The following is a 57671-nucleotide window of genomic DNA, read 5'->3' as shown; positions in this document are numbered from 1 at the left end:
CTGCTCAGTTTGTTACCAGTGCTTTTTACACCGAGCAAAACGCCCTTACCTATTATTATTCCCACTGGCAAAATTCGGACAGCGATCTGATGCTTTCACAAATAGCACATTGAAACGCGATTCACATATGAACAAACTAACACTAATTTTGTACCTCGTATGATAAAAACAAAGTAATGGCTCAATGCGAACTCAGCTATTATTTATCTGTTTAGCCGCATGTCAGCAGACAAGGTGACCGTCAGCCAGTACCTCAAAAGTCAGAGGCGATATACTTTAGCTAAGTCTGATGGTTAAAGCCTCCGAATTTTATAATCACAAAAATAATTGCAAGCACAAAGCCGTGCTAACATTATCACATTCTAGTTAACTTAAAGGACTAAGCGGCTATGGAAAAGGCAAACAAGAGTCGCCATTCGAGTTCGATGATTGCTCAAAAACACAATGCGCGCATCAACCATTCGGTCAACAAGGCTCCGGATGACTTACGTACCAGATAGCTCAACAGATTCAGACGGAAATACTATTCCCGATGCTGGCAGATCTATTGCAGGCACCTATGAGTTTTCTTCGCAACATAAACTCGAGCGCTTCATAGAGAAAGCGGCTGAGTATGGCATTCGCGTAACAGTGGTTCATGTTGGCGGAACTACTGGACGAGTTATTATTACCCCACTTCCAAGGACTTAAATTATGTTAGAAATGCTAAGAAATGGAGAGATCCCGTTAGCCCCCACAGTGCTTGCGCTACAGTTTATCCTGTGTCTGGGCGTAAACTTACTGATTGCCTATAAATATCAATACAGCAAAGCCGTTGCCGTGCTCGTTGCTTTGATCCCTTTTATTAATATCTATGCAACCTGCGTGTATATTGGCCTGGCGATATTTCATTCAAGAAAAGTCAAAGGCACGGGTAACCCGGGTTAATACCAATTTGCTTAATTAAGTGATCTATTTTGAGGCAAGAAAATAGTGGCGATAACACCGCTCTCGCGTCCTGCTATCGCTGAGGCACCTACATCCATGTAGGCGAGGCAAAAATTTTGCTATTTAGTTGTTCTAAATGAGAAATTTTTAACGCTGTTAGCGTCCTATTTGCTCCTTCAAATAGACCAGGTATTAAGTGAAATTGGTATAATATCATCACAATGTAAAGTTAGCTGGGGCGAGTAACGCGCTTCAGCTTTTCATATCCCCGCCTGGTGCTTTTGTCGTGTCAAATCCATCCCAGAGATTTGGCTATAAGACGAATTCCCAGCATGGCGGTAAAGAGCAGCACAGAAAAGCCCAGAATATTCGAAACCGTTGTATTTGCGTATTTCCCTAGCATCCGCTTGTTGTTCATAACATACAACAAAAAACCGGCGATGATAGGCAATAACAAGCCGTTGGCAAACTGAGCCAACAGAATGATCTCTATAGGTTTAATATTGGCCATAGATAACACCGCACCAATCACTATCACAGTGACGCTGATCAAGCGAAAGGCCCGGGTGTCTACTTCGGTGTTCAATTGCAGCAACTCGGTGACCACGTAACTGGTTGCCAGTGGTGCCGTGATAACACTGCTCAATCCCGCTGCAAACAAGCCAATGCCCAACAGGTACTTAGACAAACTGCCAAACAGAGGCTCAAACACTTTGGCCATATCAACCGCATTGTTAACACTCAACCCGAGGGTAAAGATACTCGCCGCTGCCGTAGAGGTCACCAGAATGGCTATGAGCCCGCCCAGACCAATGGAAATGGCGGTATCTGCACGCGCTTGTGGAATATCCTCCGGATTTGTCCAATGCGCTTTGGCGGCTGATGCATGCAAAAACAAGTTGTAAGGCACCACAGTTGTGCCTATCAGCGCAATGACCGTCAGTAAAGATCCCTTGGGCAATTGAGGGGTTGCCATGCCCTTTAGCAACGCCGTTAAATCTGGGTCAACCAGGAAAAAGGTAACAACAAAAGCCAGCGCCATAATTGCCACCAGAGTGATCAAGATGCGCTCTATCTGTTTGTAGGTCCCGAGGATTAAAATCACGGCACCAACCGCCGTCAACGCAATAATGGAGCCACGAAAGACCCACTTGCCCGGCGTCGTGATCGCCTCAATACCCAGCGCAGCGCCCACTAAATTGCCCGCCTCATACGCGGCATTTCCGACACAAATGGCCACAATGATTAAGATAAACAATGGCCATTTCCAAATCGAGTCGGCCAGCGATTGATGGATCACGGCCCCCAGCCCCTGCTGTGTTACTATCCCTGCACGGGCTGACATCTCCTGCAAAATGATGGTCGCCAGGGTTGCAAAAACCAACGCCCATAACAAAGCATAACCAAACTGAGCGCCGGCTAAAGTACACGCGGTAATAGTGCCAGGACCTATAAAGGCGGCGGTCACAATCACGCCAGGCCCCAGGCTTTTAAGTTTCTTTAGCATGATTTCACTTTCCTAACAGGTACATTGACATCCGCTAAGTTCCTGCATTTCAGATCTTAAAGCGATTAACGATAGCAGCCAGCTCGCCTGCCTTTTCACTCAGGTTAGTACTGACAGCTAAATTCTCAGTACCAATCGACACCGACTCCTTACTGTGCTGTGAAATAGAGTCAGTGCGCTCTGATACTTCCTTGTCGACGATGTTTTGCTCCTTGGTCGCATCAGCGATATGCTCATTGACACTGAGGATTTCATTAATAAATTGCACTATCTGTTTGAGCGACTCGGATGCTGAAGCTGCTTTATCAACGGTGGTCGCGCTGTAACTTTTGCTAGACTCCATTGCACGTACCGCATCTTTTGAGCCGTCAGTGAGTGTGTTGATCACGCCCAGGATCTGAGATGCGCTTTTTTGCGTCCGGGTAGCCAGCTCTCTGACTTCGTCGGCCACCACAGCAAACCCTCTGCCCTGCTCCCCTGCGCGAGCCGCCTCTATGGCCGCATTCAGCGCTAACAGGTTGGTTTGTTCAGCTATTTCCTGGATGATGGATAATGACCCGGAGATCCCCTGAACATCCCCTTCCAACTTTGAAATCACGCTACTGGCCTCATCCAGCTTTTCGGCCAGGGTATTCACCGAGTTCATGGCTTCGTCAACAGAATGCCGGGTATCATTGGCGCTGCTGTCGGCATTTTTAGCCGAGTTCGCGGCCTCATTGGCATTGCGAGAGATTTCCTCCGCAGACGCCGTCAGCTGAGTCATCGCCGTGGCTATCAGCTCAGTTTCCGTTTGCTGGCGCAGTAATATTGAATTGATGTCGCCCGACGCTGTGGAGATTTGGCGCGTTTCATCTACAACTTCATTGGTAAGCTTAGCCACCTTCTTGATGAGTTCATGGAGCTGCCCCAGAAAGATATTAAAATCCCGACTCAGACTATCAAATTCAGGCACGGTAAAATCCGGGATCCGCACGGTTAAATCGGCATCTCTGGCGGCATAAATGTGAATGGTGTCTTCAAATTTAGACAAAGGTACAGTAATGCTCTTACTGATCATCAGACCTAACCCGGCGACCCCGACAGACACCACCAAAGTAAACACCAATATATTCGCGATGCTCTCATAGAGCCGTACTTCGTTTTCGTCTCGCATTGACTTAACCAGCGCATCTACATCGTCCGTGTAAAAGCCGGTGCCCACAATCAGATCCCATTTAGCAATATAAATGCTGTAGGCCAGCTTAGGTAATGGCTCCGTCTGACCCAGTTTTGGAAAATAGTAAACCGAATACCCATCTCCCGTTTGTGCCGATGTAATGATGTCTCGAACCAGGTAATTACCTCGTTTATCCTGCAAGTCAATGAAGTTTTTACCAATACCCTGATCGCTGTCGCCCTGCATTACACGCGTCCCGTCGGGCTTAAAGCCAAATAGATAACCGGTCCCGCTGAACTTAATATTCTTAAGCAATGCAATGGCTTCTGACTCGGCGTGGTCTCCCTGCATGAGTGGCGTCAGGACTGTTTTTGCAATTTCCAGGTAGGCTTTAAGCTCGACGCGCTTCATCCGCATCATCTCTTTTCGGCTCAAATCGACCTGCACCTCATTGAGCTTTTTGGCTTCCAGATACGTGATTAAAGTCACAACCGATGAAATGATGATCACGGGGATAAGTGACAATAAGATCAATCTGGATTTTATTTTGAGTTTCATGTGACTGAGCCTCTTTGTTGCGCTGGTTTAAGAGCGCTCTTCAACTGCTTTACCTGTTTGTGGTGACGTATCGTAAATGGACTGCTCCTTGTTGTAGTGCTTCAGGTACTCTTGCAATATTTTGTCGTATGTACCGTCCTTTTTTATTTCTCGCAAAGTTTGTTCTACTTCCAGCCTGGTCTTTTCCAGCGTGCGCGTTTTAGAAAACGCAATATAACTGGGTATCTCATATCGGTAGCTCGGCACCTCTGCAACCAAGTCTTCAATCCCCAGCTGTTTAATGATTTCAAGCGCCCCCAGCCTGTTGATCACGACCACTTCAACACGATCAGCTAGCAGCAATTCAAAACTCTTTGTGCCCGTATCCGTTGTAACCACGTTCTCAAACACCCCCCTTTTTAGCGCAGTGTCAATTTCTGAGCCGTAGCTCACTTTGTGCATCACCGCTACCCGATAAGGTGCCAGTGAGTTAAGCCGGCCATCAAAATGAATGTTGTTTTTTCTCAACGTAAACAAGGCAATTGATTGCTCTATCAGGAGTTCGTCCGCATAATCCAAAAAGGTCAGTCTCTGTGGGGTTTTATAAATGGTGAAAATGCCATCATAGCGCCCAATCTCAACTTCTCTAATCGCTCTGCCCCAGGGCAGAATTTCAATTGTGTAGGGCTGCTCCATGCGCCTGAAAACCTCGCGCACTAATTCCACGGCGATGCCACTGGGGCCATTTTTTCCCTGGAATTCATAAGGTGGATATTCCAGCGTGACCAGCTTGATCACCCGCTCTTCGGGCACACTGGCCCCCAATAAACAGAGCATTATCAGAACATGAAACAGCCTGCGTATAATCATAGAGGCACGACTCTTTGCCAGGCTATATGCCACATAGCCTGGCAAGCAAACCTGACATTCAGTACGCGTTGCGGCACCTGCACACAGTTAGCCATCAATCAAAAGCTCAGCTGGATTTTTATATAGGCCCGGCGCCCACGCGGATCGCCCGTTCTGGGGTCATAACTGCCGGCAATGGCCACATATGGCGGATCTTCATCGGTCGCATTGACTATGCCTGCAATGAGCCGGGTTTCTGAGTCCTCTCTGACCACTTCACCAAGATTGACACTGTATTGCAGATCAATGGTGTTGAAAGAGCTGATAGATTCACCACTTACATCATTTTCATAGCTGGCAACATGACGAAGATAGATATTTGCACTGTGCTCTCCGTCCGACCAGTTCATACCTATGCTGCCACGTAACCGCGGCGCCGGATTGCCGACCGTATTACGGTTGAGTTTACCCAATCCATCACTGGTGTTGCCGGATGCATCCATTAAATCGTAGCTCAACAGATAAGAAGCCTTAAGTTGTGGCCTGAAATCACCAAGATCCGTGCGATAAATAGTCGTTGCGCTGATATCCAGCCCGGAGGTATCAATCGCTTCTGCATTAATAAACTTGGTATTCACGATTGAAATGGTGCCCGCTGATGTACGGATCACCCGAGTCGGATCATTAGGATTCGCATTCACCACGGCCTGATGGCTTTCACGAGTAAGCACATCTTCAAAAGAAAAGTCCCAGTAATCTAAATCAACAGAAAGCTCGTCCAAAGAGAAGGATAAACCCAGATTAACGGCTTGTGAGGTTTCCGGCACCAGATCCGGGTCGCCCACAGTTCGGTTACCACCAAAGGTTGTGGAGCCATCCTCCGGATCTGTTATGTTGGCAAAGTTGGTCTGCACCCCCTGTAACTGGTGAACAGAAGGCGCTCTGAATGACGTACTGTAGGTTCCCCGGAAAGAAAACAAGTCATTCGCAAGCCAGAGGAAAGACACTTTTGGATTGGTCGTATCGCCGCCAAACTCACCGTAGTCCTCATACCGCACCGCCGCACCAATTTCCAAATCCAGGGTCAGGGGCACCAGTACCTCAGCAAACAGGGCTTTCACATCACGCTCACCGTAAAAATTCTGATTACCAATCAAAAAGGCAAAGCTGTCTTGCTGGGTAAAGGAATCATAGACATTATTGATGGACTCATCCCGGTACTGAAAGCCGAGCGCATACCCAACATCTCCCCCACCGACTTCAAACAACGACTCTCCCGTTATCACGGCTTCGTAAACGCGCATTTCAGACTCGGCATCGCCCAGATAGTCACCGATAATGAAGTCTCTCAGCAGTTCATTATCAGGGTCTTGAGGGTCAAAGGGGTTAAAGTAATAACACTCCCCTTGTCCAGCCTCAGCGGCGGTGGTGCCGCTGCATTTTATCCCCCCTAAGCCATGCAAAGCAGCCTGAAAATTATCGGTAATGACATCTCTGGGGTTCAGTATGGCGTCATTCGCTGCTGCAACAAACGAGAACTGCCAATATACCCCTTCGGTTAACTCGCCATCACCGCCAAACGCAAACCGAGACGTCGTGTGATCGTAGTAGTTAATTTCGGTTGGTTTGCCTACGCCATAGGGACGACCGCGAAAGAAGATATCTTCGCCATAGGGGTTATCCGGATGACTGGCAAGCACACTTGGCGCATTCAATACCGGAAAGCTCGGCGAAACTTCGCGGGTAATTTTGTTTCTGGCATAACCAAATTCAGCCCACAAACGTGTCGTATCGCTCCAGTCCCAGGTAGCCCGGGCATAAGCCTGTAGTCGGTCTTCATTTGGGACCGCCGTGATTTGCGGGCCGAAATCAAACAGACAGAACGAGTTGCCATTGCTCCCTTCGGAAAAGATTCCCCCATTGGCCACACAATTTGGATCCGCAACCGTTAAACCATTGGGATTATTTTCATCTGCCATCGACGGAATGACAAAGCTGCCCGGGTTACCAAAGCTACTGGTTGCCGGCTGCAGCCAGTCGACCTCATCAAGCAACAAGCTTGAGCGCTCAAGAAAACTGACCGCAAATAACATATGTCCGGTATCACCGACATATCCGCCATGGGCAAAATCAATTTTGGTGTCATCCTGATCGCCATCACTCCAGCGGGTTCGGTACTCGTACTGCAGCTCAGTGCCTTCCAGGTCATCCCGGGTAATAAAGTTGACTACACCCGCGACCGCATCCGAACCGTAAATGGCAGAAGCTCCATCTTTTAATATTTCAACCCGTTTAATCGCCAGCGTCGGGACCAAAGAGGCGGTATCAACAAAACTGGCGCCCTGATCGGTCACCACCGCTGACGTAACTTGCCGGATCCCATTGAGTAGTACCAAAGTTGAAGAGACCCCCAAGCCCCGAAGGTTGACGTTTGAGGTCCCCACCGTGAAGTTTTGCGACAAATTATCTGAGTTGTTCTGAGACCCGGCATTAAAGGGCAATACTTCAATCAGGTCTCTGATGTTGTTCGCGCCGATATCGGTCAGGTCACTCAGTTCGGTGCTCGATATCGGAGAAGCGCTGTCAGATTGTATAGAGCGCTTGATCCGCGTTCCTGTTACTGCAATCGTTTCAATGGCGCTTTGGTCACTAGTAGGTGTATTGCTCTGCGTTTCAGCGACAGCCAACACTGGACAGAGTAGTATAGGCAGAGTCCGCAATAGCACGGATTGGACCCTGAGCGAGGAGTTGCACATGATTTCACCTTATTGTCTCTGACGGTAAACTTCTCAGTGCTATGTATCCCTGGAGTACAACTCCAACAGCATTTAATATTGCTGTTTTAATAATAGTCGCAGATTTCAAAGTCATGGCAAAACTGGCTACTTTTTTTGCCTGTTACAACCAAAGCTTAACAGCTTGCCCGAGCCAGCAGCCCGGACAAGGTCACAACCTGTGTTTATTTACTCACACGCAACGTATAACTGCCAGCGCCAGAGTATGAATAAACAATAAATCGATAATAACCCGATGAGGCAGTGTAGTTGATGGACTCAGTAGACGTTGGCGTCTCGGATATGGCCACCTGTTGCCATCTGCCACTCAGCCACTTTTCTATTTTCAGATCGAAATCAGCATTTGCCGGTCCGCTCAGGGTCAGCGCAATGGCACCGCCGCCATACTGAAACCAACTGCCATTTGGCTCAATCACACTTTGCTTATCGCTCAGAGTCCCGGTATAGGTGTCCGGATCTGGCTGAGCTTCAGATTCAATGGTAAAAGAGATGGTTTGTGCCGGATCTGAAATGTTGGTAATTCTGAGCCCCGAATCGCTGCCATTCCACCACAGTGCATTGGTACCGCGAGACGTTTGAGAGTTAGGTAAAGCATGGGTAAACTCTCCGGCCACATCGAACAAATCGCTCCCGTCACCGCGATTGCGCTTGTATTCCGGGTCCCGATTACCATCGCCATGTTCCATCTGAATATACGGATACCACTCATTGGAATTGCTGCCACGACTGTCGACGTGCCAGACAGCTAAGCCCTGATCGAGTTGCTCGGAGTTCTGACCTGATTTATGAATGGCTTCGATATAAAAGGCTTCATTGCTGTTTGCCGGGTTGGTCCATTTGTAAGAAGTACCGCTGTGCGAAGTGTGACTTAATCGACCTGATGGTGCATTCGCGTTAATGGCCGGGTTTAGCTCAGTGACTGTGTCCCAGCCAGCAATGGCCCGAAAATGTGCCACCGGTGGCGTCGGCTTGTAACGATTCGTTGTCCCGATCGCGCCGTAGCCCATCACGCCAAAACTGGCGACAGAGCCCTCGGAGCTGCCATCGTAGTCATAAAGATCAGGCCAGTTAGTGATCAGGTGCCCAGACTCGTGGACAAACGTACCAATTGCCAGACTGGCGCGCATATCTGTGATTTGGTAGCGATCGGAGCATACCCCATCAGCGCAAAAACGTGGGCTAAGCCTCGCCATATGAGGCCATAACCCTTTAGACCAGGCACTGTCTGAGTTACCGGCATAAAAGATATTGAGACCACGGATCTGTTTACTACTGTTTGTCGTTAACTGAGAGAAATCAAACCCCTGCTGATACTCCAGCCATTGCAATGCCTCATTGATGAGCTCCTGAGAACGTACCGTTGAGCTGAGGCTGGAATCGGCATAGTATGCTTTGTTCTTTTTTGCCGTGTAATACTGAGTGACTGTATTCGTGTAATCCAGTTTATTGCCGGATACTGAGCGAAAATAGCCGCGGACCGACTGCGCATTACCAAACTCGTTATAATTGAGATCATTCAAAAAGCGCTCGACCTGCGCTTTTGAAATCGTTCCCCGCTCATCCGGAAAATCGATGATAATCGTCAGTCCTTTTACCTGACCACTGATCTCCTCAACACTTTGAGTGTCAAGCATCGAAGTGTGAAACGCCTCATGACTTCCGAGCATCCGTGCGCGCATTTTCTCTACCTGCGCTGCTCTGGCTGCATCCGTCAGTCCAGCCCGGGACTTACTGACTGTTTTTGCAGATATGTTACTCTGATTGCTAACCAGTATTCCGGTAGACACCAGCTCAGTGCCATCATTACTGACCTTTGCATACGCCATCCCTTTTAACGTTTCATCGTAGACCACCAAACGGCCGTCTGCGGTTCTTTGCTCTGCATAATAATCATTACCTTGCAGAAACAAGCTAATCACCTGACCGTCAGGCTGAGTGAATTCGTAAGATGTATTGTTATAGGGTATTGCTGCGTGGGCAAGTGCAGCAACGCTCAGTGCACCAATGGCACACAATGATTGTAGTGTTTTCATAATTAAGTTCCTTTACATGTGAGTATTCCTTTTTCATATCAGCGGAGATATGAAAATAGGAACTTAATTATTAACCGTAAATTTACAACTGATCAAATTTAAATTTTCGTTACTATCTCATCAGCAGACACACTAAGTGACACTGTTCCCATCGAACCCTAGCTCTGAGTTGTGGAACTAACACCGCGATTGCACCAACGCTTTATCACAATACGTCCGCCACCGGGCGTGTTAAGCTGCGCAGGTTGGTGCTTCGCTTTTGCCTTTTGCCAGGCTTCACTAATGGTAATATTATTAAGCAGCTGAACATATAGATCGACCGACGGAGTCAGCTCTGAGCCTATCAGGGTTGGCATGGAAGCAATCAGCTTTTCTTGCGTTGCCCCTTGCAACTGTCGATTTTCAACCACAGTATCAAACACTGCCAGCTGCCATTGATAAAAGTCACTGAATACCGTCTGACCACTGGCATTTACCTGAACAGCAACCGATGCCTTAAAGCGCAAAAAGCCGCCCCAGTCACGTAAATGGATTTGAGTATTCAGCAAATTCAGGCCCGTACCAGCCGCATGGCCAAATTGCTCAGTCTCGGAATGGAATAAAAAGGCCCGAATGTACATTAGTTGGGCATTTCGATAGCTGTTACCGTCAAAGTAGAGATTACCCAGATTATTTTTAATATTGGCAATTATCTCCCTGTCATCCGAGAGCATCATTGCTTCTTTGAGTATGCCGGTTGCCTTCTTATGTTGCCCTGTAAAGCGATAAACCACCGCCAGATTATTGGCTATGCGTGCGTATTGTTTCTCGTCGGCAACATAATTCAGCGCGCATTTGTTTAACTGCTCAGCATACTCGTAATCCTGCATGCGACGATGATAAATCGCGACAGAGCCAATGACATGAATATGCTCTCCTTGTAAGTATGCCTGCCACGGGTCCCGACTTAGCTGCGTAACAATGTCAGACACCGCGTCATAATCATGAGCCCGAACGCCCGATTCAAGCCCGGCGAGGTAAACCTGTAACAGGCCTTTGCTGGGTTCTGTCGGCAATTTTTCCTGTGCCTGATGAAACAGTGCAACCGCCTGAGCCGGGTTTTTATCGTTCAGCTCTTTCAACTGGTTAAGCGTTTTAAACAGCTCCGCTGGACTTAAAGCGACAGCGGCGGAAAACAACAAGCTTGTGAGCATAAGTCAGTGACACCTCATTACAATCTGGTTAAGCATGGTACAGATACAATTAATATACCAGAGAACAATTTCTCAGCAGATTGGTCAGCATTAATGCAATTTGGTCAAACAACCCCCAAAAAACCAATACAAAAAAACAATATATGTTAACGACAGTTACACCTTACATTTCTACCCATAACGAACACAGAACAAGAAACATTTAATTTTATTGATAAAAAACAGGCAAAAAACACAAATATAAAAATATTAATATGAAAATTCTCATTTTCTTGTTTACATTTGGAAAACGCTGCGATAGCATGTGGGTGTTCCTTAGGGCATGACTCATCACACAAGTCATTCCAATTGAACTCCCGAGAAGTAGAGCTTACCAACAAGGATGTTGGTTTATTGGGTATTTCCTGGCACAGTTTTTGTTGCTATTGGAGGTTAGGCAGGACATTTCCTGCCTTTTTTTTTGCTTTGCTCCCGGCCCATTTTACTTGCCAACATGGCTTGTATTTGGGTAAATTTGCTAAAAACAGCATGACTAATACCATGACACTCAGACACCCCCACTCCGTACTCGTCATCATTTATAACAGCCACAATGAATTCTTACTGTTGCAACGTGCCGATGACCCTGACTTCTGGCAATCCGTAACAGGTGGAATTGACCCCGGAGAAGCGCCCATTGAAACCGCATACAGAGAATTACTGGAAGAAACCGGTATTGACGCCAAAGCACTCGGGCTGACTATTAACGACCACCAAAAATGCAATCAGTACACCATCAGAGAGCAATGGCGACACAGATATATAGCAGGTGCTAATGTCAACACTGAGTATGTCTTTAGTGTCTGCGTACCGAAAAACTGTGACGTGCAACTTGCACCAGGAGAGCATCTGGCTTATCGCTGGCTTGCTCAGCAACATGCTGCTGAGCAAGCCTGGTCAAGCAGTAACAGCCAGGAAATCTTATCTATTAAACTGGCTTAAACAGGAGGGTTTGCCAGGTGACGGATGCCCGACCTTGCGCGTCTTCTTCGGGCTCGGTTACTTCGAGGCAAGTTAAATCGGCTTTTTGTGCAATATCCAATAAATAATCCACAGCGCAATTTTGCATACCACGCAATTTAAGAGCCTCTTCATCATTACAGTGGCGCAGTTTAATCACCAGCAGTCCTTTGGGGCTTAGCAAATTACGTAAGGTCAGCATCGCTTGCTGGCCTGAACTGGATTGCAGATAGTTAAATACAGAGCTCACCAAAATCACATCAAAACTTTGGTGATTCTTGCGGACCTTATACAAACAAGGTAACTCATCCTGATACCAGCTGATCGGCATGTCTCGAGTGTAGGCCTGTCCCAGGCGATTTAACGAACACACCGGCTCTACTGCCACTACCTGAGCCTGCTCTGCCTGTTCAGCAAAAAACTTTGCGTCTCTGCCTGCTCCGGCGCCGATATCCAAAAACTTTAGACCCGATTCTTCCATTAAAGGGGTAACAAATTTTAGCCATGAAGCATGCAGCAGTTCAAAGCGGTAAGACTGGTACAATTTCGCTAATTGTAATGCGTTGTCTTCATAATATTGCATAGGCATAGTTGCTACGCTCCAACCAATGTCACTTGTTCCTGATTCAAAACCATCATAGACAACAATCAAGGCACAATTATGACAATTTGGTTAAACATGGCTGAGATTCAGTGATGATTAACACTTTGATTTAGGGACAAATGCGTATACATTGGTTGCCACACCTCAGTGTAAATACACAGTGTTTACCAATACAAGTAACCTGGGTCCAGAACATCTGAAAACATGCAGGGATTAGTCCCTTAATAAGCCGAAATAGTTTGCGTCAGTGATCCATTACACAAGGAGTTTTTATGTCACTCAATGCTTTACACACCCCCTGTTTGTTACTGGAAAAAAAGAAGCTGCTAAACAACATTCAACGGCTCAATACACACCTGTCACAGTTTGCGGTTGGATTACGGCCGCACCTCAAAACGCTTAAGTCAGTGGATGTTGCACGTCATATGTTGGCGGATCAATCAGCCCCTTGCACGGTTTCGACTCTGCAAGAAGCGAAACAGTTCGCCAAAGCAGGCTTTAAAGATATCACTTATGCAGTGGGGATCAGTGAACATAAACTTGTGGAAGTTCTGGATATACAAAACCAGGGAGTCACCTTACATATTCTGCTAGACAGTTTTGAGCAGGCACAGTTTATCCATGCCTTTTGTCAGGAAAATGACTGTCAGCTAAGTTGCCTCATAGAAGTAGATTGCGATGGCAAACGCGCCGGTGTCAAACCCAGAGATCCGCAACTGATTGCGATTGCTAAAATCCTGGACTCATCCGGACTGTTTACAGGCCTTCTGACTCATGCAGGCGGTTCTTATGACTGCCATAGTTTGGATGAAATTCGTGCTATGGCGCAACAGGAGCAACGCGCAGTGCAAATAGCGGCCGATACACTGCGCTCGCAACACATAGACTGCTCCGTCGTCAGCGTCGGTTCCACACCAACGGCTTTACTCGGCGACGGATTTGAGCACATAACAGAAGTACGCGCCGGAGTATATGCCAGTATGGACCTGGTCATGGCAGGGCTAGGCGTATGTCAATCGCAAGACATTGCATTGAGTGTGCTCACTCGGGTGATCGGCCATAATCGCGAAAAAAACTGGCTAATCCTCGACGCTGGATGGATGGCGCTGTCACGTGATATGGGGCTTGCTTCGCAGCAATGCGGTTACGGACTCGTATGCAATAGTGAGGGCGACGTTTTGCCCGGGCTGTGCGTCAGCAGTGTTAACCAGGAGCATGGCATTGTGGCGCTTCCGGATACACTCGACACCAGTCACTTTGCAATCGGAACATTGTTGCGTGTTTTGCCCAATCATGCCTGTGCCACCGCTGCTCAACACCAGGGCTATCACGTCATCTGTGAGGATGAAATGGCCTACTGGCCACGCTTCTCTGGCTGGTGATGGTCCACTTTACGCATTGTTGCTATAGTAAATAAATGGATATAAATAAGGAATAAACATGGACCCAATTACGCTCACTCTCGATTACCTGCTAACGGTTGAGGCGTTTCTGCTCATTTTTATCATTTTTGTGCTCAAAGGGAGCATTAAATTTGTCCCGCAGAATCGCGCCTGGATAATAGAAAGATTTGGTAAATACCAGTCAACCAAAGAGGCTGGTCTGAACTTTATTGTGCCTTTTATTGATCAGGTCTCTGCCGATCGTAGCCTCAAAGAGCAAGCCGTTGATGTCCCTTCTCAGTCAGCCATTACCCGTGACAATATCTCTTTAATTGTCGACGGCGTTTTGTACTTTCGGGTACTGGACCCCTACAAAGCCACTTATGGCGTCGACGATTACATCTTTGCCGTCACTCAGCTGGCCCAGACAACGATGCGTAGTGAGCTGGGTAAAATGGAACTGGATAAAACGTTTGAAGAGCGGGATATGCTCAATACTAACATTGTCTCTGCCATCAATGCAGCATCCGACCCCTGGGGTATTCAGGTACTTAGGTATGAAATCAAAGATATCGTGCCTCCCAACTCTGTAATGGAAGCGATGGAAGCACAGATGAAAGCTGAACGTGTTAAACGCGCGCAGATATTGGAGTCAGAAGGTGACAGGCAGGCAGCTATCAATGTCGCCGAGGGTAAGAAGCAAGCCCAGGTACTGGCCGCAGAAGCAGAAAAAGCTGAGCAAATCCTAAAAGCCGAAGGTGAGGCAAAAGCCATTATTGCCGTTGCGGAAGCCCAGGCGGATGCCCTCAGAAAAGTCGGTGAAGCAGCCAACACAGAAGAAGGACAAAAAGCCATCCAGCTAGACTTAGCCAGTAAAGCCATTGTCGCTAAAGAAGCCATCGCCCGGGAATCATCAGTCGTACTGCTTCCTGAAAGCGGCACTGACCCCAGCTCTCTGGTTGCACAGGGCATGTCAATTATTAACAGCTTGAATAAAAAACAAAAGGAGCAACTGTGACACTCTTGGTTGAACACCTGAGCCAGATCCTGATAGTACTCGGATTACTGGCCTTAATTGTTGAAGTTGCCGTGTTGGGCTTTGCCACCTTTGTGCTGTTTTTTCTGGGTCTGTCACTGGTCCTGAGTGGCCTGATGATGTCAGTAGGTTTACTGGACGCTACTCTGATGAATGCGCTGTGGGTCAATGCCCTGTTAACGGCCGCTCTGGCGGGCGTGCTGTGGCAACCGCTCAAGCGTATGCAGGCCAAAACCCAGAGCACAGAAGTGAATAGCGACTTTGCTGATATCACCTTTACACTCAGCGAAGACCTCAACGAGCAAAGCCAACTCACCCATGCTTATTCCGGGATCACCTGGCAGCTAAAAAGCGAAACGCCTATTGCAAAAGGCACCACAGTCAAAGTGGTCAAAAAAAGCGTTGGGGTGTTATGGGTCGCAGCGCTAGAGCGCCAGGATTAAACGATACAATGCACATAAGACCCGCGCAGCCCAAGGATTTAGATACCCTCAGTCAGATTTGTATGGAGGCTTTTAACTCCGCACTTGCAGCAACATTGTCGAGTGAGGGCTGTGACACCTTCAGGGCTGTTGCCTCGCCTGCAGCCCTGGCAACACGATTGGCAAAAGACAATAAGATATTAGTTGCCGAAATAGTTGAACAGCCCGTGGGCATGATTGAGTTAAAAGCAGGCCGACATATCGCAATGCTGTTTGTCTCACCGTCAGCACAGCACAAGGGCGTTGGCAAAGCTCTGGTTGCAGCAGCGCTTAAATTGACAACGGAGCCAAGGGTTACGGTATCGGCCTCATTGCCATCCGTAGGCGCCTATCACAGCTATGGCTTTACACTGGCAGGAGAGATTGCCGAATCTGGCGGCCTTGTTTATCAGCCAATGGAAGTCAGATTAGCTGAGACCCATTAATTGCGCTCAGGTGTTCGCCCAATAGGTTTGCGAGTATGAACACTGTGAGTCTTTATACTCAATAGCCTTTATCACTTTCTATGCCGACTAACCTGCTATTAGTGAATCAGTCTGCCCGGCTGATTTCACGTCAAAAATTACAGCGTCACTGATCTCAATATTCATCCCCTTCTGAGCGAATACATGCAAATCACTGGTCGTTTTTGGTGATCATTCACTACACTTTAAGTTCAGTACGTTAAGTGGGATCTAATATGTTCGACGATGACACGCTCCTGTTTGGCTCAGATGACGAGCCTGAAGAGTCACCCAGCCTGCCACCCTGGAAAATCTTGCTAGTCGATGATGAAGAAGATATTCATCAGATCTCCAGGTTAGTGCTGGAACAAATGGAACTGGATGGCCGGGGTGTTACCTTTCTCAATGCCTACAGTGGCACTCAGGCGCAACAGGTTTTGGCAGAGCATGATGACATCGCCCTGATTTTGCTCGATGTCGTGATGGAAACAGCCGAAGCAGGTCTGGATTTTGCCAAATACGTACGTGAAGAAGCTCAAAATCATAAAGTGCGTATTATTCTGCGTACCGGTCAACCTGGCATGGCGCCGGAATCAGACATTACCCGGGAATACGATGTTAACGACTACAAAACAAAGACGGAACTGACCAGCAGCAAACTCAAAGCCTCCGTGTTAGTTGCTCTGAGAACCTATTCGCACCTGGATAAAACACAGCAGGTACAATCCGGGTTAGACAAGATCATCACCTGTACCAATGCCCTGCTAAGCGACTCCGAATTAGCTGAGTTTGAACTGCGGGTATTTCAGACCCTGACTGAAACCTTGCCGCTGAGCCAGCAATTTGAGCCTGCCCCCATGAGTGTGTTTGTTGTCAAACTGGACCTTGACACTGACGCCTTTGAGCAGCTTTTTCCTCAGGAGGACGTTACCCTCACCATACCAGAATCCGTGAAAACACAGTTCATCGCGCAATATAATGCGCAGTCAGAACGCAGTGCCATATTAGAAAACTATGCCGTGTTATTTTTGGGAGATAAGACCGACGGGTCCCCTATTTTTGCCATTGCCTGCTACAGCAATCCAATCGAGGCGCAGGAGGCGCAACTATTACTCAACCTGGGCCACAATTTAGGCATTGCCTGGCGCAACACTCAGCTACAGGAAAGACTCAGCAACAATAATATTGAGTTGGAGAGCTTAGTTGAAGAACGTACAGCAGAATTACAAGCGGCACGGGAGCGCGCAGAGCAAGCCAACCTGGCAAAAAGCATGTTTTTGTCAAACATGAGCCATGAGATCCGTACACCACTCAATGCAGTGCTGGGTTTTGCCCAGCTGCTCGAACGGGCAAAAGATCTCAATGCCGGTCACAAAAACACCATGAACAAAATCATCAGAGCTGGCAACCACTTACTGGACATAATCAATGACGTGCTGGATATCTCGAAGATAGAAGCCGGCTCTAGCAAACTCAACCCCGTTGACTTTGAACTCAATGCGCTGCTGGAAGATTTGGGGAGCATGTTCAAACTCAAGTGTGAGCAAAAACAACTTGCCTGGCAATTAGACAGCACACTGAGTGAACCGACCGGGGTTCATGGAGATCAAGGTAAGCTGCGGCAAGTACTTATCAATTTACTGGGTAATGCCGTCAAGTTTACGGACAACGGTATAATTAAACTACGCTACACGCAGCCAAAAGCAGGTTTACATCGCTTTGAAGTACTGGACACCGGGCCCGGTATCTTGCCTGAAGAACTGAAGAACCTGTTTAATAGTTTTACGCAAGGCAGTGCCGGCGTAGAGAAAGGCGGCACCGGGCTTGGGCTGTGCATTTCGTCCAGGCAAGTAGAAATGATGGGAGGAAAGCTAGAGGTGAGTTCTGAGCCTGGCAAAGGCAGCTGCTTTTCTTTTGTCTTGCCACTGCAAGCTGCCCAGGTAACCACCACCCATACCCAGAAACAGACATTACAACAGATAAGTGTGCGGGCGGACAAAACACTGCGCGCTTTGTGTGTTGATGACGTTGCTTACAACCGCGAAATACTTGGCCAGACACTTGCGGCATGCGGTATTGAGGTCGATTATGCTGAGGATGGTAAACAAGCCATTGACCTCATCCAAAAAAGCGCCTTTGACATTGTTTTTCTGGATTTGTTAATGCCCGTTATGCGTGGCGATGAGGCCGTCGTCATCATTCGTAATGACCTGGGTTTGTCTAAACTAAAATGCGTGGCCATTTCAGCCTTTAGCTTACATCACGAAGTACAGCATTATCTCAGTATTGGCTTTGACCAGTTTATTGGTAAGCCCTACACAATAGAGCAAATTTTCGATTCATTATTATCTTTCTTCCCGGAGCATTTTGAAAGCGCTGAGTTAACCAGCTCTTCGTCTCCAGATAGCGCGCCATCAGAAGAGATAATACTTGCAAATTATTCGTTGCCCGCTGAACAACGGGCTCAGTTGATTAGTTATGCTCAGGTCAACAACAGCTCTCGAATTAAGCAAACACTCAAAGAAATTGACGCACAACAGCCAAATAATAAGCAGCTTACGAAATACTTGGCTAAATTTATAAGTAGGTTTGATATGACAGGCTTTATTGCAGCGCTCGACGAGGTGCAAGATGGATGATGATGCGGTTTCACTGAACAATTGCAAAATTCTAATTGTTGATGACAAGGCTGAAAACCTTGAGTTGCTGACTGACTTTCTTGAGCCCGAAGGGTACGAAGTCGCATTCGCCACTTCTGGTAAAGAAGCCATCAATATAGCGACCATTTTCCTCCCTCATTTAATTTTGCTCGATGTGATGATGCCTGGCATAGATGGGTTTGAAACCTGCCGCCGACTCAAATCTCTTGGCAAAGTTAAAGAGATCCCGGTTATCTTTGTCACGGGTAAAAGTGAGCTCAGCGACATCGTCGAAGCATTCAGTGTGGGTGCCGTAGACTATGTGACTAAACCCATACGGCAGGAAGAACTGTTGGCACGTGTGACAACCCACCTGCAACTACAAGCCCTGATCAATTTACGTGACGAACTCATTTCAACACTCCGAGATAAAACCCTTGAACTGGAAAAGCTCTCCAAGCTCAAAGAGCAACAACTTGAAACTTCTCAGCATTTTAGCCATATTGGTGAGCTGGTTGGAGAACTTACGCACGAGCTAGGCACGCCACTCAGCGTTGTCAAAACCGCTATCTCGCACTTGAATGAAAAACAGCAGGAGCTTGCGCTGCAAGTGCAAAAACAGTCACTGGCCAAGCAAGAGTTAAACGCCTTTATTGATAACACAGCACAAAGCTGTGAAATTGTGCTCTCCAGCATGGACAATGTCATGCATCTCATAGACAGCTTTAAGCACATTGTTGTGGGCGAATTTAGTGGCACAGTCTCAGAGTGTAACTTGCATGATTATCTGCACAATATCCAGTATGTCCTGACACCCAAATTAAAACGCACACCGCATACTGTATCTATCAACTGCCCGCAAACATTGCACCTGATTTCTGATACTGGCGCGCTGTCTCAGGTCATCATCAACTTAATCAACAATGCCCTGATCCATGCTTTTGAAGACAATGCAGCCGGCACAATTGATATCCACGTCGAACACCAGGACGGCAACATAGCCCTGTATATAAAAGATAACGGTAAAGGCATTGAATGTGAGAGGACCAGTAAAGTCTTCGACAAGTACTATACAACACGCGTCGGTACCGGCGGCAGCGGCCTTGGTTTATATATCGTTAAAAAGCTGGTTGAAACCCGGTTGAAAGGCAATATTGCTTTATCAAGCCAACCCGGAGAAGGTACGGTATTTAGTATTGTGATCCCGCAAGCGTTGGAAAACTAATCCGTGTCTGGCTGTTATCGACTCAATGGGCTACCAAACTCGTAACTGCTGCCAAGCCATAAATAGGTCGGTGTACTTAAATTCGCAAATAATATTATACTGTGAAGATAATGTTCACTAGTTAGTGGCACAGAACAGACATATTACCCTCTACTTAACTTATTGAAATATATACTTTGTCATTGCTATGTCGTTACGCTGACGTATTCTGTCGACGAGAATATGCGTAAAACAGGTGGCAGAGCAGCAAATGGGAAAACAATAATGATTATCAGGAAATTCAGATTACAACGCGGTTGGTCGCAGGAGCAGCTGGCAACGCATAGCGGATTGAGTGTTCGTACCATTCAGCGAATAGAGCGCGGTCAGCGTCCCAGTCTGGAGTCATTAAAGTCATTAGCTGCTGTTTTTGAAACTACTGTTGCAGATCTCAAAGAGGAGCAGGATGATATGAGCCATGAAACGATAACCCACCAGGAACAACGTATCATAGAACAGGTACGTGCAATTAAAGATTTTTACTCGCACTTAATTACCTATGTTTTAGTCAACAGCGGGCTTTTTGCCATAAATATGTTTACCAGTCCTGATTATCTATGGGCCTTGTGGCCTGCGCTCGGTTGGGGTATAGGGCTGTTCAGTCACTGGGCAAGCGCGTTTGAGGTCTTCGATCTGTTCGGTGCAAAATGGGAGAAGCGCCAGATTGAAAAACGCCTGGGGAGAAAACTCTAAATAAAGACAAGCGCACCCAATCGCCGCCAGGTCTCAATTATGCCTGACCTGCGGCTTTGTCCACCAGCATTTTGAGCATTTCTGCTTGCAATAAGTCAGCCTGAATAGGCTTGCTGACATAACCACTCATACCACAAGCCAGACACGTTTTTCGCTCACCCTGCATCGCATTAGCTGTCAGCGCAATGATAGGCAGGTCCCGACAAGCTTCCAGTTCCGGATGAGTACGAATATGCCGGGTTGCTTCATACCCATCCATCTCTGGCATCTGACAATCCATCAAAATCAAATCTGGTAATCCATGTTCTGGCATTTCCCTCAGCATATCCACGACTTGCTTACCCGACTCAGCCAGTTGTACTTCCACTTCCCACTCAGCAAGCACCTTACTTGCAACCACCTGATTTATTGGATTATCCTCGGCGAGTAAAACACGCACGCCCCGCAAAGGTGACACCCCGTTGGCAGGTTCGGGTGAGTTAGGTTTATGCTCATCTGTGAACATCTGTACCAAATCTTTGGCTGTGACCGGTGGGTAAACCACTGTAATCTGATGCTGAGTAAAAACAGGATCGTGTTGGATTTCGCATTGCATATTACATAGAGCAAGGATCCGTCGTTTACCCTGCAGATGGCTAAGTGCATCAATCAGTTTGTGTTGATACGTTGAATCGCACAAATCAGCGATCAGTATGTCATGAGCCAGCTCGGCTTCAAGCGGAAGCATTAACGTTTGTGGCTGACACCCCAGCACTTCGAGCTGACTGCAAAGCGTTTGTGCCAGCCGGGACTGCATAGACAACACCGCCACCTGAGCGTTCTCAGGAGGAATACCCCTGCCCCATATACCGCCCTTTTGCGCCTCAATCTGAAAATGAAAACGAAAATGAGCACCTGGTTCCGTACTGTCAACCAGTTCAATATCGCCATTCATTAACTGACACAATTGTTTAACGATAGCCAGTCCCAGTCCGGTCCCCCCATATTTGCGCGTTGTGGACGCATCACATTGACTGAATGAGCTGAACAGCTTGTGCCTGACCTCAGGTTTAATACCTATCCCAGAATCAATAACGTCACACTGCAACACTGTAACCGGATGGCTGACGGCTGTAACATCCACTTCATCACACTTCACAATAAGCTGGAGTGTACCTGACTCTGTAAATTTAACGGCATTACTCAATAAGTTGGTCAGGATCTGGCGTGCCCTGATCGGATCAAGGCGCACAAACCGATGCTTAAGCCCATGGCAGTCCACCAATAGTGTGAGCTGCTTCTTGTCTAGTGGAATGGCAAATGATTTTGCTACTGAATCAACCAGCTCATACAGGTCAACGGAGTCAGGGGAAATCTCCAGTTTGCCAGACTCTATTTTAGAAAAATCCAGAATATCGTTAATCACACCCAGCAATGAATGCGCGCTGGCATCTGCCAGTTTGGCATATTGTTTTTGCTGCGCATCCAGATCGTGACTCAGTAGCAGGTTCAGACACCCAATCACGCCGTTTATTGGGGTGCGGATCTCATGGCTCATATTGGCCAGAAACTCTGATTTCATTTTCGAGTGTTGCTCGGCGCGTTGCTTTTCCTGCTGTAACGCCTGGTTGGACTCCAGTAACTGGCGCTGAATCTCGCGGTTTTTGGCATTTCGATACTCTCCGGTCATGATCGCAAATGCGAAATTAAACACCAATTGGCTCATAAATAGAGACACGACAAACAACTGAGCCTTTAGAGTGTGATCTTGCTGGAGGCTGGTAGTCCCGGGGTGAGATAAAACATCAAACGCTTTTCCGAGCGCAAAAATAGTCACAAACCCCAGACTCAGACTGATCAGTACAAAAGACTTTGCATAACGAGGTCGACCAAAACGATACAAACACGCCCAGATCCAACCTGAAGTGATGGTCAGCGTGATCATTCCCAGGATCAGTCGTGACGCGTAATTTGATATGACGTAAGTGAAGATGCAATGAATGAACAAAAACGCCGCAAAATAACAGCCGATTTGACGCAGCGGCACCGATTGTTCACATGCATGGTAGCAGCCAATCAACACCAGTACTAAAGCAGCCTGGCCAAATAAGTTTGGCAACAAAAACCGTACACTCAATGGCAACTCATTTTGCACCCCGAACAATATCATGCTCAATGCCAGACAGACGGGCGACAATGCCCAGTAAAGCGTCGCTTTAACATCTCGGTTTGCCAGCCACATAAACACCAAGGCCAGTGCCGAAGCAACCACCCCGGCACCAGCCATCAGCAATAGAGAAGGTGTAGATAATTGCACTGCTCGCTCGACAGGGAGCCGATGTTACCGCGCGGCTCCACTAAAATTAACGGATATTCAAAACTCTAGAAGACAGAAGCGGGGTTGTAAAGGCAGTGAAAAAGCCCATTGCAACTGCTGTCAGGCGCTTTGATCTATCACAATGTCTGCGACCTGGGCAGATCTTGCGCTCAGACTTTGCAAGATGCCAATCGCGAATAATGCCCTGGACTTTACCCACGACTGACCTCAATCTGTTTGATGGCCAGACCTTGTATTTCGGTCACTCTAAAGACAAGGACCTCTATCAAGCGAAGTCCAATTTGCCGCTGCTGGCAATCAATAAATCGTGACTTACGCAAATAATTGACGGGCATATTTGCCCGGTGTGATCTTCAGAATGTGTTTAAACTCACGAGTCAGGTGTGCCTGGTCAGAAAAGCCGCTTACCTGCGCCAACTGAGCCAAATCTATCAATGGGTTATTTCTGAGTTGTTGTTGTGCATACCGAACCCGGTAGATGCGTGCCAGATACTTAGGCGTTAACTCAGATTGCGCTTTGACTTGCCGCTCCAGCTGGCGTATGCCCAGTGGCACGCCGCGATAAGCCTCTTCCAGGGGGTGTAACTGCATCAGCGCACTGATGAGCTGATAGGCATGCTGCATGGCATAACTGGGGTCGGGCGCAGCGCTCGACAAAGTTTGTAACCACTGTTTTAACGTACACAGGGTCGGTGCTTGGCGAAGCTGCTCTGCGAGCGCGCCCAATCCGGGTGCAGATAACAAGGGATAAACGGCCTGCTGAAGCGCCTTCAATCTGGCTGGATACAATCGGATCCCGGCAAACTCAGCGTCAGCGCTGTAAGAGAGTTGTACAGCATGCTTTGAAGGTGGCTGAATGTGAAAAGGTGCTGTCAGTTTATGCTCATCCAGAGACACCTCACCTTTGAGTACAAAGACTATCCCTTGTGCGCCATCGCAGGGCAGCCAGCGAGTGCCTGAGTACTGGCTGCGTGCAAACCATACAGCTTGCACATACCGCTGGGACCTGCCATCCGGTTGATGGCGTTGCAACATCAGTTCGTTATTCATCAGGCTCAGGTTTAAACATTTTGACAACTCGATTCCAGGCATTGATGGCATTAATGGCAACCGTCAGGGTCACCAGAGCATCGTCACTGAACTCCTCAGATAAAGCGCAGTATAAAGTATCATCAATCGGCTGAGCGTTTGTCAATTGTTCACACAAAGTCAGTGCCAGACGTTCTTTTGCAGTAAATCCTGTCATATCCCGCCAGGCATTCAGGGCAATAATACGCTGGGCGCTTTCGCCCTGCTCCATTGCCTGACGGCTGTGCATGATAATGCAATAGCCGCACTGGTTTAACTGAGATGCTCTGAGTTTAACCAGTTCCCAGAGTTTCGTGTCCAGTGTAAGTGTTACTTCTTCATTTAGTAATTGCTCCTGAGTAAACAAGTGTTGCATCAGTTTTGGGGCACATTGTAAATAACTTGCTCTTTTCATCGTTTTTTCCTGAAGTGTCATTCTTGACTAACAGACTACCCAGAGACTCAACTATAAGATTGAAGAAAAACGACTTTCGTGCCCCAAAACGTTTAAAGCAAATTGTGCTGCTTGATAAATGTGACCAGTTCACCAGCAATACTCGCATGTTCCTGCGCTGTAGGGTGCCAGATACAGCCTTCCAGTGGAGATACAAAAGTATTGGCATACACATCCTCAACCCCCTCATTGGCAAGCTGTCGCAATGCGGTGTGAGTTGCCGGAATAATAAAGTCATAGGGATACGCAGGACGAGGCATCACCACAATAGCAACTTCCGGATAGCGGCTTCGCAGCGAATGAACAAACTCCACCATGGCTGCTTCCCAGGCCATTTTTACTTCCTCTATTGTTTGCCAGGGTTCGTGTGGCTGAGGGTCGGTACTAAAATCATTGGTCCCAAACTCCAACACAATTAACTGAGGAAAGCGTTCCTGATATGGTAAATCATCCTCATATACTGCGGATATCTGATCAACATAATCCACCAGGGTGTGATGTGTTTGATTGCCATTCCAGTTGCGGATCAAACCCAAACCAGAATACGACACCTGAGTAAACGTACTGTTTAATTGTTGCGCCGCTACATATGGAAAGGCCAGCCGTGCATTACTGGAATTAACTATCTCCTGCCAGTCACATTGTCGTTTAGCCGATTCGCTGCCAAATCCCGCACTGATAGAGTCTCCGATAAACAGTATGTGTGGCTGTGTTTCCCATACTCCCTCCAAAGCCCCATCAACCTCAAATTGCAGCAGTTGAGTACGTGCACCATAATGCTCCCAGCGCTTCACCACTTCGATAAGCACCCGCCCAGGCTCTGCCTGTTCAAACAACACAAAGCGCTGGGCTTCACCCGTTGATGCCGTCACGATTTTTTGGTGCAATCGACCATCAACCAGTACATCAAACTGGTCACCATTACCGACTAAACTGACTGCGATGGACTTACCTACCAGCTGAGTGTGGATGGCCGTACCTGGCCAGTTAAACTCCACACTCCCTTGCTGATAGTTTTTATGTACCCGCCCCTCATAAATAAGCGCATGGTGCGTAGCAGGCAAAATGGTAGCGAAGCAGCTAAGGCTGATGCTCAGTCCGAGCAGGATAAGTATTAAGCGACACATAGACAGTTCCTTTTTTGTTAAAAAAGTAAACCTAGTGTTTAAACAGCAACTCCTCAAGCCAGAGAAGTTGAATTTTTCTAAATCGGGTAGGCGCGACTGATTGCCTTTCGTATCTGTTCATCACGTTCAGAGCGATACATCATTCTTGCGAGCCAATAAAATAAGAAAAAACCACTAACTTAGTTATACAAATACTCTTTTATTCTTATTTAAAACACCATATAGTTATTAAAAGTTTGCATTTAAATTAATATAATGATTGGAAAAATTCAGATTGGCGTAGCAACGCCTCTCTCCTTGCTGATACTCACAGGCTGCAGCCAGCTACCCGCCCCGACACCGTTGACAAATGCCAGTGTTGAGGCGAGTTGCCCGCTCGTGGAGCTAAAACACCCAAACCTGATCCCACTGCCAGCCCAGAGCATACCTGAAAACGTGATTGCCCCGCCCGACCAGGGTGGGCTTTGTAACGCACGCAACTATGAAGTAAGCAAAGATATCATTATTTGGCGAGCCTGGAACAGCACCTACGAAGGCTCTAAATTCGGCAAGTGGTGGTCACTGGATAAACCACTCGGAGGGGTTGCGCAATACCGGGCCGAGTTCAATATTTGTCCCAAGTACTCACCACTGGATATGCTGGTGCGTTGCACTTTAAAAGCAGGCACTCAGGTCGTGATCGGCCCAGGTCAAAGCGCTCAGTGTAGCAACTACTTTACTTATCCTCAGTCGGATACGAATCAGCTTTATCTGGCAGATGCCGCTGAGGTCACCCTAAATTGCACCAACTTTTACGACGAGTTCTCCTGGCATGAAGTCGTTCCGGAGACGAACACAACACAATAACAGGAATTAATACCAACCCTATTGATGGCTTACTTTCAAAGGTCGGCGCATTAATATGCAGGGTTAGTATACATCCTCCAGCTCGCTTCGAAGTGCGCGGGAGGCCAATATAACGGAGCCCGGCATTGGGCTTTCTCACTACAAAGGAAATGAGCATGAAACTCAATTTAAACAAGAAAAAAATCAAGTCACTATCCCAGAACAGCCAGCTGTCACGTCAGCAGACTCCTCAGATTGGCGGCGCAGCGACAGGCTTGCCTAACTGCCCGAATACTAACTTTTGCAATTCAATAAATGCTTGCTGGACGTTCAAGGACAATCGACCGGATTGTATTATCTGGGGTTAATTGATAAGTCTCGCTGTGCTGTAAACTGTGAAACCTGCCTTGCAACCTCAACTTAGATGCAAACGCGACACAGACAAACAACACATGCGAGGTGTTTGCTCAAGCCGGGCAACACGCACGGCCTGAGCAAACTTTGGTTACTTTATGAATTGCTCCATGGATTACTCCACGGATTACTCCATGGATTATTCCTGATTTAGCGCAGCGACTACCTGCATAATGTCTTTTAAATCAATCTCTCCGTCTTCGTTTAGGTCAAAGCGCGGATCAAATTGCGTATCACCCGTCGTAGCCGACCACCCGGTTACAATCGTTGTCACATCATCCGCGGATAAAACACTATCGCCGCTAAAATCAAACGGGCTCACTTCTTTTAGAACAAAAACCTGTTGTTCACTGATCACGGTTTTGTCCTCACTCAGCATAATTTGCACTGATACCGATGTATCACCCGGGGCAGATACATCCCACAAGTAGCGACCCTGAGAGAATGCAACACCAGTGGCAATCTCAGTCGTCTCCTCTCCCACCTGATAAACAATATCAACGGTGTCTGAATCAGCGATATGTAATCCCGACCAATTGATACTAACCTGCTGCTCAGAGCCGATGGCATTCTCCACATTGATTAACAGAACCGGCACCGCCACACCAAGCTGATTCACCTGTTGGCTGGGCTCGGTCAGATTAACCGCATCGTCCGACACGTCAAAACGGTAAGAAGCGTGACTATAACTGAGCTTGTACAAGCCTTTGGCTAGATTCGCAAAGCTAAAGACGCCATTGGAATCTGTCAGCTGACGCGCAATTTCTACCTGACTCAGACCAACGCCATTGGTCAACACCACTTCGACACTGGCGATCCCCATTTCACTGGCATCTGCAACCTTACCGTGCAAGGTTGCCTGGTGTGTATCAACATAGATACTGTTGGGCTCAGACGTTGAGTCATCAGCAACCGAATAGACATTGTAGTAGTAGCGTGTATTGGCAGAAGCACTGTCAATAAACTCCGACTCTAAACCGGTAAATACCCTGACACCATCATCAATAGAGGTGGGCAAACTGTTCACCGTTCTGGTCACCACCACTTCCTTCAGGTTACTGCCTTGCGGGTTTTGCCAACTCAGCGAAACAACACGTCCATTCACAATGGCCTTGAGTGCAGAAACCTGCGCCACTACAAAGCTGCTTTCCTCAGCATACGTCGGTGCCTGAGCTACGCCGTTAATACTAATATTGGCATTCTCATTTTCCTGACCAACGGTCAGTTGCACAGTGGCACTGTCCTCGTCACTCTGGGTCAGTACATCCTCATAGTTAAGTACCAATACCTTACCATTGGTTTGTGGAATGGTGACATACACTTCAACTTCAGGATACTGGGGATATTTCTCTACCTGAATTGAGTAAGTATCCGTTAAAGGCAAAATAAACTCTGTAACCAGCTCAGCGTTTTTCAGATAGGCTTGCATCGTGTCGGGCTCGTCCAGGATCGGCTGCAATACTACCGTACTTTGGTCGCTCACTTTATTAACGCCAACGAGCCGTCCCCCCGCGATTAACACCGTAATATGCTGTGGATGCTCCAGCTCAACCACACTGACAGCTGTCTCATCCTCTGCATTCTGAACGTCATTAGCACGTTCACTGGCACCCGGTTGGCCATAAATGCGCAGCTGATCGGTCACATCGGTATAAGCACCAAATTGCGCATAGCTTGACGCGCTATAGTAGTTTGTCAGTTTAAAATCGCCATGTTGATCATACTTTTCACTGTCGCTTTGTGGCGCACCCAAGAATATGAAATGCTTCAATGTCAGCCCATTGGTAAATTCCATCATGGTATATTCACCAGGGAAATTATTATCATGGGTAATGTACAAAGACACATCGTTATACTGGATCAAGCCAGCAGCCAGAATAGAATGCCCACCTCGTCTTTTCGGACGGTTAATGCTAAAACGCAGACTGGCAATTTTATTTTCCATAAAATGCGGCGAATAAAACGCATTCATCGCGGATATCCCCTGGAATATGGTCCGCGGGTGAGAGCCAATCCAGGCACTGCCTTTAAACGCAGACTGCGACAAAAAGTAATAACCGATTTTAGACAAGCCATGAAAAGCATCCGCAGCATCCGATTTCACATCGTAACTGCCCACAGCCTTAACATAGGGCTTGGGCGACTCACTATTGCGGTTGTCCCAGTGGCTCTGGAAAGTTGATGTTAGCTGGGCACGCGTTAATGTCGCATCAATGTTAGCTCCCCAGGCTACCCCTTCGCTTGCATTGTTGTAGTTGGCAATCGCTGATGCTGCCATACCATGACATACGCCGAGAAACCGGCGGTCAAGCCTGTTCAGACCCTGGGTATAATCTTTCAGCCGGTAATAACCAATCACATCATACGCTTTGCGTTTGTTTGCCGGCGCCAGGAATTGTGCAAAAGACCTTGCGACTTTGCGCATGAAGCCCAGGTAAGACAACTGGTCGGGTGTGCAACGATCAAACTTCCAGCATAAGAATGACGACAAAGAAACGTCTTTCACTTCGGTCAGCATAAAGCGGTTCCAATCGCCATTTTGGAAAGAAAAGCCATCTGTAGAAACATTAAATGCCGTGGTGTACACATTCAAATTATTGACATCATCAATCACTTCACACTCTTCCTCTTTGCACACCGAAACCTGAGCGCCACTGAGGTTATAAGGCGCCTGGGTCAGGGCAAAATCAATTCGGAAGGTCTTTTTGTCCGTGCTAACATCACAGTTTTGCGCCGTGACTTTCAAACTGCTATCTTCAGCATGAAACTGATAGTTACACACATCAGCAAGTGCCGCGCCGTTAAGCGCTTCCAGGTTTTTAAAATACACAGAGAATTGGTTTGCGCTAAGAGAGCCTGGTGACAAAATCACCTTATCCAGATTAAAGGTATGGTCAAACGCGGCATCCATAAGATTAAATGCCACATTATCAATAGCGTAACCGGCGTCTTCCTGAGCAATGATCTCTATCCGAAATGAGGCTATGTTTTCGTCCCGAATCGAAAAGTGCTCTATCCCAAACTGTGAGTCCAACACTTCTCGGATCAAATCACCTTCCGGGTTAAACCACTGTAACCGGGTCGAGCTTAAGTTATCGAAGTAGCCGGCATCTAAAGAAAAACTATTTACGGTTGTCGGCTCGCCTGTTTGAGGGTCAACAAAACGCCCTTCAATGGCGCCATTAAATCTCGGGGAACCGCTTAACACAGGTGTTGTTGGATTCGCACTGTCTGATGTAATGAACGGCGCATCACCACCAAATATAATGCCTCGATCAGCATACTGATTGGTAATCGCAGTGCCATTGGGAAATTCACTGAAAGTAATCGGTGTCATGCCAACAGCCGCAGCTTGTTGCACGGGTACAGGACGTGCCAGTGATTTGTCATAGTTTTCACCTGCCGTAGACCCTTCAGTGGCGAAAGCAGGTGCACTCAGCAAACTCAGTAGCGCTATAATATATAAATATCTCATTGTAACGCCCTCACTGTTCACTGACCGAAATGCTGCAACTTACTTGTTGCGCCAGTCGATTCATGCAAAGTGTTTTACTGCTGGTCACTTCAGGCGTCGTACCTGAGTCGACACTGACTTCGAATGTCAGCACTTCAGCAGAGCCTGTAAAACCACTACTATTGCCATAAGTAAGTGCACCAAAGTGCAGAGATTTGCCTTCCTGTGCCGACACAGGGCCCAGGGCAACCAAAGTGCCGTCAGACACAATAAAACTGTTGCTCATTGACATTGACCCTTCATTGGGCGCAACGCTAAAGTCCAGTTTTAATTCATAAGCCGATATCGACTGAGTTGCACTCAGTTCTACCTTGTAGCCTTTTGTTGTAGGCGCATCGGATTGAGGTGGATCTGATTGAGGTGGATCAGACTGTGGTGGATCTGATTGAGTCGGTGGAGTGTTAGTAGTACTTGAGCTGGGGGAGTCAACCCCACATCCAGCCAGCGCAAGTAACAGTGACGAGCAAAAAACCAGACCTAAGGTATTTCGCGGGGCACCAGACGCGATTGAGGTTTTCATTGTTGCAGCCTTGTATACGTATGCAGACTGATATAGCACTGTACTGATACCTTGCTATATCACCATGTTCTTCAGGTGCTGTGCTCACTTTTACTGCATACTGTCCGACCTGCGCAAGCCCAATAATCAAAGTGACCTATCGTCAGCACATAGAAGTACACCCGCAAGTATAGTCCAACCTCAAGGTTGTAAAGCTCAGAGACAAAAAAGCCACAACCAGTGCAAATCCAGTTGTGGCTTAACTGTACTCAGATGAGTACAGGCTTGGGTGTAATTTGGGTCATCTATGCGCTCTTCAGGCCGCCTCTTCAGCCAAATCTGACTGATGTCTGATCAAGTAATCAAATGCGCTCAGACTAGCTGTCGCTCCTCCGCCCATCGCAATGATGATTTGCTTATAAGGCTCGGTGGTAACATCACCTGCGGCAAATACGCCGGATATACTGGTCGCCCCCTTTGCATCAATGGCAATTTCGCCAAACGGGGTCAATGCCATACCGCTGCCTTCCAGCCATTCAGTATTAGGGATCAGGCCTATTTGTACAAATATCCCGGCAAGTTCAAGCTGATGTTGCTGGTTACTTTGTCTGTCCATGTAGGTCAGCCCGGTGACTTTCTGGCCATCACCGAGCACTTCGGTCGTTTGCGCGTTCGTAATAATGGTCACATTGCTCAGGCTGTGTACCTTTTTAATTAACACCTCATCAGCTTTCAGCGAGTCTGCAAACTCCAGCACAGTGACATGCTCGACCAGGTTAGCCAGGTCAATGGCCGCTTCGATACCTGAGTTGCCACCACCAATGACCGCAACAGATTTACCTTTAAACAAGGGTCCGTCGCAATGCGGGCAATATGCAACACCACGCCCTTTATACTCCTGCTCACCAGGAACATTCATTGTGCGCCAACGTGCACCCGTCGCTATCACCAGAGATTTGGCTTTTAGTGTCGCACCATTTTCCAGCGCCAGCTCAAGGTTATTGCCCACAGACAAGCCACTGGCACGCTGGTTTTTCATCACGTCTACCTGATAATCGTTCACATGCTCTTCAAGCTGAGCAACCAGTTTGGGTCCCTGCGTGGCTGACACAGAAATAAAATTCTCAATACTCATAGTATCTGCGACCTGACCGCCAAAACGCTCTGCCACAACACCTGTATTAAGACCTTTACGAGCTGCATAAATGGCTGCCGCAGCACCTGCCGGTCCGCCACCAACAACCAGTACGTCGAATACCGACTTTTGGCCAAGCGCCTCGGCTTGTTGTTCGCTAAGTGTGTTATCCAGCTTGGCAAGTACATCACTCAATGTGATGGCGCCCTGACTAAACAACTCACCATTTAAAAATACACTGGGTACCGCCAGCACGTTGCGCTGCGCAACTTCGTCAGGAAACAGCGCACCGTCAACCATAGTGGCTTTGATCTTAGGGTTATGTGCGGCCATTAGATTGAGTGCCTGTACAACTTGCGGACAAGTCTGGCAACTCAACGATATATAAACTTCAAAATGCAGTTCGTCTTGCAGTGACTGGATCACTGCCAGTTCCTGCTCAGACACTTTTGCCTTGTGTCCGCCGCTGTGCAGCAGCGCCAACACCAGGCTGGTAAATTCGTGCCCCATGGGCACCCCAGCAAACTCGATCCGAGTATCTCTCTTTGGGGAGTATATGGTCATGCTGGGTGCACGCTCACTACTTTGTGCCTGCTCCAGGGTGATCAGGTCACTGAGCGAGGCTAACTCCTGTGCCAGTGACGCCACCTCTGCTGACTTGGCACTGTCATCCAGCGCTAAAATCAGCTCAATTGGGTCGGTCAGTGCAGCAAAATGGGTTTGCAGCTGACTTTTAATTTGCTTGTCTAACATTCTGTACATCCTCGAAATTTACGCCAATAGACCGGTTTCTTCGACCCCCAGGGGTGAGTTTGCTGCGGGTTAACAGAGTCGGGCCAACTTGGCCCGAACACCGTGACTGATTATAATTTGCCAACCAGGTCTAATGACGGCGCAAGTGTCTCTTCACCTGGCTGCCATGAAGCAGGACAAACTTCACCGTCATGTGAGGCAATGTACTGAGCCGCCTGAACTTTACGAACCAGCTCTTTGGCACTGCGGCCAATACCCAGATCATGGGTTTCAACCACCTTGATTTCGCCTTCCGGGTTAATGACGAAAGTACCGCGTAACGCCAGACCCTCTTCTTCGATCATCACACCGAAGTTGCGGGTAATTTTGCCTGTCGGGTCGCCTATCATTGGGAATTGGATTTTCTTGATGGTCTCTGACGCGTCATGCCAGGCTTTGTGCGTAAAGTGTGTATCTGTAGACACGGAATAAACCTCAACGCCCATCTCTTGTAACTGTGCATAATGGTCAGCCAAATCACCAAGCTCGGTAGGACATACAAAGGTGAAGTCGGCCGGGTAGAAAAAGACAATAGACCATTTGCCAAGCAGGTCTTTTTCACTCACATCAACAAACTCACCATGGTGAAAAGCGGTTGCGTTAAAAGGTTGGATCTGGGTGTTAATCAAAGAGGTAGTCATGTTTTTTCTCTCTCAGTTTTTAGGTTAAAGGGTCACAGGCCTGATGCTGTATCAGCCATGTCGTCTCTGTGTGATTACTAAGATAGAGAGAATTGGAATATTATTAAAATGGATTGTTCGGATTACTGTAATCCAAAAAATTGATGAAACTTTGGCAAAGTTTATGCGTATATCAGATATAATTAAAACATTAGTCAGAACAAACTTTTAAGAGATCTGGATGCACCCATACTTTAACCACATTATGCTGGCCTACATTGGCTTTATTCCTTTTTTACTCTGTGTGGCACTCACATTAATGGTTGGCAGCTCAACGGCTGTTATCGACGCGTTTAGCTATTATAGCCTGGGCGTTTTGGCATTTCTGGCTGGCAGCTTATGGCGTCCAGGGGAGCAATCGCAACAGCGTGCCGTAGTCGCCATTCTGGTGATCGTCCCTTTCCCGTTGCTCGCCGTTGCCTCTCAAGTTGTGATGCTAAGCTACTTGTCGGTGGCGTATTGGTTGGTGTTGATTTTTGAACGCAGCGCTCCGGCCTGGCAGGAGACGCATCAGGATTATCAAAAAATGCGCTTCACGCTGACTTCCGTTGTCTTTGTCAGCCATTTATTCATGGTCGCACAGGCAATCGAACTTGCCGGATAAACTCACAGTGCCACAGCCCGTTTAAAACCTGCTATAACTAAAGGGGATACGGAGGGTTGCACATGCGTCAAAAATTACTACTGGCTCTGATCTGGCTTGCAACGGCTTGTGTCATCATCTTACTCTACGGCAATCATGCCTCTTTTGGGGCAACGGTAGAAGAGCTGATATGGTTTGCCATTTCATTAACTGTGCTGGTGTTCAGCCTGCCTCACTTGCAACATAAGCTGCTTTTATATGCCTGGGGGATCTACTGTATTGGCCTGTTACTGGATCTCCTTGATGACTTGATGACCATTGAGCTTATCCCGGTCAACACCTTTGACACGTCGTTAAAGCATCTGGGCTTTCTGCTGGTGTGCTACGGCATGCATACCATCATTAAGCAAAAACGCGAAACCATCTGTGCACTTAACCACGAAATCGAAGAGCGCCAAAAACTGGAACAAAAGTTAAAGTTTGATGCAACACACGACGAATTGACCGGGCTGGGAAATCGACGCGCCTGTTTTGAACAATTTGAACGTTTGTGCACCTCCAGTACTTACCTGTATTACTTCGATCTGGATAACTTTAAGCAAGCCAATGATAAATATGGTCACAATATTGGCGATAAAATACTGAAAAAAGTATCAGAAGCGATGACCCGAGAATTCACTGCAGATGCCTGCTTTCGGATAGGTGGCGATGAGTTTGTGGCCTTTACCAGTGAAACAGTGTTAAAAGAAGATGCCCTTCGGGCGCAGTTGGTAGAAGAGGTCTTTGAATATGGTGTTGGGGTGAGCATAGGCAGAACTGCGGCCGACCCAGATGAAGATCCGGATGTGTTACTCCACAAGGCCGATATAGGTATGTATGAGAACAAAGCCAATAAAAGTATCCGCACCTCCGTCAGATAACCCCGGCAAGCACTGAGTATTTATACCAATTTCACTTAATACCCGGTCTATTTGAAGGAGCAAATAGGACGCTAACAGCGTTAAAAATTTTTCATTTAGAACCTTATACCTTAGACATAAGTTCACAAATTTTGCCTCGCCTACATGGACGTAGGTGCCTCAGTGATAGCAGGACGCGAAAGCGGTGTTATCGACTATATTTTCTCGCCTCAAAATAGAACACTTAATTAAGCAAATTGGTATTACTATGTGTTTTTCGGTGTTTTAACCACGTTCAAACCCCGCTCTTTTTACTTATTTTTTATGTAGCTCATTGTTTATTTACATAAATCTAGCACTTTAGTGGCTTGACTGTTATGCTGCTGGCAGTTTTGATAGTCGAGGGAACCTCAGTGTTAAAGAATCTTTTTGCCAATACCAGTCAACAATCGGAAATCCAGCAGTTGAAAGCAGAATTGGCCGCACAACGACAGGCATATGAGCAACTGGAGGCAGAAAAACAAGCAATGCAAAATGAGCTTGTTGAAGCACAACAGCAATTAAACGACAACACGGACAATCAGCTTTTGCAATGTGCACTTTCCGGGCTTGGTCAGATCCACGAAGTACGTGACGCCGTGCTGCGCAGTCTGCATCAGATAGAGGAAGAAAGCAGCTCAATTTCTCAGGTCAGTGCCTCGTTTGAAACCTCAGAGTCATCATTGGAAAAGATCCTCTCAGGCATGTCCAGTCTGTCGACCAATATGGCCAGCATGACCGACAATATATCTGGCCTGTCGCATATGGCAGACAACATCAACACTTTTGTCACCACGATTTCAAAAATCTCTGACCAAACCAACCTTCTTGCACTCAATGCCGCTATCGAGGCAGCCCGTGCCGGTGAAGCTGGCCGTGGCTTTAGTGTCGTTGCCGATGAAGTTAGGGCGCTGGCAAACAACACCAACGAGTCGGCGAACGAAGTATCAGATCTGGTTAAAAAGATCATAGATACAACTCAGCTCACGGTCGACGGAGTGAATGTTATTCAAAACTCCAACAACGATTTATCTTCAAGTATTGCCCACCTCAACGATGAGTACGGTAATATTGTTAGTTGCTGCGGCTCTATGAAGCAGACCATTGTCTCAGCATCGCTGCAAACTTTTGTGCAGACCGCAAAGCTCGATCATGTTGTATGGAAGGGTGAAGTATACGGTGTCATTGCAGGCAACAGTAACAAGCAAATCACAGAGTTTGCCGACCACACCAGCTGCCGCCTGGGTAAGTGGCTCAGCGGTGAAGCGGGCAAAGTAATGAATAAATCGGGATTACTCAATCGTATTGACGGCCCGCATAGAGAGGTCCATCGTGCCGGTGTCGAAGCGATGACTCTGTTTGTTGCCGGTGAAAAGCAAAAAGCCATCGGCGAGCTTAATCGCATGGAGCAGGCCAGCCGTGACGTACTCAGATTACTGGATGAAGTAACACACTAGTTTTATCCCGGGTGGTTCAGATCTGAGTCGCCCGGTTTATCCCCCTTTGTGCATCTGCTATCATCGCGCCTTTGTTATTTTTCTGGGTAGTAATGTTATGTTAATAGATGCAAATTGGCGCATATTGACCGTGGGTGATGGTGATCTGAGCTTTTCCTTATCACTAAGCAGACAGTTAAAACCCGGTCATTTATGTGCCAGTATCTATGACGATGAAGCCACCCTGAGAAGCAAATACCAGCTTCATGCTTTGGACAGCTTACGCGATTCAAATGTACCTGTGCTGAGCGAATTTGACGTCAACAACCCAAACTGCTGGGAAGCCTTACAAGGTAAGCGGTTTGACGCGGTGATTTTCCAGTTTCCTTTGATCCCTGCATTCACCAGCAAGCAAGCATTTGATGCTCAGCCACTGTCGACAAACACCCTGAATCGACGTTTGTTACGTAATTTTATCGACTTCAGCCACCGCTTTGCACTTGACCCGGCAGGCCCAATGCTCGCATTGATCACTTCGAAAGATGTCAAACCTTACTGCGAGTGGAATCTAGAGGACTCGCTATGTAACGGGCTGGGCTATCATTATCTGGGCCAGAGTGAGTTCAATATAGATGTATTCGAGGGCTATCGGATCCGCAATGTCGACAGAGATAAACATGTTAAAGATACCAGCGGTATCACCTATTACTGGTCAGCAAAGCCTCACGCAGTTTTGCGTGAATCGCTTTATCTACCGCCCTATTTAACACAAAATCACTGTGCTATGTGCCGTGCAGGACCCTTTCTGAGCGAGCAAGACAAACACGCACATTTGGGGTCAAAAAAGCATGCTATGATGCTCAGACATGAAAAAGACTGGCTTGCCTACCTCAGTACGTACTAGGCACAACAGCTTTGTTGACGCGCTGGCCTGTCTCCCATCAGGTCCAGCCTGGCCAATTCCTTCTCAATACAAGCGGGTTCTCCAAGCAAAGTACGCTGTAAAACTTGCTGCATCCAGCCAGGTAACTCTGTATTCAATGCATAGTACACCCACTGACTTTGCTTTCGTATAGTCAGAATACCCGCTTTTCTGAGTTGTGCCAGGTGCCTGGACACCTTAGGCTGACTGGGCTCATCCAGTGCCACCATCAACTCACAGACACACAGCTCCTGCTCCTGCAAAATCAGCAGCAGCGTTTTCAGCCTTAGCTCGTCACTCATGGCTTTATAAAAAGCCATTGGGGTAATGGGCTCGATATGTTGCGGCTCAGCCAACAGATTACGCACTTTGCAATTTAACTCATATAAAGCCTTACGATATGGGTTAAAAGACTCATCAACGTCCTCTAGAGCAAGTTGCCAGAACAGTGTTTGCTGTGTTTGTTTTCCTTCCTGTTCAGAGCATGCCCCCTGAGTGAGGTGAAGCATAATATCGCACTCTTCCTCATTAACGTCGTTTTGACTGAAGCTCAGATTTCTGCTCAACCCAAACTCGGATAGCGCTTGTTTTGCCCCAAAACTGATCTGTTGCGTAGTCATCGTATTGCCCAGCAAGACATCTGGATTATGATGTTTTAACAAAGCGCCAACTAACCAAACCAGGTCTGGATTGTCACCTTTCAAATAGATACTTTTCACTGCACGGCTCTCCTATATACGAATATGATTATATAATGAAACTGAGGGACAGTTAATATCCGGGCACAAAAATACGAGGATCTTAAAGTGAAATGAATACACCATTTATAAGAAAAAAATACACTTTGGTAATGATTTTTAAATTAAAGTCACCTCAATTTATTCAAAATCGGAAATTACGGAATAATGTATACAAAACTATTGAGCAGTACCATTTTGATAAGTAGACTGGCGGCCTTTATTTATAGCGAGATTTCTCGATGCATGTTTTAAACAAAAGCTTTCTGTATGCCATCGCGTGCTTGTTACTGGCTATGATTACCATTCAGTCTGGTGCTTCAATTGCCAAACAGCTATTTCCTCATGTTGGGCCAGAGGGCACGACGGCTTATCGCCTGGGGTTTTCAGCGCTGATATTATGTCTGGTCTTTCGCCCCTGGCGGCATTTGCCCAAAAACTGGCGTCCAGTGATTTTATACGGGCTGAGTCTGGGTATTATGAATCTGACATTTTATTACGCAATAGAGCGCATTCCGCTTGGCATTGGGGTAGCACTGGAATTTACCGGACCACTTGCAGTCGCATTATTTTCATCACGACGTAAACGAGATTACCTCTGGGTGGCGCTGGCGCTTGCAGGTATATTGCTGTTGCTGCCGCAGATGGGCGAAGTAGATGGCCTGGACCCAATCGGCGTATTGCTTGCACTCACCGCCGGTGCATGTTGGGCAGGTTATATCCTGTTTGGCAAAAAAAGTGGCGGTCATGGCAGTGGTGGTGCAACGGTCGCAATCGGTATGAGTGTTGCGGCATTTGCCGTTGTACCGGTCGGCGTCATATCCCAGGGAGGCGCATTGCTTGACTGGTCTTTGATCCCTCTAGGTATTGCCATTGGATTATTATCCAGTGCCCTGCCCTATAGCCTTGAAATGGTCGCGTTAAAGAAAATGCCGGCTCAGGGCTTTAGCATTATGATGAGTATGGAGCCGGCCATCGCAGCGCTAGCCGGCTTAGTGATCTTAGGAGAGCTACTGAGTGCCTGGCAATGGCTGGCGATCTTTATGGTGATCGCCGCTTCACTGGGTAGCTCTTTGTCCGCCAAACAATAGTAAACAGCGGCGTTACATCGGCCAGGGCGTGACAGTCTCTGGCGTCAGCTCAAATCGCAACGCCTCTGGCACCTGGTTGATTTCTTCGATCAACGGCAGTGGATCAAAATGGCGTTGCAACCAGCTTTGCTGCTCCCACAACATGTGTAACACATCCTGTCGGTTTGAGTAGTCATGATCTGTCTCTGGCAACAACACCAGGCGCGCGCGTTTACCCAAGTCATTCAATGCGCTGAACAAGCGCTCGCTTTGCACTGGAAAGCGACCGGCCTGACGATCCTGATAGCCATGGATAAGAAGCAACGACGCCGTAATTCTATCCGCATACGCAATGGGCGACGCGGCCAGATAAGCTTGAGGATCTTGCCATAAGGTGCCCGCTTGTTGCTCATAGGCAAAAGGCGCTAGTGTAAAATTATAAGTGCCACTGCGCGCCATACCGGTAACAAATAAATCCGTATGGGCCAGCAAATCAACGACCACAGTTGCACCTGCCCCCTGCCCGCCAATTGCTACTTTACTGACATCTGCAATCCCCTGTTGTGCTAATACCGCAACAGCAGCCTGAGCCGTAGACTGCCATTGCTGCCTTAACTGCGCTACACTCTGCTCACCTGGCAAAGTGAACCCGTCAATTTCAAATACCGCATAACCTTGTGAAAGATGGGGCAAAGGGCCAAGATGATCCAGAGGCACGAAATAATGAGGGGAGCTAAATGCTTGTTTTGTCTGCTCCGGCGACTTTACCCACATCAAGACAGGTACCCGACCCAGACTGGGATCGTAGTTTGCATTCAAATAGAGCGTACCGGTTATTTGTGTGCCATCCCCACGATCAAAACTCAGCACCTCACGGGACAAACCGCGTAACGCAGGGTACGGATGTCTGAAATGCGTGATCTGCTCCTGAGAATTAAATGTCCGATCATGCACAAAGTAATTTGGCTGATCCTGTTTAGATTGCCTCAACGTGATGAAGCGCATACCTTCATCATCCAGTAACGCCACAAACTGCTCAAAATAAGGAGCCTCAGATTGCCAAAGCCGGGTACGCGTATTGGCTCTGGCATCAAACCGGTCGAGAAAGGGTAACTCCTCGCCCTGTACCTTTTCTGTTCCCTGAATAAACAAATATCTGCTGCCCACAACTTTCAAAACCGGAGCACCCAAATCGTTGCGGGTCATCAACCACTGCTCAGACTGCGCATCAGCGACTTTATATCTCGCAACCTCCAGGGGATTGCGTTGCGGTGCCAATGGATTGATCACAGAAGTCCGCCAGAAACGCTCACTTTCTGCCTGAGTGAGTAAGGCAATATTAGAATCGCCCCAGTTCAGAGACACCAAAGGCTCCTGAAGCGCCATAAATAATCGAGGGACGCGCTTAAATGGCGACGAGATATGGTACAGACCATACGCGTTCTCGGCATCACCTTCTTGCGCCCAGACAACAGTTGCTCCCTTGTCTGCACGCCACTGGAAATGACTACGCATTGGAGCAGCCGGAGGTGTTGAAATAGCCGCCAGAACATTTTGTTCTTCACTTAGCGATTCGGGAGGCATTACCGGCCGGTAAAGTTCATATAAGGCAAACCCAGTCATTCCCCAAACCTGCCAGACACTCGGGTGATTCGCCAGCGTGCGTTGTAGCGGTTGTGACTGCTGTGGCGCTTCGAGTAAAGACATAGCCACCAGCAGATTAGTCGCATCCGGTGAGGGAGTAAAATGGTGGAAATAAGCCGGGCCGCCAATAGCTACGGGCCGACCTTGCAAAGGCACTTTAATTAGCTGCCCCTGAGCATAATGCGCAAACGCTTCTGTAGAGAGGTTTTTTGTAGTGTCAGTCACGACACTGAGTGCACCATGTGATTGCGCGACAACCGGTCCGCTCAGCCGAGATTGAAGAACAGTTTGTGGTCGTTTTCCTGTATGGTTTATAGCACTATTGACCACCAGTCCGGAGCTGTCAGGCAGCCAGTGATAAGGGACTTCCGTGGTTACGCCATTGAGTGGAAAACGAGACACAGCGCGCAGTTCTCGCTGCTTGATGTCATAGACCCATAAACGGCCATCCTGCTCGGTGCGCAAGATAAAGGCCAGATAGCGACCATCTGCACTCCACCGTGGGGCAAATACTTCACCAGGTGGCAAGTTTTCTACTTTTACTTCGGCACCCGTCGCAACATGTTTAAAACTCAGACCTGAATAGGTCACCGCGCCCAGTCGCATAAAGGTAGTGGGATCGAAGTGTAAATCGCCGTAACGCAGACCGGCTTCATCTGGCCGTTGCACGCTTTTTTGCCTGGTTAGTAGCGCCATCCAGACATGTTGTTCATTGAGCAACACCTCTGGCATTGGTGGCACACCTACCAGTTGCGCAATTTCTTCTCTTGGCACCTGATAACCATCCGATGCCGCCAGCGCAGTATTAACCCACAGACAACAAGCTAAAAAAAACAGCAAAGCCGGGCTCTTTTTCACCACTTTTCTACCCTTGAATTCTTATCTCAACCTCTCATGATATAACGAAATTACCTAAATGTGCACTAGTTTAATAGCAATTAACGCAATTCACAGGCCAACCCGGAGCACAAAAATTTTCGTCGCTAAAACAACAAAATATCTGATACTTAGTTGTTCTGAATGAGAATTTTTTAATACCGTTAGCGACCAATTAAAACCTTCAGATTGGTTATGCACTAATGTTAGTGGTATAACGTGCATCTAGGCGCGAAGTTACGGTAAACTAAGCGTTCGTCAACCGTTTGAGCAGCTATTCAGGCCATTATGAACAACAATAAAAAGCCAGACAAAGTAACCATTTTCGATGTTGCCAGAGAAGCGCAAGTATCTAAATCAACCGTTTCTCTGGTCCTTACCCATTCCGACAAAGTCAGCGACAAAAGCCGGGAAAAGGTACTCGCTGCCATAGAAAAATTAGGCTACGTCTATAACCGTGATGCCGCGGCACTGCGTAGTAAGCGCTCCAACCTGGTCGCATTGGTGATCAACGACCTGACTAACCCTTATTCCGCACAGCTAGCAGTAGGCCTTGAAAAGCACATTTATGCACTGGGTATGGTGCCTATGCTGGTTAATACCAGTGAAGATTTGACGCGTCAGCAACAGGTCGTCAATACGCTCAAAGAGTACAATGTCAGTGCGTTTGTCATGGTGCCGGCGCCGGGCACAACCATGGAGTGGGTCAATAAACTCGTCGATTCTGGTTTCCCTGTTATCAATATTATGCGGGAGATCCCCTACAGTAACGCCCCCTGTATTCTGCCCGATAATCAAAAAGGCACACACCTGGCCACCATGCATTTACTCGAACAGGGGATTGAGCGCCTGGCCTTTGTCGGCGGTACACCCGAGATTTCGGATTACCATGAACGTTTAGCTGGCTTTCGCAGCGCACTCACGCTACGCAAAGTCCTCGAGCCCATGCCTGAAATTACCGCTCAGACCAACCGCCAGGGAGGCCGCGAAGCATTTAATACTCTGTATTCGCAATCCCCGGATACGCAGGCCATCGTCTGTTTTAGTGACGTCATTGCTTATGGTGTAATGGAAGCAATGCGAGAGCTCGGGCTCACTCCAGGCAAAGATATCAAAGTGGTTGGTTTTGATGATTTGGCCGACTCCAGATTAATGAAACCCGCTTTGTCATCTGTGCGGATTGATGCTGATGATATCGGTAAACGCACCTGCCAGGCACTGGCAGAAATTATGAATAAATCGCAACCTGCGGTACGGACCCTGGTGGATGTATCGCTGCAACTCAGAGAATCTTCCATTTAAATGACACAAGTTTTAGTAATAGGTTATGTCTGGCCGGAGCCGAATTCGTCAGCCGCCGGCAGTCATATGATGTCCTTACTGCGCTTTTTCCGCGCGCAGAACTGGCAAGTTGAATTTGCCAGCCCGGCCCAGCAAACAGAGCATATGGCCGATTTAAGCCAGGAACAGATCACCTGTACCCCCATCGCTCTCAATTGCAGTAGTTTTGACGACTATATCGCGCAACTTAAGCCTGATATCGTGATGTTTGACCGTTTTATGATGGAAGAGCAGTTTGGCTGGCGGGTCGATAAATTTGCACCCGATGCGCTTAAAATCCTCGACACCGAGGACCTGCAATGTCTTCGCAACGCGCGCCATGCGGCACATCGCACTCAGCAAGCTTTCACCCTGGACAGCCTGCTCGACAGTGAGCTGGCTAAACGTGAGATCGCCGCAATTTTGCGTTGCGACTTATCGCTGATCATTTCTGATTTTGAGCACCAATTGCTCACTACTCAGTTTGGCGTATCCGCCGACCTGTTGCACCACTTACCATTTATGGTCGACTTGAGCGCACTCGATAACACAACGCCAGACTTTCAAACCCGCAAGCACTTTATGACCATAGGTAATTTTCGCCACGCTCCAAACTGGGATGCGGTACTTTACCTGCAGCAAATTTGGCCGATGATCCGCAAACAACTGCCAGATGCAGAGCTACACATTTATGGCTCCTACCCACCACCCAAGGCAACCGCATTACACAACCCTAAAACCGGCTTTTTGATCAAAGGGTGGGCGAAAGATGCTCTGAGCGTAATGGCACAAAGTAAAGTGTGCCTTGCCCCACTGCGTTTTGGAGCCGGAATCAAAGGTAAATTGCTCGAAGCAATGATCACACAGACACCGTGCGTGACCACTGAGATTGGCGCAGAGGGCATGCATGGCGACCTGCCCTGGCACGGTGCGATAAGCAACTGCCCACAAACCTTTGCTGCCGAGGCGGTAGCCTTATACCGGGATGAAGCACGCTATCAGCAGGCGCAACAAAACGGGCTGGCCCTGCTACAGGCGCGTTATGATAAGCATCCTTTAGAGTCTCAACTAAAACAAAAGATTAGCAATCTACTGACCAATTTGGGCCCACACAGGCGAGCAAACTTCACCGGCAGCATGCTGCGACACCACACGCTTCGCAGTACCCAATATATGTCCCAATGGATTGAAGCAAAAAATGCAAATAAAATGCGTTGAATTTACGTGAGAAGTGGTTAGAATTCGCGGCAACTTAGGTTATTGCCTAAACTGGGTAGGGAGGCGAAACAAGCTGTTAGCTTCCTTACTCACTAAGTCGCTGTCGATTTTTACTTATAATTAGGTTACACGCCGTTGAACTCAGCCACCTTTACACAAAAGCGTAAGTTTATTGTTAAATTAGGCAAAATGCTTCATCAATACGGAACCCCGGCTTATCGCCTGGAAGCCCATCTGATGGAAGTTGCCACCCACCTGGGGCTTAAGTCGTCCTTTGTTATGTCTCCAACATCCGTCACTTTTGTGATCTGGACTGAAGGACACGAGGATGAGTACACCCATGTTGCCCGCGTAGAGCCCGGTGACCACAACCTTGGCTCACTGGCCGACACAGATGATGTCGTGAATCGAATGCTGGCAGGCGAGCTCAGTGTCGAGCAAGCAGATCAGAATCTGGATGCCATAACTCAGGCAAAAGATCCCTATGGACGGCTACTTACGGGTATCGCGTTTGCAGTGTCAGGAGGTGCCTTTGCAATGCTAATGGGCACCAGCTGGAATGATGTGCTTTGGTCTGCGGTGTTGTCGATTCTGGTCTTTATCTTCGTCCTCTGGTCAACTCGCTCAAAGCGCGTAACACACATGCTCGAGCCTGTTGTAGCAATCGCTTCTGCGCTGGCTGCCTGTGCGATTTCGTCGTATCTGGACCCTATGGTTAATATCCGACTGGTCGTACTTTCGGCGATAATCGTATTTATACCAGGCCTGGCACTGGCTCTTGGCTTTGCTGAGCTATCTGCGCGCCACTTAGTATCAGGGACAGCTCGGGTCATGGATGCCATTATGTTGCTGTTTAAACTGTACTTTGGTGCGTTTTTAGGTATCAGCATTGGCTTCTTTCTATTTGGACAGAGCGATTATGTGCAGCCCGATCCGCTCCCGAAATGGACAGCCTGGATGGCAATATTGCTGCTGTGTAGCAGCCTGATTGTGATTTTCCGCACTAAGCTGAAACACGCCAGCTGGTCAATTGCGTCAGGCTTTATTGCCTATGCAGCCAGCATTGGCTCAGCCATCTACCTCGACTATTCACTGGGGACTTTTGTCGGCGCATTTGCTGTGGGTGTGTTCAGTAATGTGTTTAACCGCACCGTCAACGCGCCCGCCTCGATTGTCGCGATGCAGGGGTTGATTGTGCTGGTACCCGGGTCAAAAACCTATATTGGTTTAAACTCGCTAATTGAAGGGCAGAACTTTGTGGCAGCCGATCACATCGGCCAGCAGACCTTTTTGATCTTCATGTCTTTGATTGCCGGTCTTATCTTTGCCAACGTGGCACTGCCACCGAAGAAGAGCCTGTAAATCGTGTTTGGCAACACCTAAGCAGTCGGGGTGTTGCCAAATAGCTTCTTTACCTGTAGTTGGGGCTACTCAATCTCTCCTTTGCTTCAAACGCATTTTGGGTGACAATCAAAGTCACACTCTGGTGCAAAGGAGCTCACCATGAACGACCACACAGAACAAAAACTGGCAGCCTATCGGCTGGTGCTCGATTACATCAAAGTCTTTTTGTGGCCAGCTATATTGGTCCTCGCCTTTGCTGTCTATGGCGATAAGCTATTTAAAATCATTGAGCAACGAGAGGTAGATGCGTTTGGATTAAAGCTGGGTAAACAAATTGAAGATATCAGCAGCAACTACGAGGCACAGATAGCACAGCTCAAAAAAGACATTGAGGCCAGCCAGGAACCGGCAAAACTACTAAAAAAAGTAGACGGCATCCAGGTTAACCTGGCCAAGCAACTGTCCAGCGTAAAACAGACCGTATTACTGACAGAGACGCCGTCTGTACCGAATAGAAAAGCACAGGTCGACCAATATGAGCGGGCTGGATTTAACGCTATCCTGGCACGAGATATTTCCGAAGCACTCTCACAATTTAGCGCAGCCCAGGCCATTTGGCCCGATTATCATAATGTGTCAGAAATAAAGCGCTTACTCAGCAAACAAAAAAATCAATTACATGATAGCCAAAACACCGCCTGGCAAGCTGTGTTTGATACCGTTTTGACGCAGTACTCCTGGGGAATGCCAGATGATATCAGAGCGCAATTCAGGCAAGTCGCAACAAAATAGTCATACCAATTTGCTTAATTAAGTGTTCTATTTTGAGGCCACGATAACCAGGCGAAAATTTTGCTATTTAGTCGTTCTAAAGGAGAAGTTTTTGAGGCTGTTAGCGCCCTATTTGCTCCTTCTAATTGAACAGGTATTCAGTGAATTTGGTATCATGCTAGAGCCAGCGCCGGGTTGTTGCCAGAAAGTCTCTGTATGCTTGTCCATAGCAGTTAAGCAAGAAGCGCTCTTCAGGTTTAATTTGAAAACGGGTTAGATAGCCAATAAAAATCAATGCTGCAAGCCCCCCCACTGGCGCAGCGAGATACCAGTTAAATGCCAATAGTAAGCACAGGAAGCCCACATACATGGGGTTTCGGGTAATGCGATATATGCCGCTGGTCACCAGGGTTGATGCTTTATCTATATGCACCGGATCGACGCTGGTTTTGTGGCGGCGAAATGCAATCACACCAGCCAGTGCGACTCCCACGCCAACAGAACTCAGTAAAAAAGCCCCACACAGCCTTATCGCCTCACTCAACTCCACACGACCGAATAGCTGTGCCAGCCCCCAACTAAGGATCAGATGCAACAAGAGTACAACTAAAGGCGGGATCCGGGTATCTAACGGGTGAATCCTGGAATCTGACATGCTGGTTTCGCACTCCTTATCAGCAAAATGTGTCACTTGATTGATATACAGCAATTATTTATCCCATAAAGCAGACTGTTAATCGCAAACACTGGTTTTCAGACTGCGCTAAAGTAAAATATTACTCACTAGCACTACACTTCGCGGTCTAGTTTATAAGAAAGCGTAATCCCAGAGAACATTTATGAAACTAATTAAAACCTCGCTCGCGCTTGCCATTGGCCTAGCCAGTGCCAGCACCTTTGCCTCATCGGCAAATGACACAATCACAGTTGAAGATATTCCTACAATTCAACGCGTTATCCAAACAGCCGTTAGCCCTGATGGGGAATCAGTTGCATTTCGTCGCTCTGTCCCCCGTGAGCTGTATGTAGACCGCAACGGTAAAAACTACAGCGAGCTGTATGTTGTTGATGACGAAGGTAATGAAGTACCTTTCATCACAGGTAAAATCAACGTAGGTAAAATTGAATGGTCAGCAGATGGCAAATTCATTTACTTTACGGCCAAGAAAAAAGCGGACAAATTCACCTCACTGTACCGCATTGCAGTAGATGGTGGTGAGGCACAAAAAGTGCTGTCTCTGAAAGGCACCTCTATCAGCAAGTATCGCCTGAGCCCCAACGGTAAACAGGTTGCTATTCTGGCTATGCCTGCCAAAGATGCAAGCGAGAAAGAGCTTAAAAAGCTTGGCTTTATGGCTGAAGTGTATGAGCTTGGCCTGAAAAACAAGCAGCTGCATTTGGTCGACCTGGCACAGACGAGCAAACCCCTGACTCCTGCCGTGGTCCCTGTTGCGGGTTACGTGAGTGACATCAACTGGTCTGATAATGCCAGCAAATTATTGGTGAAGACACAACCGACTGCCCTGATCGACGATCAATACATGAAGTCTCAGTGGCATGTAATGGACGTAGCGACGCAGAAGATCACCACTTCATTCAAAACCGAAGGTAAGCTGGGTGAAGCTGAATTCTCACATGATGGTAAGTACATTGCCATTTTAGGCGCAGAAGACAAGCACGATCCAGCCAAAGGCCGCCTGTTCCTGGCCAATGCGAAAACCGGCAAAGTAGAAGAATGGATCCCGAACTTTATGGGCCATTTCAAAGATTTTGAATGGTCAAACCGCAAAAATGTTCTGAACTTTATTGCTGATGTCGGCGCTGAAACCTTCATCGCGCAGGTGAAAGTTGGTTCGAGCAAGTACAAAAAGCTCGTTAAAGAAGGCAAGTTTATCGCGCAAAGCCTGTCCGTATCAGACTCAGATAAAACGATTGGCGTACGTGCAGAGAGCCCAAAACACCCAAGTGAAGTGTTTATGGTTCGCTCTAAAAAGCCAACCCGTTTAACCAATTCAAACCCCTGGTTAGACAACAAACGCCTGGCAAAGCAAGAAGCAATTAACTTTAAAGCTCGCGACGGTGTGGAAATTGGCGGTGTGCTTATCTACCCACTGGATTACCAGGAAGGCAAACGTTACCCCCTCATCATGGCGGTGCACGGTGGTCCGGAAAGTCATGACAGAAACGGCTGGCTGACCAGCTACTCAGATCCGGGTCAAATGGGTGCAGCACGTGGCTACGCGGTCTTCTACCCGAACTACCGCGGCTCAACAGGTAAAGGCGTTGACTACTCTAAACTGGGTCAGGGCGACTATGCCGGTAAAGAGTTTGACGATCTGGTCGACATGAAAGATCACCTTGTTGAGATGGGTCTGGTCGACAGCAAACGTGTTGGAATCACAGGTGGCTCTTACGGTGGTTACGCTTCAGCCTGGGGCGCAACTAAACTCACCGAGCACTTCGCAGCCAGTGTGATGTTTGTGGGTGTAACCAACCAGCTGTCTAAGTTTGGTACGACCGATATCTCAAACGAAATGTTCCTGGTACATGCCCGCTCTTACCCGTGGCAGAAATGGCAGTGGTACCTTGAGCGCAGCCCGATTTACTGGGCTGGTCAGTCGAAAACCCCACTGTTGATCATGCATGGTAAAGACGACCCGCGCGTTCACCCGGCTCAGTCTATGGAACTGTACCGCTATATGAAGGTACAAGACAAAGACGTACGGCTGGTTTACTACCCGGGCGAAGGCCATGGTAACCGCAAAGTCGCCGCTCAGTATGACTACAGCCTGCGCTTAATGCGCTGGATGGACAACTACCTGATCCACGGCAACAAAGACATGCCAGCCTATGAGATTGACCACGCCGCGAAATTAAAAGCGGTGAAAGAGCTGAATAAATAAACTGCTGTTTTTATGGTTTAAAAAGACAAAAGGCTTGCCAGATTGGCAAGCCTTTTTCTATAAATACGATACACCCCTAAATGGTATTTCAACTTACTTCTTTAATGAGAGAAGCCTGCCATTTTCAGTCGTGGCTTCCTCTTCTACGCGATACCATCAGTGTCGTACTTGCTACCTGAGCGCACAAAAAGCGCTCATGTAACAGCGTTAATCCAACTTAACTTTTTGTAGTGAAACATACCCTACCGTAGCCGCATCAGTGTCAACAAGAATCGTAAACGTGCCGTCCTCGTTTAGCAATATCCCATGTTGACTGCCGCCAGCGTTATAATTTAAAGGATAAGTTTCAACCACTTCCATTGAAATAGGGTCAATTTTAGAAACAACCACACTATTGTCAGGCACTTCATCACTCAGTGAATCAACTTGACCTAAAGCGTAAACATAGTCCCCTTTGGATGTAACAGGGTGCTTAGCACCTGTTGGGTAGTAGTCATTTGGCAATGCAGATAACCCCATAGTGTTTCCTGCACTGTCAACCAGGGCCATCGCAGGGCCTGACGAATGAAGAGGAGCTCCAAACACGAAGAAATCACCATTGTCCAGGTCAGTAACACTTTGTAAACTCTCGAACGGGAAGCCATCACTACTATGCCAACTAAACATCTCACCTAAGTGACTATTAAACGTTTGAAAGTAAACCGCTGGATTCATTCCAAAATCCCCCTCGAAGTCATAACTTTCATACATAGTGCCACCCACAACAAGGGCACCATAGTTAGAAACGTGTAACGTGGAAATAAATGCATAGTTCTGAGCAACCGATTCGATTACAGGCAGCTGAAAATCACTGACTAAGTCTCCGGTCTCAGTAGACACTTCAAATAAGTAAGCACCACCATAAGATTTAGATCCATCAGTATTTTGTGCATAACGCGTAGCGCTGACATACACGGTGTTTTCGAACTCTACAACGTTATTAAAATCGCTCACAAAGCCATCTTTCGCACTGTGTTCGCGCTGCCATACCAATTCGCCACTACTGTCCAGTTTTATAATATATTGCTTGCCTACCGCAATAAATGACCCATCTGAGAGTGCAATAATATCATTGAGTTTAGCTGAGCCTTTAGCAGAAATGATCTTGTTCCATATGCGATCGCCATGCGCATCAACCTTAAATATCCAATCGTCACCATAGATATCTGTCGTTGGCGGGACATCCGGAGAGGTCGCATCCCCTAAAACAACATAACCATTATCTTGTGTAGCAATGACTTTGTGTCCCATATTAGATTTTCCGCCACCAAAGGCCACATGGAATACGCCCAGTTGCGCCAAATGTACTTCGCTCCATTCTCCTGCTAAACCATCCGGATTAACGGTTCTGACACGCCATACGTATTTACCTACTTCATGTTCAAAGGTCAGTTCGTTACCGACCGTAAGCTTTTCCATTAGCGGTCTGGAAAAAGTAGGCTCAGTGGCGAATTGAAATTCATACCCATCTGAAAAGTCGACATTTTCCCAAGATAAATTCACGCGATAGCGCTTAAGTGACACTTGCTCAACGTCCGTTGTTAATGTTTCCGGTGCAGCCAGCGGTGAATAAGCAACTAAAATACCAAAGACAGGTAAGGAAGCGCTAATCGAGCCATCCGTCACAGACAGCTTGATCCCACTATAATCAGCTGCGTCTGTGTTCACTGGGGTACCACTTATCTGGCCCGTATTTTCATTGAATTCAGCCCAATCCGGTAGGTTCTCAACACTGAAGGTGAGTGTATCCAGGTCGACGTCACTGACCTCAGGAGTAAACAGGTACGCCTGACCTGCTGTGACTGTTGTAGGGGGCGTTCCAGCAATCGACGGTCCATCATTAACAGCGCTCACAACGATGTTTGCTGTTATTTCACGACTCAGTAAATCGCCCTGCTGTAGTACAAACGTAAAACTATCCTGGCCGTTAAAGTTGGCGTTTGGTTGGTAACTCAGATTGGGGTAACTACCTGATAGCGTGCCGTGTTGTGGCTGGCTTTGGATCGTTAACTGAATGGGAGACTCCAACGGTGAATTTGATGAAACCGTAATTTCAAGTGGGCTGTCTTCCTTTGTTGTTAGAGAGAGATCATCACTGACCAACTGTGCAGTATAGGGCTGATTATCTTCTGCATCTGGAATGCCATCGTTGTCATCATCGGTATCGAGAGAGTTGGCAGTGCCATCCTGATCACTGTCTAAGTAAGTGTTAATGTCTGGAATTTTGGCCGAGCCGGAATCAGCAACCCATTGTTTTAGGTGCTCAGTAACTGTAACAGGATCAATCTGAGCATGCATATTAGCCAACGCAGATAAAGCCTCGGTATCATCAATGTTGCCATCTGCGCCGAAGTCTTCCTCCAACTTGTTAACCAGTAAGGTAAGCTCAGCTTCGGATGCTGTATTGTTAGCGGCTGACGCCGTCAACGCATACTTGTATATAAGTGAAGACACCGTCAGCAAGTAGGCGCTATCGGTTTCATCTATACTGTTAAATATCGACACTGACGCAAAGTCGGCGCCTTGGGGAGCCGCTATCACCGAGCTAAATGTCTCTCTAAACTCCTTTTCAGCATTGGCAATTGCCTGTTCAAAAGTCTGACCTTCATTTTTAATCAACGCCAGAGCACGGGTGCTGGTCAGGTGAGTTAGTAAGTTGACGTTAGCATGTTGCTGCCCGTTATCGTTTGCCTCGTACAGTGAGCGTAAGGTTAATACATCTTTAGATAATGTACCCGTAATTTCATTCCGGTAGTAGCCCGTAGAGGTGATCTGTAATATATCGCCAGCAGTGGCTGTAAATTCAAAACGGCCGAGGTCATTGATGGTTTTTGTGACCAGCGTTGTGCTCGTATTCTCACCTTTTTCTGATAATTTATTAATGGTGACCGTTGAGCCAATTACAAAAGGCCCTTTTTCAACAGTACCAGAGATACGAATGTCTGTATTTCCCGGGGTAACTTTCTTATCATCTACTTTCTTATCGTCTACTTGAGATGATTTTGATGAGAGGTGATTATCGCCTGAGCTACCACACCCTGTGGCGCCAAATACCGTCAATAGTAGAAGAGCTATGGAATTGAGTGGTTTCATCTGTGTCCCTGTTATTAATATTTTTGAATAGCAGCTGCTGTAATATTGGCTAGTTAAAACAAGCAAATCGGTCTCGATCCTAACAGTAGGATATATTTATAATCAAGGAGTTGGCTTAATATCAGAGCCAGGTTTACAAAAAGCAACAATCAGTCACCGATTTGGTTACACCCCTTTACAGTTTGCCAGGTAAAACCTGTTTTAGAAAAAGAAAGCAGTAGTGTACCTTTGCCCATCAAGAGCAAACCAGCGATGCAGATAATTGCGGAGTACCTTTTCACAGGGCAAATAGGCTTCAATAGACATAAAGCAAGCCAAATTGCTTTGGAACGACATATCGCAGATCCCCATGATAAATGTGTAAAAAACTGTTTTATTTTCTGCAGTACACGCCTATAATTCGAACGAATTTAAAAATGGTGACATGGAGTCAACAAAATGAAAATGAAGTTATCCGGAAAGATCCTCCCTCTAATTGCGCTAACCACTCTTGCAGGCTGTATGAGCACTGGTCCACATTTAAAGAGCTCTGTCTCTGAGGGTGTAGCTGGTATAGAAGCGCGTCTGCCTTACGCCAATTACAGTAACTACTTCGGTTACGTTGATAAGTCGGTAGTACCAGAAGGCAAGTACAAAGGTAAAGATACCTACTACCTGTACGTCTGGGTCCCTGCGGCAGTCGATGAAATTGGTGTTTCTATGATTTCACCTGCAGTCGCCACACCAGGTGACAACGACTTTGTTCACGCAAACTTTAAACCAGGTATGGCGAAGGATGCCAATAAGTTTTTCGACACTTATATCGTACTGGATCGCATGAACATCATAGATAGCAACAGCATCTCTGATGGTGGTAAAGTGTTACAAAACCTGGGCCGTAATGACGACAGCAGTGAGCTACCAGCTAACCCAAGTGGCGCAAGCTACAATTCTTTGCTGCGTAAAACAACCTCTATGAATAACCCAACTGAAGCACTGGTCCGTGGTGTCTATCGTATCGGATTTACCTCGTTCCGCTCTTCTGTTGAAGGCTCGTTTGAAGCAACAATCGGTACTAATGTTCCGGGCGTAAAGATTGCCGCTTCTCTGTCCGAGCTGGATGCACTGGTAAACAAAAAGCTGTAATCCAGATCCATCCCTAGCCAATTAAGTCATGCCAGCCGCTGTTTCGTTTTGTCAGGGCTGGCATTTTAATTTACCACACGTTACGACTTTATTTTTATGCTCAGGCCTGACATTTACTCAGACCGAACCAGCTGTCGACATGACGTAAAACCGCCGAGCAGCCCCCCGGCTTAACCAGCGAACTTCCGGCAGCCCGGTTACCATTTGCACGGGAACGGCCTGAACTGAAGTTTTCGACCCCATAATTTTCAACCACATTTTGCTTACTCACAAAACTGTCTGTACTGCGTTCAATTTTACCACTTAACATCAACCCGAACGCCGCGACGACGGCAGTGCCTAGCACTATTTTTTTCATCTTTCCTCCTGTTTAATCATGTTGTTACCAAAGAAAAAGGCGTGAGTACTCTGTTGCGTTCGGTTGTGTTGTGACAATCCAAACAACACCGGCTCTGCACTGTCTGGCAGGTATAAGGTACCAAACATCCAATCCCAGATGGCCAGATTACTGCCATAGTTTTTGTTGCGATGCGCCGGCTTGCAACTATGATGTACCTGATGCATGGCCGGACTCACGATAAGATAACTAAGCCAGCGTGGAAATCGCAAAAAAATATGTGAATGGACTAATGTACCGCCCAGCAGTAAAACGCTAAACGCAAATAAATTAGTGCCCAGAATCAACATTTCTGATGCATCTTGCCCCAGCGAATAGCTGCATAACCCTGCCACCAGCATGCTGGCAAAATAGGTGACTGGCAGACGGAATATCGCTTCAAGAGGGTGAGCCCGGAAATTGGTAAAAGGCGTAAGATTGGTTGCACTGTGATGGCGGCTGTGAATACGCCATAAATATGGATACTGGTGCAAAATTCTGTGATACCAGTAGTTGAAGAAGTCGAATACCACAAAAGCAATGAGGGTGGTCACGGCCACTGATGCCTGTGGTGTCACCCTTAACTCACTGGGACCGACAATCGACTCCAGCCATGCAGAGACAAACAGACTGTCGTTTATCGCTCCCCCGCTCAGGTACCTGTCAATCAGCAGCGCAGCACTGGCCAGGCAAAAAGAATTGACGATCAAAGAAACATAATCGATACGACTGGATTGACTCCACCAGATCCGGGTGGAAAGAAAAGCCCCTTTCAGGGTTTTCCAGTTAACACGTCTGTTTTGTTTGCGCTTTTTGTAATACAAGAACACAATCGCAATCAATAAATTAGTTGCGACAAACACACTCTCGTTAGAAAGAATTTCGGCTACAGGGTAGACAAGTAATAGTTCAATAGCCCGAATAAACTCAAATATCAGCTCCGCCATGTATTGCATTATTATTGTTTTTTTAGCAAAAACATGAGGAAAACGTTACACAAAAAGCATTAGCTTGTCCACAACAATCATGTTCAGGTGAGCTAAGTGTTGGCTTTGTCTAACTTTAATTGTCTAACTCTGGACAGCCCTTGCATTGGCGAAAACGCCCGTATTGCACCAATGCTGTCAGCAAGATAGCCGCAAACATTATTCCGGCAAATGGCAGAGTATTATCTGCATGCAGGAGCGCGAGCAAGAGCCCCACCAAGGCCCCACTGCCAAAACGTAAAGTGCCGATAACCGCCGTCGCTGTTCCACTGTTTTTTTCAAACTCCAGTAAAACCAGGGCATCCGCATTGGCTGCAATGATCCCCAGGCTCATCATCAATGGCGCAATACTAAACACAATATAATACAAGGATAAGTCAAACAGACTAAATACAAGTAATGCAGTGGCACTCGCAACACCAAGCCCCAGCCCGAGATAGAGCATCTTTCTGGAACCTAACTTAGGCACCAGACGGGTATTTGCAAAGCTCCCCAGCATCAGGGCAACCACATTAAAGGCAAAAAGCACACCAAACAGCTGCTCTGAGACATCAAAATAATCAAGATAGATAAAAGGTGCAGAGGTCAGAAAGCAAAAAAAGCCAAACGAGACCAGCATTGAGCTGACAATATCTGGCAATGCCGCACGGTTAGAAAGTACAGTGGCGTAACTGTCAAAAAATAAATGGAGCCCACGTTTATCACTTTTATAGATGGGTACTTCCACCAGATAGAGATAAGCCAGAACCATCACGACAAGCGCATAACTTGCCAGGGTCAGAAAAATCCATTGCCAACTGGCCAGGCCCAAAATAGCCGACCCCACACTGGGCGCAACCAAAGGCGCCAGCATCATGATCATGGAAACATAAGACATGCCTTTGGCTGTATTAGCCTGATAGATATGACGAATAATACCAGGGACCACTACTGTTGCAGCTGCGCCTGTAAAAGCTTGAGTCGCTCTGAGTCCCCAAAGATGCAAAATATCACTGCTGAACGCCAACAAAAATGAACTCAGTGCAAACCCACCCAGTCCAAATATGGCCAGCTTACGTCTTCCAAGCTGATCGGCCAGGGGGCCATATACCAGCATGCCAAGCGCATAACCTGCGAGATAGATACTCAGCGAAAGCTGCACGTGCGGCATAGTTGTGCCCAAACTATTTGCAATTACCAGCATTGCTGGTAAATACATATCGATTGCCAGCGGCGTAATTGCCACAATACTGGCAAGCAAGGGGAGTAGAATTCGGGTGTTGAAAGCGCGTGCAGAATCGTCCATGACATTCCAAATACAAAGCTAGGAGGCGTGAATTGTATCAGTTTAAGTATCAATCTGCACCTCGCCTCCTGCCCTATTCAGCGCATTAACTACTTCTCCCAGCGAGAAAAAATGCGATAACTCACGGCGGCCCCTAACACTGCGTTTAGCGGAACAATCCCAGGCAGAAAATGACCTGCCAGCACGCCCAAAGCGACTGCAGCAATAGCGCTCCAACGCACACTTTGCCACTGCATGTGCTCAAATGCGTGATAACGCTCCCTGTTGAAAATATAATCTGCGATCAACACCCCCCCAACTGGGGGGATCGCGGCAGACAAAAAAGTCAGCCAGCCAACGAAGTGGTTGTATAACCATAATGCGCTAAGCGTACCAATAATGCCGTTGAGCACTGCCAGATTACGACTTGACCAGCCTGTAATATTGGCGAATCCGAGTCCAGATGCATACAGTGCATTATCATTGGTGGTCCAGATATTCAGACCCAGCACAACAATTGCGGGCAACAACAGGCCTTGTAACATCAATACCTGAGCGATATCAGACTCACCGGTTGCTGCACTACCCGCCGCACCAAAAATAAACATCAGACTGTTTCCAAGGAAAAACGCAATCAGCGTTATTAATACAGCACTGGCGGGCTTGCGGGCAAAGCGAACAAAATCAGCAGTTAATGTGCCCGCGGAGATAAACGACCCAACCACCAGTGCAATTGCTGCGCTGATGGGCAGTGGCGTTGTCGGTACAAGCGACTGCAATTGACTGATCCCACCTACATCTTGCACCGCCAACCATACAGAGTACCCTCCGAGCAATGCTATAGCCGGCACAGCAATCACAGACAACGCCATCAATGCTGAAATACCAAAATAAACCGTCGTTGTCATGGCAAGACCAGCCACGATGATCAGCACATTGGTATCTATGCCAGTTGCTTTGTGAACAGGAATAGCAAACATGGCTACCCCAACGCCAAACCAGCCAACCTGGGTACCGCCCAAAAGCAAAGAAGGAAGCCAGGATCCTTTAACACCGAATGAAAATCGCGCGAGTAAATGTGTAGACAGCCCGGTCGATGCCCCTATATAACCGAGCGCAGCAGTGTATAAGCCGAGTAACAAGTTACCAATGAAAACCGCGAGAAAAAAATCGTTAAATGAGAGCCCGGTACCCAGGGTTCCCCCAGTCCACATACTGGCGGAGAAAAACGTCAACCCCAACATCAACAAGGATAACGCTACGCCGCCTTTTCTGGCTGATTCCGGAACGGGTTTGAGTCCATAATTACTGTCTTCAGTCACTTTGTGGCCTTTTTGATATAACAAACTGATACCTTATTACAGCACACAACAGTGGAAAAATTATGGAGTATATCAAGCCCCGGATCAGAGAATAGTCACCGCACTGGGTTTTAACCTGTATACCGTAATTGGTTTTTTCAAAGCTTTAGAATCAAAGACTTCGCCGTTTTCTTCTGCTTTGTGAGCCAGGTAGCGCCGCGACTTTTCTAACGTCAACTCAAACACCTCAAACCGGCCTGTTGCCAGCGCTGTTTTACCAACCGCCGTCATGGGAAACACCATCTCACCATCACGCACTTTCACCGTGATCTGTTCCCCCTTTTCCACCTTGAGTGTCATC

General features: G+C 47.4%; 47 protein-coding genes (2 of these 47 cut by a window edge). 23 read left to right on the top strand and 24 right to left on the bottom strand.

The features are described 5' to 3' along the window. Both QNM19_RS00485 and QNM19_RS00480 read left to right on the top strand, forming a co-directional pair. On the top strand, positions 1-113 hold the final stretch of the coding sequence (locus QNM19_RS00485; protein WP_049863588.1) for a winged helix-turn-helix domain-containing protein. Its footprint begins 1882 nt before the window's first position; the window shows 113 of its 1995 coding nt (coding positions 1883-1995); its start codon lies off the left edge, out of view; the stop codon is at positions 111-113. Positions 114-693: 580 nt separating this feature from the next. Next, positions 694-927 carry a hypothetical protein gene (locus tag QNM19_RS00480; protein WP_049863587.1) on the top strand — a complete coding sequence of 78 codons (234 nt, stop codon included), beginning with the start codon at positions 694-696 and terminating at the stop codon, positions 925-927. A 289-nt stretch (positions 928-1216) separates the two neighbouring features. Here QNM19_RS00480 and QNM19_RS00475 read toward each other — a convergent pair whose 3' ends face one another. The 6 genes from QNM19_RS00475 to QNM19_RS00450 all read right to left on the bottom strand — a co-directional run bounded on the left by QNM19_RS00475 (position 1217) and on the right by QNM19_RS00450 (position 10997). After that, the gene (locus tag QNM19_RS00475) at positions 1217-2434 is read right to left on the bottom strand and encodes an Nramp family divalent metal transporter (RefSeq protein ID WP_049863586.1); all 1218 of its coding nucleotides are present in this window, start codon (positions 2432-2434) and stop codon (positions 1217-1219) included. Positions 2435-2483: 49 nt separating this feature from the next. Beyond that, positions 2484-4148, bottom strand: coding sequence for a methyl-accepting chemotaxis protein (locus QNM19_RS00470; protein WP_010380732.1), 1665 nt, complete (start codon positions 4146-4148; stop codon positions 2484-2486). A gap of 27 nt (positions 4149-4175) precedes the next feature. After that, positions 4176-4997: a substrate-binding periplasmic protein gene (locus QNM19_RS00465; RefSeq protein WP_156202184.1), complete on the bottom strand. Its 822-nt coding sequence runs from the start codon at positions 4995-4997 to the stop codon at positions 4176-4178. 98 nt (positions 4998-5095) lie between these two features. Continuing rightward, the gene (locus QNM19_RS00460) at positions 5096-7732 is read right to left on the bottom strand and encodes a TonB-dependent receptor plug domain-containing protein (protein WP_082225354.1); all 2637 of its coding nucleotides are present in this window, start codon (positions 7730-7732) and stop codon (positions 5096-5098) included. Positions 7733-7935: 203 nt separating this feature from the next. Further along, positions 7936-9804, bottom strand: coding sequence for a M6 family metalloprotease domain-containing protein (locus QNM19_RS00455; protein WP_049863583.1), 1869 nt, complete (start codon positions 9802-9804; stop codon positions 7936-7938). A gap of 158 nt (positions 9805-9962) precedes the next feature. Further along, the gene (locus QNM19_RS00450; RefSeq protein WP_049863582.1) at positions 9963-10997 is read right to left on the bottom strand and encodes a tetratricopeptide repeat protein; all 1035 of its coding nucleotides are present in this window, start codon (positions 10995-10997) and stop codon (positions 9963-9965) included. A gap of 540 nt (positions 10998-11537) precedes the next feature. On the opposite strand from QNM19_RS00450, the gene nudB reads away from it, so the two are divergent. Beyond that, on the top strand, positions 11538-11978 hold the full coding sequence (gene nudB, locus QNM19_RS00445) for a dihydroneopterin triphosphate diphosphatase (protein ID WP_049863591.1): 441 nt from the start codon (positions 11538-11540) through the stop codon (positions 11976-11978). On the opposite strand, the gene QNM19_RS00440 is transcribed toward nudB, so the two are convergent. Beyond that, the gene (locus QNM19_RS00440; protein WP_049863581.1) at positions 11965-12585 is read right to left on the bottom strand and encodes a class I SAM-dependent methyltransferase; all 621 of its coding nucleotides are present in this window, start codon (positions 12583-12585) and stop codon (positions 11965-11967) included. The genes nudB and QNM19_RS00440 overlap by 14 nt on opposite strands. Positions 12586-12872: 287 nt before the next feature. Between QNM19_RS00440 and QNM19_RS00435 the strand changes: the two genes are divergently transcribed. The 7 genes from QNM19_RS00435 (at position 12873) to QNM19_RS00405 (ending at position 20539) form a co-directional block, all read left to right on the top strand. Beyond that, entirely contained in the window at positions 12873-13982 is a 1110-nt protein-coding gene (locus tag QNM19_RS00435) for an alanine racemase (protein WP_049863579.1), read from the top strand. 58 nt (positions 13983-14040) lie between these two features. Then, entirely contained in the window at positions 14041-15000 is a 960-nt protein-coding gene (locus tag QNM19_RS00430; RefSeq protein WP_010380721.1) for an SPFH domain-containing protein, read from the top strand. Next, the gene (locus tag QNM19_RS00425; protein WP_049863578.1) at positions 14997-15461 is read left to right on the top strand and encodes an NfeD family protein; all 465 of its coding nucleotides are present in this window, start codon (positions 14997-14999) and stop codon (positions 15459-15461) included. Before QNM19_RS00430 ends, QNM19_RS00425 begins: the two co-directional genes overlap by 4 nt. Before the next feature lie 8 nt (positions 15462-15469). Then, positions 15470-15925, top strand: a complete 456-nt coding sequence (locus QNM19_RS00420) for a GNAT family N-acetyltransferase (protein WP_049863577.1) — start codon at positions 15470-15472, stop codon at positions 15923-15925. A gap of 254 nt (positions 15926-16179) precedes the next feature. Further along, complete coding sequence (locus QNM19_RS00415) at positions 16180-18582, top strand: hybrid sensor histidine kinase/response regulator (RefSeq protein ID WP_049863576.1); 2403 nt, start codon at positions 16180-16182, stop codon at positions 18580-18582. Next, positions 18575-19807, top strand: coding sequence for a hybrid sensor histidine kinase/response regulator (locus tag QNM19_RS00410; RefSeq protein WP_049863575.1), 1233 nt, complete (start codon positions 18575-18577; stop codon positions 19805-19807). Before QNM19_RS00415 ends, QNM19_RS00410 begins: the two co-directional genes overlap by 8 nt. A gap of 222 nt (positions 19808-20029) precedes the next feature. Further along, entirely contained in the window at positions 20030-20539 is a 510-nt protein-coding gene (locus tag QNM19_RS00405) for a 2TM domain-containing protein (protein ID WP_417711481.1), read from the top strand. A 37-nt stretch (positions 20540-20576) separates the two neighbouring features. On the opposite strand, the gene QNM19_RS00400 is transcribed toward QNM19_RS00405, so the two are convergent. From QNM19_RS00400 to QNM19_RS00385, 4 genes are all read right to left on the bottom strand, one after another. Then, positions 20577-22835 carry an ATP-binding protein gene (locus QNM19_RS00400; RefSeq protein ID WP_284026157.1) on the bottom strand — a complete coding sequence of 753 codons (2259 nt, stop codon included), beginning with the start codon at positions 22833-22835 and terminating at the stop codon, positions 20577-20579. A gap of 333 nt (positions 22836-23168) precedes the next feature. Next, positions 23169-23933, bottom strand: coding sequence for an AraC family transcriptional regulator (locus tag QNM19_RS00395; RefSeq protein WP_197094240.1), 765 nt, complete (start codon positions 23931-23933; stop codon positions 23169-23171). Further along, the gene (locus QNM19_RS00390; RefSeq protein ID WP_049863569.1) at positions 23899-24339 is read right to left on the bottom strand and encodes a carboxymuconolactone decarboxylase family protein; all 441 of its coding nucleotides are present in this window, start codon (positions 24337-24339) and stop codon (positions 23899-23901) included. The genes QNM19_RS00395 and QNM19_RS00390 overlap by 35 nt, the downstream gene beginning before the upstream one ends. Positions 24340-24431: 92 nt before the next feature. Then, complete coding sequence (locus QNM19_RS00385) at positions 24432-25505, bottom strand: SGNH/GDSL hydrolase family protein (RefSeq protein ID WP_049863568.1); 1074 nt, start codon at positions 25503-25505, stop codon at positions 24432-24434. Positions 25506-25760: 255 nt separating this feature from the next. Between QNM19_RS00385 and QNM19_RS00380 the strand changes: the two genes are divergently transcribed. Beyond that, positions 25761-26351: a hypothetical protein gene (locus QNM19_RS00380; RefSeq protein ID WP_049863566.1), complete on the top strand. Its 591-nt coding sequence runs from the start codon at positions 25761-25763 to the stop codon at positions 26349-26351. A gap of 155 nt (positions 26352-26506) precedes the next feature. After that, positions 26507-26698 carry a hypothetical protein gene (locus QNM19_RS00375; protein ID WP_049863565.1) on the top strand — a complete coding sequence of 64 codons (192 nt, stop codon included), beginning with the start codon at positions 26507-26509 and terminating at the stop codon, positions 26696-26698. 185 nt (positions 26699-26883) lie between these two features. Here QNM19_RS00375 and QNM19_RS00370 read toward each other — a convergent pair whose 3' ends face one another. From QNM19_RS00370 to ahpC, 4 genes are all read right to left on the bottom strand, one after another. After that, entirely contained in the window at positions 26884-30219 is a 3336-nt protein-coding gene (locus QNM19_RS00370; protein WP_284026156.1) for a carboxypeptidase-like regulatory domain-containing protein, read from the bottom strand. Positions 30220-30229: 10 nt separating this feature from the next. Next, positions 30230-30778, bottom strand: coding sequence for a hypothetical protein (locus QNM19_RS00365; RefSeq protein WP_284026155.1), 549 nt, complete (start codon positions 30776-30778; stop codon positions 30230-30232). Between the two features lie 295 nt (positions 30779-31073). Further along, entirely contained in the window at positions 31074-32645 is a 1572-nt protein-coding gene (ahpF, locus tag QNM19_RS00360; protein WP_049865127.1) for an alkyl hydroperoxide reductase subunit F, read from the bottom strand. A gap of 110 nt (positions 32646-32755) precedes the next feature. Then, positions 32756-33325 (bottom strand): alkyl hydroperoxide reductase subunit C, encoded by a 570-nt coding sequence (gene ahpC, locus QNM19_RS00355; RefSeq protein WP_010380696.1) that lies wholly within the window; start codon positions 33323-33325, stop codon positions 32756-32758. Positions 33326-33545: 220 nt separating this feature from the next. Here ahpC and QNM19_RS00350 point away from each other — a divergent pair, with 220 nt between their 5' ends. From QNM19_RS00350 to QNM19_RS00335, 4 genes are all read left to right on the top strand, one after another. After that, positions 33546-33968, top strand: coding sequence for a DUF3429 family protein (locus QNM19_RS00350; protein WP_049865128.1), 423 nt, complete (start codon positions 33546-33548; stop codon positions 33966-33968). Between the two features lie 62 nt (positions 33969-34030). Continuing rightward, a complete protein-coding gene (locus tag QNM19_RS00345) occupies positions 34031-34867 on the top strand; it encodes a GGDEF domain-containing protein (protein WP_049865129.1) in 837 nt (278 codons plus the stop codon). Positions 34868-35259: 392 nt separating this feature from the next. Next, entirely contained in the window at positions 35260-36342 is a 1083-nt protein-coding gene (locus tag QNM19_RS00340) for a methyl-accepting chemotaxis protein (RefSeq protein WP_040645652.1), read from the top strand. 97 nt (positions 36343-36439) lie between these two features. Then, complete coding sequence (locus tag QNM19_RS00335; RefSeq protein WP_049865130.1) at positions 36440-37225, top strand: class I SAM-dependent methyltransferase; 786 nt, start codon at positions 36440-36442, stop codon at positions 37223-37225. On the opposite strand, the gene QNM19_RS00330 is transcribed toward QNM19_RS00335, so the two are convergent. Further along, positions 37222-37962 carry a metalloregulator ArsR/SmtB family transcription factor gene (locus QNM19_RS00330; RefSeq protein ID WP_284026154.1) on the bottom strand — a complete coding sequence of 247 codons (741 nt, stop codon included), beginning with the start codon at positions 37960-37962 and terminating at the stop codon, positions 37222-37224. The two genes, QNM19_RS00335 and QNM19_RS00330, sit on opposite strands and share 4 nt — an antisense overlap. 260 nt (positions 37963-38222) lie before the next feature. On the opposite strand from QNM19_RS00330, the gene QNM19_RS00325 reads away from it, so the two are divergent. After that, positions 38223-39071, top strand: coding sequence for an EamA family transporter (locus QNM19_RS00325; RefSeq protein WP_049865131.1), 849 nt, complete (start codon positions 38223-38225; stop codon positions 39069-39071). A 12-nt stretch (positions 39072-39083) separates the two neighbouring features. Here QNM19_RS00325 and QNM19_RS00320 read toward each other — a convergent pair whose 3' ends face one another. Then, positions 39084-41555 carry an alpha/beta hydrolase family protein gene (locus QNM19_RS00320; RefSeq protein ID WP_284026153.1) on the bottom strand — a complete coding sequence of 824 codons (2472 nt, stop codon included), beginning with the start codon at positions 41553-41555 and terminating at the stop codon, positions 39084-39086. 303 nt (positions 41556-41858) lie between these two features. Between QNM19_RS00320 and QNM19_RS00315 the strand changes: the two genes are divergently transcribed. The 4 genes from QNM19_RS00315 to QNM19_RS00300 all read left to right on the top strand — a co-directional run bounded on the left by QNM19_RS00315 (position 41859) and on the right by QNM19_RS00300 (position 46244). Next, the gene (locus tag QNM19_RS00315; protein WP_284026152.1) at positions 41859-42872 is read left to right on the top strand and encodes a LacI family DNA-binding transcriptional regulator; all 1014 of its coding nucleotides are present in this window, start codon (positions 41859-41861) and stop codon (positions 42870-42872) included. After that, positions 42873-44108 (top strand): glycosyltransferase, encoded by a 1236-nt coding sequence (locus QNM19_RS00310; RefSeq protein WP_049865133.1) that lies wholly within the window; start codon positions 42873-42875, stop codon positions 44106-44108. 135 nt (positions 44109-44243) lie between these two features. After that, the gene (locus tag QNM19_RS00305; protein ID WP_082225475.1) at positions 44244-45470 is read left to right on the top strand and encodes a threonine/serine exporter family protein; all 1227 of its coding nucleotides are present in this window, start codon (positions 44244-44246) and stop codon (positions 45468-45470) included. Positions 45471-45611: 141 nt separating this feature from the next. Beyond that, positions 45612-46244, top strand: a complete 633-nt coding sequence (locus tag QNM19_RS00300; RefSeq protein ID WP_049865134.1) for a hypothetical protein — start codon at positions 45612-45614, stop codon at positions 46242-46244. A gap of 157 nt (positions 46245-46401) precedes the next feature. On the opposite strand, the gene QNM19_RS00295 is transcribed toward QNM19_RS00300, so the two are convergent. Continuing rightward, positions 46402-46878 (bottom strand): methyltransferase family protein, encoded by a 477-nt coding sequence (locus tag QNM19_RS00295; RefSeq protein ID WP_284026151.1) that lies wholly within the window; start codon positions 46876-46878, stop codon positions 46402-46404. Between the two features lie 184 nt (positions 46879-47062). Here QNM19_RS00295 and QNM19_RS00290 point away from each other — a divergent pair, with 184 nt between their 5' ends. Next, positions 47063-49126, top strand: coding sequence for a S9 family peptidase (locus tag QNM19_RS00290; RefSeq protein WP_049865136.1), 2064 nt, complete (start codon positions 47063-47065; stop codon positions 49124-49126). 207 nt (positions 49127-49333) lie between these two features. On the opposite strand, the gene QNM19_RS00285 is transcribed toward QNM19_RS00290, so the two are convergent. Further along, complete coding sequence (locus QNM19_RS00285; RefSeq protein WP_284026150.1) at positions 49334-52258, bottom strand: Ig-like domain-containing protein; 2925 nt, start codon at positions 52256-52258, stop codon at positions 49334-49336. 438 nt (positions 52259-52696) lie between these two features. Between QNM19_RS00285 and QNM19_RS00280 the strand changes: the two genes are divergently transcribed. After that, complete coding sequence (locus QNM19_RS00280; protein WP_049866543.1) at positions 52697-53383, top strand: LipL32 family surface lipoprotein; 687 nt, start codon at positions 52697-52699, stop codon at positions 53381-53383. Positions 53384-53483: 100 nt separating this feature from the next. Here the strand turns inward: QNM19_RS00280 and QNM19_RS00275 are convergent, their stop codons facing one another. From QNM19_RS00275 to QNM19_RS00255, 5 genes are all read right to left on the bottom strand, one after another. Next, positions 53484-53741 carry a hypothetical protein gene (locus tag QNM19_RS00275; RefSeq protein ID WP_049866542.1) on the bottom strand — a complete coding sequence of 86 codons (258 nt, stop codon included), beginning with the start codon at positions 53739-53741 and terminating at the stop codon, positions 53484-53486. Continuing rightward, on the bottom strand, positions 53738-54706 hold the full coding sequence (locus QNM19_RS00270; RefSeq protein WP_284026149.1) for a sterol desaturase family protein: 969 nt from the start codon (positions 54704-54706) through the stop codon (positions 53738-53740). The genes QNM19_RS00275 and QNM19_RS00270 overlap by 4 nt, the downstream gene beginning before the upstream one ends. 115 nt (positions 54707-54821) lie before the next feature. Continuing rightward, positions 54822-56030 carry a multidrug effflux MFS transporter gene (locus QNM19_RS00265; RefSeq protein ID WP_284026148.1) on the bottom strand — a complete coding sequence of 403 codons (1209 nt, stop codon included), beginning with the start codon at positions 56028-56030 and terminating at the stop codon, positions 54822-54824. An 89-nt stretch (positions 56031-56119) separates the two neighbouring features. Beyond that, entirely contained in the window at positions 56120-57331 is a 1212-nt protein-coding gene (codB, locus tag QNM19_RS00260; RefSeq protein ID WP_284026421.1) for a cytosine permease, read from the bottom strand. Between the two features lie 84 nt (positions 57332-57415). Then, positions 57416-57671 carry the 3' portion of a DUF4920 domain-containing protein gene (locus QNM19_RS00255; protein ID WP_284026147.1) on the bottom strand. It continues 203 nt past the right edge of the window, so only the last 256 of its 459 coding nucleotides appear in the window; the start codon falls outside the window, past its right edge; it ends in the stop codon at positions 57416-57418.

Origin of the sequence: Pseudoalteromonas ardens (genome assembly GCF_030125445.1) — a bacterium.
GTDB classification, from domain to species: Bacteria; Pseudomonadota; Gammaproteobacteria; order Enterobacterales; family Alteromonadaceae; genus Pseudoalteromonas; species Pseudoalteromonas ardens.
This window is presented reverse-complemented; position numbering and strand designations above follow the sequence as displayed.

Coding starts and splice junctions, on each gene's coding strand:
- QNM19_RS00480 (WP_049863587.1), top strand. CDS start 694: ATGTTAGAAATGCTAAGAAATGGAGAGATCCCGTTAGCCCCCACAGTG.
- QNM19_RS00475 (WP_049863586.1), bottom strand. CDS start 2,434: ATGCTAAAGAAACTTAAAAGCCTGGGGCCTGGCGTGATTGTGACCGCC.
- QNM19_RS00470 (WP_010380732.1), bottom strand. CDS start 4,148: ATGAAACTCAAAATAAAATCCAGATTGATCTTATTGTCACTTATCCCC.
- QNM19_RS00465 (WP_156202184.1), bottom strand. CDS start 4,997: ATGATTATACGCAGGCTGTTTCATGTTCTGATAATGCTCTGTTTATTG.
- QNM19_RS00460 (WP_082225354.1), bottom strand. CDS start 7,732: ATGTGCAACTCCTCGCTCAGGGTCCAATCCGTGCTATTGCGGACTCTG.
- QNM19_RS00455 (WP_049863583.1), bottom strand. CDS start 9,804: ATGAAAACACTACAATCATTGTGTGCCATTGGTGCACTGAGCGTTGCT.
- QNM19_RS00450 (WP_049863582.1), bottom strand. CDS start 10,997: ATGCTCACAAGCTTGTTGTTTTCCGCCGCTGTCGCTTTAAGTCCAGCG.
- nudB (WP_049863591.1), top strand. CDS start 11,538: ATGACACTCAGACACCCCCACTCCGTACTCGTCATCATTTATAACAGC.
- QNM19_RS00440 (WP_049863581.1), bottom strand. CDS start 12,585: ATGCCTATGCAATATTATGAAGACAACGCATTACAATTAGCGAAATTG.
- QNM19_RS00435 (WP_049863579.1), top strand. CDS start 12,873: ATGTCACTCAATGCTTTACACACCCCCTGTTTGTTACTGGAAAAAAAG.
- QNM19_RS00430 (WP_010380721.1), top strand. CDS start 14,041: ATGGACCCAATTACGCTCACTCTCGATTACCTGCTAACGGTTGAGGCG.
- QNM19_RS00420 (WP_049863577.1), top strand. CDS start 15,470: ATGCACATAAGACCCGCGCAGCCCAAGGATTTAGATACCCTCAGTCAG.
- QNM19_RS00415 (WP_049863576.1), top strand. CDS start 16,180: ATGTTCGACGATGACACGCTCCTGTTTGGCTCAGATGACGAGCCTGAA.
- QNM19_RS00410 (WP_049863575.1), top strand. CDS start 18,575: ATGGATGATGATGCGGTTTCACTGAACAATTGCAAAATTCTAATTGTT.
- QNM19_RS00405 (WP_417711481.1), top strand. CDS start 20,030: ATGCGTAAAACAGGTGGCAGAGCAGCAAATGGGAAAACAATAATGATT.
- QNM19_RS00390 (WP_049863569.1), bottom strand. CDS start 24,339: ATGAAAAGAGCAAGTTATTTACAATGTGCCCCAAAACTGATGCAACAC.
- QNM19_RS00385 (WP_049863568.1), bottom strand. CDS start 25,505: ATGTGTCGCTTAATACTTATCCTGCTCGGACTGAGCATCAGCCTTAGC.
- QNM19_RS00380 (WP_049863566.1), top strand. CDS start 25,761: ATGATTGGAAAAATTCAGATTGGCGTAGCAACGCCTCTCTCCTTGCTG.
- QNM19_RS00375 (WP_049863565.1), top strand. CDS start 26,507: ATGAAACTCAATTTAAACAAGAAAAAAATCAAGTCACTATCCCAGAAC.
- QNM19_RS00370 (WP_284026156.1), bottom strand. CDS start 30,219: ATGAGATATTTATATATTATAGCGCTACTGAGTTTGCTGAGTGCACCT.
- QNM19_RS00365 (WP_284026155.1), bottom strand. CDS start 30,778: ATGAAAACCTCAATCGCGTCTGGTGCCCCGCGAAATACCTTAGGTCTG.
- ahpF (WP_049865127.1), bottom strand. CDS start 32,645: ATGTTAGACAAGCAAATTAAAAGTCAGCTGCAAACCCATTTTGCTGCA.
- ahpC (WP_010380696.1), bottom strand. CDS start 33,325: ATGACTACCTCTTTGATTAACACCCAGATCCAACCTTTTAACGCAACC.
- QNM19_RS00350 (WP_049865128.1), top strand. CDS start 33,546: ATGCACCCATACTTTAACCACATTATGCTGGCCTACATTGGCTTTATT.
- QNM19_RS00345 (WP_049865129.1), top strand. CDS start 34,031: ATGCGTCAAAAATTACTACTGGCTCTGATCTGGCTTGCAACGGCTTGT.
- QNM19_RS00335 (WP_049865130.1), top strand. CDS start 36,440: ATGTTAATAGATGCAAATTGGCGCATATTGACCGTGGGTGATGGTGAT.
- QNM19_RS00325 (WP_049865131.1), top strand. CDS start 38,223: ATGCATGTTTTAAACAAAAGCTTTCTGTATGCCATCGCGTGCTTGTTA.
- QNM19_RS00315 (WP_284026152.1), top strand. CDS start 41,859: ATGAACAACAATAAAAAGCCAGACAAAGTAACCATTTTCGATGTTGCC.
- QNM19_RS00310 (WP_049865133.1), top strand. CDS start 42,873: ATGACACAAGTTTTAGTAATAGGTTATGTCTGGCCGGAGCCGAATTCG.
- QNM19_RS00300 (WP_049865134.1), top strand. CDS start 45,612: ATGAACGACCACACAGAACAAAAACTGGCAGCCTATCGGCTGGTGCTC.
- QNM19_RS00295 (WP_284026151.1), bottom strand. CDS start 46,878: ATGTCAGATTCCAGGATTCACCCGTTAGATACCCGGATCCCGCCTTTA.
- QNM19_RS00290 (WP_049865136.1), top strand. CDS start 47,063: ATGAAACTAATTAAAACCTCGCTCGCGCTTGCCATTGGCCTAGCCAGT.
- QNM19_RS00285 (WP_284026150.1), bottom strand. CDS start 52,258: ATGAAACCACTCAATTCCATAGCTCTTCTACTATTGACGGTATTTGGC.
- QNM19_RS00280 (WP_049866543.1), top strand. CDS start 52,697: ATGAAAATGAAGTTATCCGGAAAGATCCTCCCTCTAATTGCGCTAACC.
- QNM19_RS00275 (WP_049866542.1), bottom strand. CDS start 53,741: ATGAAAAAAATAGTGCTAGGCACTGCCGTCGTCGCGGCGTTCGGGTTG.
- QNM19_RS00270 (WP_284026149.1), bottom strand. CDS start 54,706: ATGGCGGAGCTGATATTTGAGTTTATTCGGGCTATTGAACTATTACTT.
- QNM19_RS00265 (WP_284026148.1), bottom strand. CDS start 56,030: ATGGACGATTCTGCACGCGCTTTCAACACCCGAATTCTACTCCCCTTG.